Below are 57,671 nucleotides of genomic sequence, written 5' to 3'. Positions count from 1 at the left end.
TAAAGCGCTTCCCAGAAACCAAGCTATACCATACCCTGTACTAAATATCCCATATGCAGTAGCTCGTATATCTGGAGGTACTATTTTAGCGACTGCTGCTTTTACTATAGATTCTTGGGCGCCCATTCCAATACCCCAAACTATAACCCCTAGTAAAACCAGATTAGTACTATCTAAAAACAGTAACGGAGCAAAAAATGCTGATGTGAAAGCGGCAATAGCTAAAGTAGAAATACCAAATAAGTCAAAAAGATAACCGAATAAAAGTGCTGCGATTGCGTCAACTCCCATTGCTAAAGCATAAAATAATGGAATGGTAAGCCCTGAAGCAACATTATTCTTTTGAAAGTGATAAGCAATTAACGGAAAATCCACATATCCAGCAGCAACAATAGCTACAGCTATTAAGTAATACCAAAAAACTTTCGGTAATCCTTCACTACTTGTTATATTACCTGGCTCAAAATCACGAGGGTTTGGGTAAACTCTTTGTCCGACTAATAATACTATCAATCCTAAAACAGCAGGAACTACCAAAATTAGAAAGCCGTTTTTATATTCCCCCTGAAAATATACTACAGCAGCAACAGATAACGGACCAATAACGGCGCCTATTTGATCCATTGCTTCATGTAACCCAAACCCAAAACCATTACCAACCTGACTTACTGCATAGGACAGCAAAGCATCGCGCGGAGGAGTACGAACTGCTTTACCTGTACGTTCTGCCATCATCAGACCAGCAGCAACTTCCCATCTACCTGCAAATGCAAGTAGTGGTACAACTGCCGTATTTAAAATAAAGCCAAGTGTTGTGATACCCCAATACTTCTTACTTTGGTCACTTAAATACCCAATAAATAAACGTAAACCATAACCTATTAACTCGCCAAACCCAGCAACTAAACCTACTACTGTACCACTGGCGCCTAATACTTGCAAATAAGCTCCTGTAATACTGCGCGCTCCTTCATAAGTAGCATCCGCACATAGACTAACAAATCCTATTAATATTACAAACTTTAACGCGGCGCCTTTGTGCTGCATACTTTGATCTGACAAAATTTCACTTTTACCATTCAAGCATGTACACCCTAAAAAATTGTCAACACTGAACAGTCAACGTGTGCGCTTGTTGATGTTAGTTGTAAATACTGACAAAAACAAGTCTAAATATTTAATTTTTTCTTTGATTCTATAAAGAGTTGGTGAAGATAATTTTTTTGCCATATTTTCAGGTATAAATATTTTAATTGGCTTCTTGTAAAACTACTGAGCAAACAGTAATTATGTCAGTATGACACTAATTTAAAGTTTGTTTAAAGTAGTTTACCCGCGTGTATTGATAACAAATTTTGAAATATAAATGAAATTCTTTAAGCTATTAATTGGAGTATTGCTGGCTACAATTGCAGAACCAGCTCTCGGTGCAACGTTTACAACAATTAGAAATAATGGTCCATCCTCGAATCGAGTAGATGCTGTTTTTCTTGGTGATGGATATACAGAGGCAGACCTAGCGAGTGGAACATACAACAATCACATCAAGGACTATCTTGACTACCAGTTCTCTAATTCCTTAAACTCCGACCCATTCTTTCGATACCGTAATTATTTCAATATACATAAAATTGATATAGTCTCCAATGAGTCAGGAGCTGACATTCCGGTAGAAAACATTTTCCGCGACACAGCACTCGGCGCCAGCTACTACTATGATGGAATCACTGAGCGCTTGCTTTACATAAATGATTATCAAGCTAACGTAGTGCGTGATGCAGCTCTTGCTGGTGCTGGGTGGACAGCAGAAATGCAGTATGTAATCGTTAACGATACGAAGTATGGTGGTGGTGGTGGTGCTTATGCTGTTTACGCAGGTGGAAACGACTCAGCGAAAGAAGTTGCCCTACACGAAATAGGTCATTCTTTTAGTAAACTAGCCGATGAATATGGTGGGTTTGACACTCCTTATATTGGAGGAGAACCGAGCGAAGTAAACGTTACTACAAACCCTACAGGTAATAAGTGGTCGCGCTGGCTAGGTTATGACCAACCAGGTATTGGAGTTATTGGTGCTTATGAAGGTGGACGTTACTATAATACGGGAATTTACCGCCCATCAGATAATTCAAAGATGCGCTCATTGTACCAACCGTTCGATGCAGTTAGTCGTGAGAAAATCATTCTTGATATTTATGCTTTGGTCGATCCACTCGATTCTTGGCTTGATAATACGGCGCCTTTGGTTAACCCTACTCAACTTTTTGTAAACCCCATCGATAAAGGCATCATCAACTTAGAGTGGTTTGTTAACGGTAATCTTATTCCCACAGCGAACCAAGATAAATTTAATTTGCGCGACTTCGGTTATGGTGCAGGAAATTATGTTATATCTGCCCGTGCTTTTGACCCAACTGGTTTTGACCCCGTGAATGGCTGGGTGCGGACAAACCAAAGTTCTCTAGAGCAGCTTGTCTCCTGGAATGTCACCTATACAACCTCAATTCCAGAACCTAGCACTATCTTGGGTCTCCTTGCCCTCAGCGCTTTAACAACAAATTCAGCCCGAAAGCGTAAACTCAAACGTAGGAGCATTTACAAATAAACAAATTTCTAAAACTGTTACAAATTGCTGAGGAACGTAAGTGTAAGTTGGGTTGAGCAAGCACAAGCGTAGTTATCCGTTATCCAAAGGATATTCGCTTGCGGTAGGAAAACCCAACATTATCTCATATAATTGGGAGTAGCTGTGAAAGTTGTAACAATATGAAAGTCTTAAAGCTAGCAACAGTTATTGATGATTCAGGAAATTTACATATTGATGTACCAACAGACTTATCGGCAGGCGCCGTTGATGTAGTTATAGTCTTAAACCCAGGTACTATTCCAGAAAATACTCAGAAAAAATCTTACGATTTTTCAGATTTAGCGGGGCGTTTAAAATGGCAAGGTGACTGCGTGTAATTACCTTATTTGCTCCACTTCTTCTATAGTTAATGAAAGTGCCTGTGCAACTTGTTCGACACTCAACCCCATTTGTAGTAATTGACGCACTGCATCAAATCTTGCTTGCCGTTCGAGTTCACGCTGTTGTCGTTCAAGTTGAGCCTGTTGTTCGGCTTGTTGAGCCTTTTGTTCAGCTTGTAAACGCTGTTGTCGTTCGAGTTGAGCTTGTTGTTCAGCTTGTTGACGCTGCTGCCGTTCAAGTTTACTTTCTTCTTTTAATTCTACGGGAGTTAAAAACTTTTCACCGTTTGGGTCATAAATTTCAAGTGTCGTAGGTGTTAATACAAATTTGATATTCAACCGTGGGCTTGTCCAATTATTTATATTCGCAATTGGTTTTAATATGCTATTTGAGCGTAACCAACCTTGTAGATTATTTTTAATCGGGTCATAAATATAGTATTCTTCGACTCCATATTTTTGATAAAAGTTAAACTTTCTTTTCATTTCGGCACTTCTATTGCCGGGTGAGAGAACTTCAAATACTACTTGCGGCGCCACGTTTCCTTCACGGTGCTGTACATATGCACCCCTATCACCTTTTGGTCTCCCAAAGACTACCATTGCATCTGGCGCACACTTTATATATTTATTACCTCTAACTGGATACCATAATAAGTCTCCAGCAACAAATACATTTAAAGCTGATGCAAAAAATATTTCTAAGCCTTCTTTAATTAAAACAATCCAACGAAACTGTATCGTATTCTCTGCCATCGGTTTACCGTCGCTCTCTGGGTAAAAGTCCAAATCGTCGGCGGTATCAAATTCTGTTACTTGTTGTACCATGTTGCAGCACCTCCAGATATAATTGAGGCTAATATCCTCAGTTTAGATGGTAGATGTGGATACTTCCACCGCGTTTATAGGTATTAAATTACTATAAGCGAGATTACTATCAGTGGTTGTTTGTGCCAGATTTTGTACTGACACTATTGGTCGGTGTTATTAATGTTTGGGAGTCGGCGCCAATCTCTCTGTGTACTCTGTGTATTTCTTGTTTATGTGAAGGCGATTGTTTTATGGAGAAACTAAATTATTATAACGTAGTAGAAAAAATCCTCCAACCGTATGCAACTACAACAGTAGGGGAAGGAACGGAAGTAGAGTTAATCGCAGATCGAGCTAATGGTCATTATTTGATTATGTTTGTTGGTTGGCGGGATGAAGCTCAGGTGTATGGGAGTTTGATTCATATTGATATTAAGAATAATCAAATTTGGATTCAGCGAGATGGCACCCAGGAAGGGATTTCTCAACAGTTAGTGGAGGCTGGTGTTCCAAAGAGTGATATTGTGTTGGGCTATCGTTCTCCTTTTGTTCGGCAATTTACTGAGTTTGGTGTTGGAGTTGAGAATAAATCTGAAGTTAAGCCGTTAGAAGGGGTTAGGGGTTAATAATTAGTAACGGGCAGGGATGCCCGTTCCACAAGATAATTTATTACAAGATAATTTATTAGGTTTCATTGGTAAGTGGTAGGGAAGCGTTGACTAGGGGTAGTAAGGGGCCTAGTTGTTCTTGACCGTTTACTGCTAGTTCGCTGTGACATAGATATAGTCGGTCGGATACACGCGCGAGTAGGTCGGCTAAAATGCGTTTGACTCGTTGGTTTTCTGCGAGGGTTTCGTCTTCTGCGGTCCAAGGTTGACCCAATCTATCGCGTAGAAATAAGTTGGCGCCGTATAATGTTGCAGCACCACCTTTTGCCCATAAGTATGAACCCGCATCTAGCCAAAAGTGCCATTTGTGGGCTTTACGACTTGAACGGTACTGGAATATTGTTGATATTGTGACTGCGTTTGCTGCTGGGCCAACCGGACGAACTGGGTAAGGATATGACACTATTGTTCCACGTCGTAATAGTTGAATAAATTCTGCAATTGTGGAATTTGTTGCGAATGGGGCATTAAAAACTGGTAAAGTTAGTTGCTGTGTCTTGCTTCCATCTTCTCCTGGTTTCTGACTTCGTAGTCTAGTATCAATTTCCCAGTAGTGTTGTGCTGTTTCTAGTAATTCCCGCAGTGTTGTGATTTGGTCGTAGGGTAAGTTTGTGACGTTGAGAAAAAATTTCTCTATGGCTGCGTACAATAACGATATGGGACTGGGTATTACACGTTCTTGCTGTCTGCTTCGTTGTGTTTCTATCCACTGTAATATTTGTTCGTATGCTCTGGTTGCTGCATAACCTAACCTGTCCCAACGGTCGAAACTTGTTGGTGGTAATAAATTAGGTGCATCAGGGTGTGGTACAAAACAGTAGTCTGCTATTAAACCTGCACGTACTGGGTCGATATGTGGATAGTGAGGTGTTGCTAGTTGGTTGTCTCGTATGTTGTTGTCTAAACTTTCTATAGCAGAGCTATCACTTCTTGATGCTAAGTTGCCTCGACTCAATATTACTAACATCTCCGCTACTGCATCTCGGTCAACCAGGCGCCCATTTCCAGGATAAATTAAAGATATCAATGTCAATAATGACCGAATTAAAGGTGATGCGATTAAAGGTCGCTGGTTGTTTAATAAGTTAACGTGAATATTCTGCTTACTAAGAATAGATGTCAAAGTATATTCCGCAATTGCATCTAAACCAGGTGCAATTATCACAATATCTTTTGGTTCTACTTGCTTTAATTTAACAGATGAGACTATTGTATCACCTGTTTGACGCAGTAATGAGGCTCGCGATGTGGTTTGAATTGATTGGATATTATTAGGAAAGTTTAGCAACGTCATTGGCTCACTAATAATTTCCACCATTTGTGTTGTGAGTGCATCACCTAAACCTACACTCGATAGGGGTGTCAGTGTTTCTACTTGACAACGTTCGGCTAAAGATTCTAGGTAAGCTGGGTCGGCGCCTAACCCCAACCGCACTATATTATCAGGGTTATAACTAAAGGCGCCTATCGCTCCCTTATCCAACAACACCTCAAATAAATCACGCGCCACAGCCGGATAATCACCAACGTCATCTGCTATTATCGCCTGATACCGCGAAGGCAGGCGCCGTTGATAACTTTCATTCGGTAATAAATGTTGACAAAAAAGCTCTGTAATTACTCCATATGTCAAAAAACCGCGTGTTCTACACCAGTCACGCCACTCTATAATTAACTCAGAATAAAATTCGGGTTCCAAATTAGTCGCGTTTCCTAACCCTTCACTTAATAAACTCGTTATATCCTCACATCTATTCCCACTTACTGCTGCTAACTGCATTAAGTCAATTACTCGACGCACAAAACGATACTCATTCACACCCGCACGTCGTAACACTTCGTCATCTAAATGCGGACGCCATAATCTTCTCGCTAACTCTTGCTCGGTTTCTGGACGCAAACGCACCGGAAATTGTGCTTTTAAATTCAATAACTCTACCAATAAAGGAAAAAATAATACTACTTCTTCCTGAAAAAATGTCAAAGGTGTCTTGACGCGAATTGGGTATTTACCCTGTGTGGCTGTTACAATTTTATCTGCTAATTCACTCCTGTTTTCATTATTCGCCGCAAACACCAAAACTCCTGGTTCGCTTGGGTGAATAAATAAACGCTTCGGGGTATTAATACTACTTTTTTTACTTGTACTTTTAGTATAAAATGTTTCATTAGTGGGAGAGGTGCCTTGCACCCAAAAGCAAAACTGCTCGACTAAGCGAGTAGTTTTTCCGCTGCGACTAGGACCTGTTACCCAGAGCAAATCAAAAATCACAAACTGTCTCCTTGTCAATCTGTTAGTATTACTCCTATGCACTCTCCTAGGTTAATCAATTACGCTTATAATGCGCTTATAGTTGCCTGCAATGAATAACCTTAGTATCTCTCAAAAAGTTTATGCTTACTTGGTATCACTTTATAAGTGGTATTTAAAAACACCAGCACGTTCTTTAGAAGAAGCTTACCAAGCAGCTTTATATATCAAGCAAATTGAAGATGAACATTTTAATGGTAGTCAAATAAGCATTGACCCAGCTTCAAGAAGCAGTGTAAATGACTACTTTGAGTCCTCCCTTCGAAAACAATTAAGACTTGTGAGAATGAGACTCACTGAGTTTAATTCTAGTCGCTTCTTTTTTAACGAGTCGAATACTCGTGGCGCCCAAAGGTATGGGGTAGAATTAGTTAATCCCGAACAGGTATTAACGAAGTTAAAAATTATTGATGAAATTACAGCAAAATATACCAATATTGATACTGATAACGAGATAATTGCACCTCCAGCACTTTTTGGTTCACATATAGCACAAACAGAAACAGCGTTTTCTCAACCAGGGTTAAGAAATCTTGAAATTCGAGAATCAACTAATCCAAAACTTGGTAAAACTAATACAACCGGAGTTTTGCCTCGTTCCATTTTAGGTACTATCGGTCGGTTGCAAGTTGAGTTAGACCCAACGGCAGAACAAGATGTTGTTCAAAATTTCCGTAAAGCGCAGCGTCGTACCATAATATCAGTTAGGTTTATTTTACTATTAATTATAGTACCAATTTTAACACATCAATTATCAAAAGCCTTTATTGTTGGTCCCATAGTAGACCATCTTCGTAACAATGAAAGCGTCAGGGTTTTCATAAATTACGAAATGGAAGAAGAAGCACTAACAGAACTGGAAAGATTTGAAGAAAGAATTAAATTTCAAAGCTTAGTTGGTCTAATAGCACCAATGTCCGCGACCGAGTTAGAAGAAAAAGTTCAAGAAGAAGCGCGCGAACTAGCTGAAGAGTACCGCTTTGAAAGCTCTAACGCAATTAAAAATGTGTTTTCAGATATGACATCTGTAGTTGCTTTTACTTGGCTTCTACTGGTTAGCAAGCGTGAAATTAGCGTTTTAAAAGATTTCTTTGACCATATTGTTTACGGTTTAAGCGATAGTGCCAAAGCGTTTATTATTATTCTGTTTACCGATATTTTTGTGGGTTTCCACTCCCCACACGGTTGGGAAGTGATTTTAGAAGGTATTTCGCGTCACTGGGGACTGCCAGGAAATCACAGTTTTATATTTTTATTCATCGCAACATTCCCTGTGATTTTAGACACTATTTTCAAGTATTGGATATTCCGTTATTTGAACCGCGTTTCTCCTTCGGCAGTTGCGACTTATCGTAATATGAACGAGTAATTAGTTAGTTAATTACAAACTAAACTCGGCAACATCCGTATCACTTTCATGTGCATCAACTCCCGCAAGAGTTGGTTTAAAGTTATCTCCATGAATAATGTCTTCAAACTTGAGTTGTGGGTTTTGATGCATAATGTTTAAAATGCTGATAAAATCACGAACTATTTCACCAGGAGTTAATAGTGCATCGGCGCCTAAACGGTTGACTATTTCTTTGACAAAGCTTTTACATTCGCGTATACCCAAAGCAGTACTATTATAATTCGATGCATGAATGTCAGCGATTTTTTGCAATAGCTTTAAAATTTCATCCTCACTGAGTGGGTTTAAACGAATAACTGGACCCATAAATTCTTGTACACCAGCAGCTTCTACAAACCGACTTTCTTTTGTACGTCGGCGCCATGCTAAGTCAGAAAACAATCCCCTATTTGGGTCTTCTAAAAATTTCGTAGTTCCACCAATTAATACACCCAAATGCTCGGCTTTACACTGCATCGTATCATTAAATATCCCTAATAAACGATTGTAATTTTTCTCACGTGTTACAGTTGTAGGGATTTGATACAAATTCACAGCTTCATCAAGCATTATCAATAACCCTTTATAACCAATTTCGGCGACAAATTTGGCTAAAAGTTTGATGTAATCGTACCAACTTTCATCATCGATAATTACGCGCACACCCAAAGCTTGTTTAGCTTCGATTTTTGTGGTAAACTCACCACGTAACCACCGAAGTGCGGAATTTTTTAAATTATCGTCATCAGTACGGTAACCTCGCCAATATGCACTTATGACGCTACCAAAATCAAAGCCGTGAACTAAGTCTTCCATATATTGCACGACTTCGCGAATTTTGTCTTCTACTTTGTCGTCAAACCCTTCATCATTAGGACGCATTCCAGAAGTTGAAGCGACTTCTTGCTGAATTTTGTTTATCCAACCTTCTAATATTGAAACTAAGGCGCCACCATCAGGACGAGTTTTTGTAGAGAGATGACTCATCATTTCTCGATAAGTGGCAAGTCCTTCGTTATTACTTCCAGCTAGGCGCCGACTCGATGATAAGTCCGCATCTGCAACGACAAAACCTTGTTCCATTGCGCGGTTTCTCAGCAGTTGCAGCAAAAAGCTTTTACCGGAACCGTAATTACCAATAACAAAACGAAAAGCCGCTACTCCTTCAGCCATATCATCAAGATTTTGGATAAGACTTTGAAGTTCTTTTTCTCGTCCGACTGCAATATGCTCAACCCCTTCTCTTGGCACTACCCCCGCACCCAAAGAATTTATCAAGCCAATAGATATTTTTTTTGGGAGTTTAACTTTTGCCATTTGAAACCTCTATTAGGCAGGCCTACTAAAAATCTGCCATATTTTATTTTACGTTAGTTCTAACATAATTAGGCGAAGTGTGTTTCGGTAGCAGCTGTTTCATATGCTTTAATTATAATACAAACATTTTCGATGTGTTCTGTATATATTTTGGGATACTCAGAAGTGGTTTCAATTATCAACTCACCAATCGTATTACTCGCTAACTCGTTGACTGCATCAATTAACAAGCTTGGCATTGTAATATTCTCTTCTGCTATTTTTTTAATTGAAGCGTTAGGATTTTCTTGTTCTAATATAGCTTTTAATACTAAAAACTCGCTTTGGTTTAACTGGCGCCTAAAATTATCCCATTCTCCTGACAATTCAACTATTTGATTTTGTGATTGAATATTTTGAGTTGATACTGGTTCTATAATTCCGAGTAAATCAGAAAATGGAAATTCTGCTTCTGCCTCTACACCGTTATCATATATATTATGATTCTCTTCAATACTATATTCTGGGTTAAGTTTTTCTGCTGACTGCAAAAGTTCCCAAACTTGGGTTTGTAACAAGTTTCGTTCGTCTTGCAGTAATGATACTTGGTCTTGTAAAGTTTTTAACTCTTCTTGCTTTGTGGTTAGTTTGGTTTGAAGAGATTTAATTTTAGAATCTAATGTTTTACGCTCGTTAGATTTTTCTGATATTATACTGTTTTTATGATTTTCTTTAACTTCTAACTCTTGAATTTGTACCCGCAGTTCATGCAGCTTTTCTTCGAGTTGTGGTTTTAGTCTTTCTAATAAAGTTAAATTATTTTCAAATTCTTCTTTTTGTTTCTTTAGCTCTGCTATATGTATTTGTAACTGTGTAATTTCGGCGCGGCAAACACTAACATTCAAATCTTGCTTACGTTTTTCAGCAGCAAATGAGTTATGCAACTCTATTTTACTTCTTTCAATATTCTCTATTTCATGCTGCAATCTATTATAAGTCGTTTCAAGTGCGGCTTTCTGTCCCACAAAACTACCTAGCTCGCGGTTAAGAATTTCGCGTTGGTTACGACGCTCGCTGATTTGACTCTGTAATTGATTGGTTTCGTTGTATAATATATTACGATGATTTTCTAATTGGTTAATTTCGGCAATAAAGTTAGCTTCTACACCTTCGAGTTCGCGAATCCGCTTTCTGTAAGATTCAAGAATCAGCATTTCATAATTTCGGCGCCGTTTATCCACACAAAAGGCAGCAATATAAGTTGCCATTACGGTGATTATTCCGGTAAAAACGGCTTCACCGAAATTCCACTTAAAAATAAGACTCAGCCCAAAACTGAGAACAAATGCAATTGTACCTATAAGAAATCGATTGCTTGACACTGCTGGCTGCATATTAATTGTGTGCGCGAGTCGGGTAGGTAGTTGGATGAATATTATTGACTATTGGTTTCTCCTGCGAGATTTTATATATATTCTACATTCACTGAAAAGCGAGATAAGGAAAGAGTGAGTATAACACTTTACTTCATGTCGCAAAAAAATGGAATACTTACCTGTATATACACTTTCGGGTGCGTGTTTAAGTTTTCTCTCCAAACACTGCTATATCAGCTTTTAAGTAATCGACAAACTGTCGCGCGGTTCTTCCTGAGCGTCCATTGTGCCGAGTTGCCCACTGTAGCGCTTGATACTGTAAATCTTTATCATCAATATTAATTCCAGCTAGCAAAGCTAAATGCCTCACTATTTTAAGATAAGTGTTTTGGTCGGCGCCTTCAAATGTCAAAGTTAAACCAAAGCGGTCACTAAAGGATAGTTTTTCTTGCATCGTATCCCAAGCATGAACTTCATCGTTATCACGTGGTGCTGGTCGGTCAGCGAAATACTCGCGAATTAAATGGCGCCGATTTGATGTAGCATATACCACTACATTCTTAGCACGCGCTGTCAAGTTACCTTCTAATACAACTTTGAGCGCTTTAAAAGCATCGTCGTCATCTTCAAACGATAAATCATCAACGAATACAATAAATTTTTGCGGCACAGAGCGCAACTGCTCGACAATCATAGGTAAATCCTTCAACTCAGATTTTGCGACTTCGAGCAATCTTAACCCCCGTTGCCAATACTCGTTTAATAAAGCTTTGACTAAAGACGACTTCCCAGAACCACGACTGCCATATAACAAAACATGTAAGGCGCCAACTCCAGCTAGTAAAAACTCTGTATTCTTTAATAAAGCCTCATACTGTAACTCATAGCCAACCAATTCACTAATTTTAACTGAGTCAGGATTTTTAATACCAACAAAGTTATTAGCTTGCCAGCGCAAAGCTTTATATTCAGCAAATAATCCTGTGCCATATTGCCGATAATAAGAAGCTAACATCTCTGTCGCATCTGCCCAGTTTTCAAATTTTTGTAGAGACGTTACATGTAACGTCTCTACAGTTTCAACATTATCTGATTCTACATACCATATAACTGGCGATACAGGAAGATGGGCAACAGACTGCACCCACTCACTTAACACTGCACAACTACATTCATAAAGCGTTTGGAGTATTTGTAAGTCATGTTCCACTGCGGCAATTAGTGGTACTGGTAAACTTTCTATATCTTGCTGCTGCGCTAACTTCGAGAAAGGATTATCCGAGCGTAAAATTTTGAGAATTAAATAATCTTCCCAATTTTGATTTAGCGTTGCCAGCGATTTAAAGTAATTGCCGTAAGCTTGCAAACAACTGCGTGCGTCAGCTTCTTTATAACGTATCGCTTGCAGCAAATCTAAAAAGGCGCCTCCGACTTCTCCTGTTAACACAGACTGATAAATTAAAAGAGAAGCTGCTTGACGTTGGAGATATTGCACTTTGGCGATTGCTTGATTGTCCATACATTAGGATTCGCGAATGAACTTAGCTACTATTATCACGTTTACTTACGGTATTTTATCAATTGTTGGTGGCATTATTGGCTACAAGCAAGCTGGAAGTAAAATTTCCCTAATTAGTGGCGCCATCAGTGGCTTACTACTAATTATCGCTGGTATAATTCAACTTCAAGGACAAAGCTATGGTTTTGTCTTTGCCGGGATTATTACGGATATTTTAGTTATAGTTTTTGCTTTAAGATTACAAAAAACACGTAAATTTATGCCTGCGGGTTTAATGACTGTTTTAGGAGTTGTAACACTTCTTGTTATCGCAAGTCAGCTTTTTAAAGCTTCCACATAGTGTAGACAAACTGTAGCTTGGCTCAAACCCAAGCTATAAATATTAGTAAATTGATTTAAAAATCATATCAAGCATATTTTTATCCCTTCAGAACAAATTGTTACAAAAGTTACAAAAAAGGCTTAACTTGTAAAAAAATATTATGATGTCAACCTCAGTATGGCGCCTTGAATCATAATCATATTTGGGTAAAAAGCTTAATTAATAAGGATTTCAGGTTATTAAAGTATCACATTAAAAATTCCCATTAAAAAACATTGAACCTATCCGGAATTCAACGAAGTTTTTATGTACTGTGTAGATGTTGGGTAAATTTACAGGTATGTTTATTATTGATTTAGAGCAGAACTAAATGAAAAATGTAACTCGTGAACATGCGCTCGTTGGCGAATTGTTCTGATGTTATTTAAAGATTTCAAGGCTCTGATAAGCATTATTTAAAGAAAAAGTAAAGGGTTTATTGCCATTTTGGCAAGTCTTGCTACCACAAATCGGATATTAGTAGATAGTGACAATTACAACTAGTATTTTGCTCGCTGTTATGTTTTTAAGTTTTGCAATAATTTAGGTAGGAACTAGTACATGGTGTTTTCACTGTCTTCACACAACGTTATCCAGTACCTGCAAGTCGCAGGTCTGTTTAGCTTAGAAGATGGAGCTTCATTTGATTCTCAATTGCCAGATTGTAAGAATCGTAATTTTGTTGTTACCCAAGCAGGACAAAAGCTCCTAGTCAAGCAAGAACGCGGTTTGAATAATGAAATTCCTCACTCACTGTTTAACGAACTTCTTCAGCACCAGTTAACCCAAGCGTTTCCAGTGTTGAGAAACATTACTGCGCTGTCCTGTACGGTGGTGCATTTCGATGAAGAAAATTCAATATTGGTTCGTAATTATCTTGATGATTATCAAGAATTAGGCAGTTTTTATTGGCATAAGGGTATTTACCCCGAAACGATAGCAGCTACGGTAGGTAGTAACTTAGCAGCGCTACATCGCAGTACATACAACCGTCGTGAATATCGTAATTTTATGACGACTGCTCCAGATGGGGCAATTCGCTATGAATTTTTTAATCCAGCGCAGGGAGCGGGGTTTGTCACACCAGAGATGTTTGGATTAATGGAGCAATCTGCACTTGACTTTTATGTACTTAACCAACGCTACGAAATCTTAGAATCAGCTATTGCCGACTTAGCATGTGAATGGAGTCCTTGCTGTTTGACGCACAATGACTTGAAATTAGAAAACATTCTCGTTCATGCGCGTTGGGATAAACTCGATAACTGCTTAATACGGTTTATCGATTGGGAAGCTGCGGCATGGGGTGAACCAGCGTTCGATTTAGGAACTTTAATTGCTGATTATCTACGAATTTGGTTATCTAGCATAATTGTTGACGAGACGTTGGAATTAGAAGAATCGCAACAGTTAGCTTTGATTGAGCTTGAAACACTTAGACCTTCGATATTAGCATTGACCCGTGCTTATATAGGCGCCTTTCCAATGATTATGGAATACCGCAAAAATTTTATAACGCGCGTAGTGCAGTTTGCGGGTTTAGCTTTAATGAACAGTTTAGAGCAAGATATCAAATCTCAGCAAAGCTTTAATAACACCCAACTCAATATACTCTTGACATCCAAAACACTGTTAACAATGCCATTCGAGTCTATCAACACAGTGTTTGGAGTCAACGAGTCAGAAATTCTTAGACCACTGCAAAAACTTGAAAAACCAAGTGTAACAGAACGCGAACATGAAAATCTGTTGCGAATTTACTACGAAAAACCTCGTTTACGCGGATGTTAAAAGGGGAAAACAACCACATGCTACAAACTGCTATTTCTTCTGTCGATACCTTACGTGCAATAGCTAGTGATATTGAAATCTCAGATAATTTTTGTATTCGTCATCCTAGCTTTGAAAAGTTTGCTCTTTCGTCTGACGTGGTAGCGCGTTTTCAGCGTAACCCAGCTCAATTACAGCAAAAATATTACGCGCTGCTACTACGTAATTTCATTTTTGGGATTTATTTCAACGCATCGCTACAAAATATCTTGAGTAAACCCCCATCACGTGTAACCGGAATATACGCACTGCATCACAACTTAGAGAATAATTCAATTCTGGGAATCGATGAAGAATTAAGAGCGCAACTCCACGAACATAACCACGGCGCCGGTTATTATGATTCTGGCTGGTCGGTACTACGACGCGAACCAGATGCAAGTTTAGCCGTAATTAAAGGTGGCTTAACCATGTACGTTGATAGTAATCATGTTTATGAAATTACTCCAGCACCTAAACGTGGTGACTATATATCTATATGGCTACCAAAAAACCGCTTGCAAAACGGATACTATATTGCTGTCTCTAATTGTGGACAACCAGAATATGGTTTATTTACAGATTGCGGATTAAGTAGAATATACTTCAATATTACGGAAGCAGGCGCCGTTGCATTAATAGATAGTCTGACTATTGCGCTTAACGAAGAAGAAATTCCTTTTAGTTATCATGTTCTGTGTCATCCTGCTGCCTTTGGTCGCTATGACTCATGCATACTTGAATTTCAAAAGCAAGATTATTTAATAATTCGTAAAATATTACAAACCGTATATTCGCAGCATCAATCATACTTCCTTCCCGAAATACCCTTATTCACAAAATTTCTGGCACCGGGACTAGGAGTAGCAGAACAACCACAGCAAAATTTAGCCAAAAATGAAAGCTTTGGCATGAATAGATGTCAAATCATAGCCAATGCTTTGTTACAATCCTGGCAACAAGGTAAAAAATCTATCGAAGAAAAAATGCAAGCCATTGAAAATAGTTTTAACGAAGCTGGTATAGACTTACAGCATCCTTACCTTAACCCCAATTCGGAGGATATTTACACATAAAAACCTGGTTTCTTGTTAAAATATTGGCGCCGAATAGCATATGAGAGTAGAACAGGTAAAGGACTTGTTTAAAATAAATTTTTGCTAGGTAGCCAGAAATGCCATTTATATATCATCGTACCGTTCGGTTTCAAGATACTGATGCCGCAGGTGTATTATATTTTGCCAACGTTTTAAAAATTTGCCACGAAGCTTACGAAGAATCTTTAGAAGCATCGGGTATCATTCTCAAAGAATTTTTTACAAACCCATCGGTTGCATATCCAATCATTCATGCAAACGTAGACTTTTTTCGTCCAATAACTTGTGGTGACAAACTAAAAATTCGTTTGATACCACAAAAACTAAATGAAGAGAAATTTGAGATAGATTACGAAATAATTATTGCTGATTTAGTGGCGAGTAAAGCACTGACTAGACATGCTTGTATAGATACAGCAACTCGGCATAAAAAGCAATTACCAAATGTAATGAATAAATGGATACAACAATATAAATTTGTACCTATATTTTAAATCCCGTGTAGGGTAGGCGTTTTGCCTGCCTCACCCAAATATTCAACCGCAATTTTCAAAATTTCATTACGATTTACTTTACCCTGTAAATTACGTGGTATCACAGAAACAGGCGCCCAATACTTAGGAATTTTATACTTACTTAAACTGTACTTTAGAATAGTTTCAATCGCAAAAGTTGAAGTATTTGAGTACTTGGGCACATAAACAGCAGTAACCGCTTGTCCCCAATACTTATCAGCAATTCCCACAACACAAACATCAATCACCATTTGTGTTTCTCGAATTGCAGCTTCTACTTCTTCTGGGTAAACATTTTCACCACCAGTAATAATCTTACTACTATCACGACCAACTATATATAAATAGCCTTGCTCATCAAAATAACCAATATCATCTATTTGAAAATTATTACTATTATCATTATCACCGTAGTAACCCAAAAACAAAGATTCAGATTCAACACAAACTTTACCATCACATATCGAAACTCGTGCGTGAGGAAGAACTTTTCCACAACCACGTTTACCTCTTAAAAAATCATCGGGTTTCAACGTAACGATTTGTGAAGCAGTTTCCGTCATTCCATAAGTAGGTGCCAATCTAATTTGGTGATATCTAGCTTTCTCCAACAACTCATCCCAAGCAGGGGCACCACCTAAAAGCACAGTCTCAAACTTAGATAACCATATAGTCAACTGTGAGTCTAGTAAAAATCGTTGTAGCTGAGTAGGTACTAAAGAAATAAAGAAACCAGAAGGGTCAATATCAGGCACTTCCTCCGATACCAACTGTTTAAAATTGCAAATACTCAACTTTCCACTAGTAGTAAACGCGCGTACAAACTGCATCAACCCGCTGACATGGTACAACGGCAACAAACAAACAGAATTAACTTGGCTAACTTGAAAATATTCTGTAAACCCACGTACCGAAGCTACTAAAGTTTCCCAAGTATGAACACAAAACTTAACCTTCCCAGCAGAACCACCAGTAGGAATCATAATTAGTGCTGAGTTTTGAGTGCTGGGTGCTGAGTGCTGAGTAATGAGTGAGTCGTGCTGAGTGTCAAGTTTTTTGCCCCAAATAATATCTGGTTGTACTAAATTTAAAACTTGGCGCCATTCATTGTCACCCCAGTCAGGGTTACATAAAAAGACTTGACATTTTGCTTCAACAGCAGCTAGGAAACCAGCAAGAAACTTTACAGGGTCGCGTTCAGCAATAATTACTTTTGAGGCGCCAGAGCAATTATAAGCGAGTTCTGCACTGAAATTTTCAACTAGACTCCCAAATAAATCATGACAAGCAAAATCAAAGGTTTGTAATCTTACCATATATTTGTATATTTAGATGAAATATTTAAGAGAGTGCGATTCAATGATATGAGCCATTTTCGCCCAATACAGTGAATTTTGGAAGTAGCACCGACAACAGCGTTGTGGCTTTATACCTTTGTGATTTATAAAAAAAATTAAGTACCGATTAATAATATATTAAGTATTAATAAAAAAAACGAATTAAAAAATTAAAATTGTTTATATAAATAGTTTTCAAATGTATAGGCATAGTCACAAAGAATTAGATAAGCATTATATATTATATAGAGTCACTGATGACGATAAAAAATAAATTTATTGTTATGCGGAATTGAGACATCCTGTTTTGTAGTTTACAGCAGCCTAGAAACCCGGCTTCTTTGTATAAGTATAAACATGAATATTTTCTGCATTTTATTTGATAAAAACTGTTTTTCTTGAGTAAGCGCATTCATCGACCGAGTATTTACCGAAGCCGTTTACTATAACTTTAAATTAGACTGGAAGTAAAAATTTCCAATTTGGTATAAATATGAAAAAAGCAATCTATTGGTTAATGGGTGAGCGAGCTGGAAGAACTATAGTTGGCACCTGGAACTGGTTATGGGGAATTCCTGTAGAACAAGGTGGAAAAGTTGCCGTAGCAGTGGCAGAAGAATCATTACACTCAATGCAGCAGTCAGTTCAAAAGCTTGCAGAAGCTGTAGCAATGCAAGTTGGCTCATATGAAAAAGCTAAAAAGAAGTACGAAGAAAAAGCCCAGGAATTAAAGCAAGCAGAACAGCAAGCAGCACTCGCACAACGTGCAGGAAATCAAGAAGCTGCGCGTTTAGCAATGTCAAGAGTAATTCAAATAGAGCAACTATTACCCCAACTCGAAGCACAAGTGAAGCAAGCGGAACAGTATGTCAACGCTTCTAAAGAAAAGTTAAACCGCGAACGAATGAAGCTTGAAGCGTACAAAACCGATATGCAAAATATGAAGGACTTAGCAGAAATTAACGAAGCTTTAGGAGCAATTGCCAAAGTCAACAATGAATTTGATATTGGTTCAGCACGTTCGCAGTTTGAAACCGCTAAAAACGCTGTTCAAGGCAGGAACTTGCGCCAAAACGCTTTAGCTGAGTTATCAGAAAACCCAGCCGAAAAACTTCAGGCAGACCTGGAGCAAATGACCGCAGACGACGAAATTAATCGGCGTCTACAAATGTTGAACGATTCCAATCCGAAACAGCTACCTCAATAAGTCCAATCAAATACATCAACCACAGAAAATAATCATATGGCTCAAAGAAGCGGCCCACCACCAATTGTTTTCATTGCTGCACTAATCGCACTACTTGGAGGAGGTTACTGGTTTTTCTTCAAACGTGACCAGGCGCCTGCTCCAGTTGCTACCGATGCTCCAGTAAATACCACTCAAACAGGTTCTAATAGTACTCCAACTGGTACAAACACAACAATATCTGCTGCGTTTCCATTACCTGCGAGTGTACCTGCCGGAACATCAGTTAGAATTGATGGTTCTACATCGATGGTGACTGTTAATGAAAACCTCAAACAAGGTTTCCAAAGACAATTCCAAGGCGCCAACGTAAGTACTAGTGCAGGTGGTTCCGACAAAGGTATTCAAGACTTAATTGCTGGAAAAGTAGAAATAGCAGCAGTATCACGACCACTAACTTCATCTGAACAAGCACAAGGATTAACAGCTGTTCCTATTGCCAACGATGCAATTGCAGTTGTTGTAGGTAAAAATAATCCTTTTAGTGGTAGCTTAACAATTGCTGAGGTATCAGATATTTTCCAAGGAAAAGTTAATAATTGGTCGGCAGTTGGAGGAACAGCAGGAACTATCCGCGTTATTAACCGACCAGCTATAAGCGGAACAAATAAATCTTTTCAAGAATTAATATTAAAAGGCGCCAACTTTGGCACAACGCCAAACATAGCAACATTACCAAGAGATGCCACAACTCCTTTGCTTCAAGCTCTAGGCACTGATGGTATCGGCTACGCTACATACGCACAAGTTGCCAAACAACAAACAGTGAGAGTTGTACCTATCGATGGATTGACACCAGATTCATCCAGCTATCCTTACCAAAGAACCTTGTATTACGTTTATAAAACTCCTGCAAATCCTGCTGTACAAGCATTTATAGGCTATGCCACTTCCCCTCAAGGACAGCAAGCTTTAATTGGTAACTAAATTGCAACGAATACAGCGGATGTAACGGATGTAACGGATGCAACGGATGCAACGGATGTAACGGATGTAACGGATGCAACGGATGCAACGGATGCAACGGATGCAACGGATGCAACGGATGTAACGGATGTAACGGATGTAGCGGATGTAACGGATAAGTTATTTGTTTTTGTTATAAACAAAGACTTGTTCGATAAAATCAATTATCCGTTACATCCGTTCATCATCCGTTGCCACATCCGTTGCCAATTAATTCGTATGATTAGTACTACTATATCTAACCCTAGTACCTGCCCAAAGTAACTTTTCGCGTAGAGTTTGATAATAAGAATTATTCTCGCGCAGTACAATAAACTTAGCGCGACAATCAGCCATTCTAATATCAACGCGATGTCCTGGCCAAATAGAAGTAGCGAGTACTCCATCCATCCATAGCTTTGTACTCAAATCGTAATCTCCTAGGGGCCAAATGCTAACAACCGAACCAGGAGGTAAAACAATTGGACGACTTGAGAGACTCATTGGACAAATAGGAGTAACGGTGAGTGCTTCCATACCGTCGTGCATAATGGGACCATTCGCAGAAACTGTATAACCTGTTGAACCGGTGGGAGTCGCAACAATTAACCCATCTCCAACGTACTGGTCTATAACCTCACCGTCGATTTCAATTTCTAAAATTGATGTAATCATTCGGTCTGCTGAAGCGGGTTTGACGCACATTTCATTCAAACATAAATACCGCTCAGTCACAGGTTCCAAATTAGATCCATGTCCCTCAAATACTGCCGCTTGCAACATCATACGTCGTTGAATTGCATAGCGGTCTTCTAGCAACCTGTCCCAAACTTGTTCGGTGTCTTTAAATTCATCCACCGACTCGGTTAAAAATCCCAGGTGTCCCCCAACATTAACACCTAATATCGGGATACCAGCAGCAGCCAAATGTCTGGCGCCTGTTAATACTGTACCATCACCACCTAACACTAAAGCCAAGTCTATTTCATGGTTAGCGGAAGCCAAAAATACAGGATAAGGATTATCCTTTGGTCCACTTGGTCCCATTAAGACTTGGCAGTTACGACTTTCTAGTTGTTTAGCGCAAATCTCTGCCCAACGCTTGCTTTGGGCATCACGCGCTTTATAAGCAATAATTACCTGCTTTAAGTCCACACGAATACTACCATTTAAGGAGATTAAACTGCTCCATATCGACAGTATCGCGATTACGATAAATTGCCAATACTATAGCTAATCCTACCGCTGCTTCGGCTGCTGCTACAGTAATTACGAATACAGTGAAAACTTGACCCTTAATTTCTACTGGGTCAAGGTAGTTAGAAAATGCCATCAAATTCAGGTTTACCGCATTCAGCAGTAATTCGATTGACATTAGCACTCGCACAGCATTACGGCTAGTAATTAAGCCAAAAATACCGATACAAAACAGTGCTGCGGCAAGTATCAAAAAGTACTGAAGTTGCATAAATTATTTCTACGATAGTTCATTCTCAGCCGATGAGACTAATTCTCTCGGACGTTCGGGTAAAGTCAAAACTGTTTGTCGCAAATCTGAAGGACTAACTTCTGGTAAATACTCGCGACGCGCCAGAATAATTGCACCAACCATTGCCATTAGCAATAGTACAGAAGCAAGTTCAAAAGGTAACAAAAAGTCACTAAAGAAATGTTCGCCAATTACTATGATGGGTTGTGGCGCCGGAGCAAGCGTAGAAAGTGCCCAAGGAGTTGCCAGAACCATTGTACTGAGAAGAGCAAATAGTCCAAAGCTGACAACAGCAGTCAGTGCTTTGCGTACCCAAGCTGTAGGATAAGGAACAAAATTTTGACGTTTGTTTACCAACATAATGGCAAACAAAATCAAAACGTTGATGGCGCCGACATAAACGAGTAGTTGTGCTGCGGCGACAAAATCAGCATTCAGCAACAAATACAAGCCAGCAATACCAGCAAAAACTCCACCCAATAAAAAAGCGGAATAGACGATGTTATCAAATAAAACAACACCTAACGCGCTGCCAATTACCATCAGCGCTAGGATAACGAACGAAACAGTTTGTACACCGGAAGCTAAATTCACTTTACTTATCCTTTATTTTTCTGCCTGTTCGATTAAGTCTTGAGGACGGGCGCCGGGACGAGGAGCATCAGCAGGAAGTCCATGAGGCTCCATAACACCCTTGGGCAAGTACACAAGTTCGCGTAAAGGTGTCACCATTGGGTCATCAGTAACCTTATAAGGTAAGCGACCAAGGGCAACGCTATCATAATTCAACTCGTGGCGGTCATAAGTTGAAAGCTCATACTCTTCTGTCATCGATAAACAGTTAGTAGGACAATATTCAACACAGTTACCGCAGAAAATACAAACACCAAAGTCAATACTATAGTGATTGAGCTTTTTCTTCTTAGTAGCCTTATCAAATTCCCAATCAACTACAGGCAAGTTAATCGGACATACCCGTACACAGACTTCACAAGCAATACATTTATCAAATTCAAAATGGATACGACCGCGAAACCGTTCACTAGGAATTAACTTCTCATAAGGATATTGAACAGTAACAGGGCGCCGCTGCATATGGTCAAAAGTTACAGAAAGACCTTCACCAATATACTTAGCAGCTTGTACCGCTTCTTTCGCGTAATCGCCAACTTGTTTGAGGAATTTAAGCATAGTTTCTCTCTTTTTTAAAGTGAGGAGTGAGGAGTGAGGAGTTAGGAGTTATTATTCATTTTTAACTCCTAACTCCCAACTCCTAACTCTTAGTTATCCACCAAAAGCAACAGGAAAAGCTAATTTCAAAGCCGCAGTCAACAGTAAATTTACCAAAGCGATAGGTAGCAAAAACTTCCAACCCAAATCAAGTAGTTGGTCAATGCGAACCCGTGGAACAGTCCAACGTAGCAAGATAGCAAGGAATACGAGGAAGTAAGCTTTGAGTAAAGTCATAGTTATACCCACAGTCGCAGCAACAACCTGCAACACTGGGTCAGTAACACTAACTCCCAACCAACTTGCAATCAACGTTAGGGGAACAGGAAAGTCCCAACCACCGAGATATAAAACAGATACAAGTAAAGCAGAGAGTACGAGGTTAACGTAGGAGCTAAGGTAAAAAAGCGCGAACTTCATCCCCGAATATTCAGTTTGATAACCTGCAACTAATTCTTCCTCAGCTTCAGGTAAGTCAAAAGGCATCCGTTCGCACTCAGCCAAAGCAGCTATCCAGAAAATAATGAATCCAACAGGTTGGCGCCAAACGTTCCAACCTAAAATGCCGTAGCCTGATTGTTGGTTAACAATATCAATAGTGCTAAGACTATTGGACATCATCACAATTGCTAACACAGATAGCGCTAGGGGAATTTCGTAGCTAATAGATTGTGCTGCTGCTCGCAAACCACCTAAAAGCGAATACTTATTATTGGATGCGTAACCAGCCATTAACAACCCAATTGGTTGAACGCTTGATAAAGCAATCCATAAAAATACGCCCATTCCAACATCTGTAATTATCAGGTTTTGTCCAAACGGTACTATCAGGTAGGACAAAAATACAGGTAATACAACAATGATTGGACCGAGGGTAAACAGCAATGGGTCTGCCAATGCTGGTACTACATCTTCTTTAAACACTAGCTTCAGACCATCTGCTACTGGCGCCAGTAATCCTAAAGGACCGATATATTCAGGACCAATCCGCTGTTGTGCTGCCGCTGATATTTTTCGTTCCAGCCATACACAGACCAATACCCCAACAGTGGCGCCTATCAGCATTACAATCATTGGCAAAGGCATCCAAATAGCCTTCGCAGTACCTGCTGGTAGTCCCAACTGCTTTAGGGAATCTATAAAAGTTCCTTGCAGATCAATTCCTGAGTTCATTTTTCCGCTCTTTAAGTCAACGTTCAAGTAGGGATACATATCCCTATGTAGTCATTGATACTGAGTCTTTGACAATCTGATATGTAAAGTAATATAAACTTACCAATAGCATTGTATCTAATTGCTAGGTAAATTTAAGATTTTTTGCAACCCTTTAGGTTTACCCCATGTTTAGTATATCGTTGGTTGGTTTTTGCCCGACGCAAAACTAATACGATTTCTACTTATGGTATTGATTTGGATATGCAATTTGGGGCGGTTTGGGGCGGGTTTAGCTATATCTTAATGAATGTGAGGGATATGGGTTAACCCGCCCCTACGGTATTTACCGTTGTTCTATGGGTGTATAACTGACTTCGTGGCGCCCGTTATATACCTGGGTTGGACGAAAAATTCGATTTTCTTCTAACTGCTCTTTCCAATGCGCTAGCCAACCTGCGACACGGGCTATTGCAAAAATTGGGGTAAATAAGTCAGTTGGGATTCCCATTTTTCTATACACCAAACCCGAATAAAAGTCAACGTTTGGATAAATACCTTTATGACCCAACTTTTCTTCTGCAACTCTTTCCACTTCTTGGGCAATATCAAAATATTTATCGTGCCCAAACTTGGCAAATAGCTGCTGGGCTAAATCTTGCAAAATAGTTGCGCGCGGGTCTTTAACTTTATACACACGGTGCCCAAGCCCCATAATCTTGGCTTTACGCTGTATACAATCCTCAATATAAGGACGTACATTCGAGACCGAACCAATTTCTTCAAGCATGTGGATAACTTCTTCGTTTGCCCCACCATGCAAAGGACCTCCCAAAGTACCAACTGCACTAGCAACTACAGCGTATGGGTCAGTTAATGTTGATGCTGTTACCCGCGCGCTAAAAGTGGAAGCATTCATGGTATGTTCAGCCTGGAGAATCAAACATACATCAAAAATGCGCGCGGCTAATGGGTCAGGCTTTTTCTCATTTAGCATGTATAAGAAGTTAGCCGAATAGTCCAAGTCATCATGTGGACGTACTGGGTCATTACCTTGCCGCATTAACTGAAATGCTGCGACCATAGTCGGGATTGTGGCGAGAAGCCGAACTACAGCATCACGAATATATACAGGGTTATGCAAATCGCGCCGTGAGTAAAATAAGCCTAAAGCAGCAGCAGAAGCTTGCAGAGCATCCATTGGGTGACCGCTTTCTGGAAAAGATTTCATCATGTCGCGGATGCGGTACTTGATTCGGCGATGCATCTTAACTTCTTCTTCAAACTCCGCTATCTGTTGCTTTGTAGGAAGTTCGTTCCAAATTAAGAGGTATGCAGTTTCTAAAAATGTACTCTTAGAAGCTAGTTCCTCGATTCGGATGCCACGATATTCAAGAATTCCTTTTTGCCCATCGACAAAACTAATACTAGATTCGGCGGCAGGAATGCCTTCCAAACCGGGCTTATATTCGCACACCATCATGGCAATACCATCAGAATAGTTAAAAAGTTGCTCTGGCTTAACTTACCAGAAATACTGACTACCACAACAGTATCCGTTCTAACAGATTTTTTTCTGAAACGTCGAATATCGGTTAGAGGAAGTACTTGGGTGGTGTCAACCAAAACATTTGACTGTTACCCAAGGGAGCAGCGTTTTCTGGCAGCTTTATTCCGATCATACCCGCTTTTTTGAGGACTATGTTGCCCTTGGCTTCTCCCCACACTAAAAGCTCTGCCCAGCTACTTAAATCTGGTTCATGTCCAACCAACACCAGCTTATAATCCGTCTCAAATTTTTGTTGAACTAACCAATTTTCTATCCAACCTGATAATGACCCATTCGGCGCCAAGTAACCTGATTCTTCCAACTTTTTACTAAGTCCCGCTTCCATAAGTATGGATGCCGTAGAGTGTGCGCGTACCAATGGACTTGTAATAATTGCGTCAAATTTTAAACCAAGCTCAACCAGTCGTTTCGCGACCTTCTCAGTTTTGTGTTTTCCCTCTTTAGTCAGCTTGCGTGCTTCATCTTGTATATCTTCGCTTTTCTCTTCAGCGATACCGTGACGAAATAAGTAAAGTTCCATTTTTATAACTCAAGTCTACTAAAATAAGAATAAATCTATATAGCGCTCCCGCAATAATTGATTATGGACGCTCTTGAATTGATACGGCGTTATGAAAAAGGAGAACGTAACTTTTCGGGTGTTAACTTGAGTAAAGTCAAGTTAATAGGTGCCTATTTACCTGGAATTAATCTATGGGGAGCGGACTTGACGGGTGCCAACCTTGCCAAAGCCAAACTGTGGGGGGCAAATTTATCGTTAGCTAACTTAGCGCAAGTAAATTTAACGCAAGCAAATATAAGTGGCGCCAACTTTCAACAAGCCAACCTTCGAGGTGCGAAACTCCACTATATAAAATACTACGGCGCCAACTTTATAGATTCTATCTACGACACCAGTACAAAGTTTCCACGAGGCTTTGACCCCACCGAGTACAACATGCGACCATTTGAATAAGTAGTGAGTGCTGAAGGGAAAGTAAAAAGTGCGCTCGTGCGCTCGTGCGCTCGTCAAAAATTGAACTCCTAACTTCTAACTCCTAATTATTAAACTTACTCAGCACGAGCGCACTTTCAACTCAGTACTTCTTCTCAGCACTCACCACTTTCAACTTTTCACTTTTTCGGCGCCGTGGAACCTCATAGGTCATAAAATCATGTGCCATATCGGTATTTGGAAAAATAGCACGCGCTTCTAAAAGTAAATCTTTAAGTTCTATGGTATTACCAGGAGCATAGCGAGGACTAAAGTGAGTCATTATTAAACGATGCGTCGAGGCTGCGAGTGCAGTTTGTGCTGCCATTGTAGTTGTAGAATGCAAACGCTGAAAAGCCATGTCAGAATCTTGATGAGCAAAAGTAGCTTCATGAATAAGCACATCGGCATCTTGCGCTAGCTCTACGGCGCCATCGCAAAACACAGTATCAGTACAATAAGCAATCTTACGTCCAATCTCGGTTGGTCCACATAAATCACTACCGTTAATTATGCGTCCGTCGTTGAGAGTCACAGTTTCACCACGTTTTAACTGGCCATAAATACGACCAGGAGGTATTTCCAGTTCTTTAGCTTTTTCAACGTCAAAGCGTCCTACTCGGTCTTTTTCTACAATACGATACCCGTATGCAGTGACGCGATGGTTTAACTGACCACAAATAACACTAAATTCCTCGTCTTCGTATACAACACCCGGACGGACAGCATGAACTTTCACCGGATAGGAAAAATGCGTGTGCGAGTAACGCGAACAAGCTTGAAGATACTCATTTAACCCAGCAGGCCCGTAAATATCAACACGGTCAACGTTACCTGCTAAACCACAACTTGCCAAAAGCCCCATCAAACCAAATATATGGTCTCCGTGCATGTGGGTAATAAATATTCGCGACAATTGGCTGACCTTTAAGTCACTCCTCAATATTTGATGCTGCGTACCCTCACCGCAGTCAAATAACCACAATTCTGCTCTTTGAGGTAATCTCAAGGCTACACTCGAAACATTGCGCGCTCGCGTTGGTACTCCGGAACTTGTCCCTAAAAATGTTATTTGCACAGTTTTATCTTAGGCTGTAATGCTTTTGAAGCTCGCGTTCTCATCTCATCTATATATATAGTGACACGGAAAAACCTAAAATTGATACCAAAGTCACAGTCGTCACAAAAAAAAATAAATATTACTACTTTTGGTAGATGCTATTTATGTTAATATAATATTTAAAGAAACTTTGATTAGAATCTTGATTCTATTGCTAATTTTACCACTATAGCATCCATAGATTCGATTTTGCCTGTTGTTGATTTTATAGCTAAACAGTGATACATTAATATATTAACTAGGATTGATTGAGTATACACTAAAAAGTACAAAAAAAAAAATTTTTTTGGTAAAATTTATTGTGTTTCTTAATGAATGTGTGAAGATATCCAGGTTTTGTTGACATGATTCATAAAAGTGTAATAATAAATACTGAATATTAGAATCAAGGTGCAAAACCAAAAATATGCTAAGATTAATATTTATTAGGGGCTGTGCTACTTTTTATAAAGCAAGCAGCAAATTGTAAGTGCCAGTCCAGTTTTAAAAGTAAGCGCAAAAGAATTTTACATTGGTTTTTGTTACGTCATACTATTGCTGATTTGTGTCAATGTTCTGTGTGCGATTTACTTAACTGCCAAAATGGCACAACTTATAGAGTTTGTACAAGTAAGATATTGGTTTTAGAACTATCATAGTATTCAGTTCGTTGCCAAAATAGACATAGACACGGTATAGAGATACTACCAGGTTGTGGTTTCCCGCAGCTTCAGCTAGATTATTTAAATTGTTCCTTTAATCATCTTTCGACTAAAGTCTAGTTTGGTATTTGAAACTGTTTGCTTTAATAGATAATGTTTGTCATAAAAATGCGATTGAGTGTAGTAATGCATCACTAAGTCGCAATGCAGTTAAGAGAATAAAACAATAAAAAATATGAAATACACGGCTTTAATTAGGTAAATTCCCCCTAGACTGGCAATCATAAGGGGAAAACAACTTAATTAAGTCGCATACCACCTAAACAGTTAACTAGCTTAAAAAAGCTAGCATAACTTGTGCAACTGTAGCCTGATCAGAGGATTCTATCAGTTGCTAGGAACTTACGTACCCAAATTTAGTTGATAGCTACTTACTTAGAATTATGTCACGAAAGTTGATAATCCAACAAATTTCAAATCTAAGATTTATTGATGGCTTTGTGCCCTTTCGTGACATTTCGTAGCTGTATTGATATTCAAAACTGACTTAAGAGGGTCTTGATGATGCGATCCCAGGAAGAACTAAGTTTTAGAATTGCTAAAGTATTAGGTGAAAACCTTGGACAAAAAGAACTGCAAAGTTGTTTAGAAACTGCTAAAATATTGGAATTGCCCCTTGCAATGCAGTTTTGGCAGTTAAGAGATGCTGAAAGCGGTATTTATGTAATTCTTACAGGTAAAGTTAGATTTTTAGACGACTTGGAGAACTTAATTACTACTTTGTCGGTAGGAGCATCATTTGGAGAGGCAACTCTGTTTAGTCAAGACGAATTTAGTTCGTATGCAGCGAGAGCTTCGCAAAACTTAAGGTTGTGCTACCTGAGTTTAGAGACGTTGCAACCGTTAATAGATAAGTATCCTGAAGTTAGTGACAAGCTGTATAAACAAGCATCCATTTGGGACTTAATGCTGTTATGCCGTCAAAACTCTAAGTTTCCAAGCCATCCATCGCTTGTACCAGGAATGCTTGAAGCTTTATCGCTGTTTGAACGGCGCCATTTCACCACCGAAGAGTCCGAGCTTGTTTTTAAAGATTGCAGCATGGTGTTGGTGCTATTTGGACAAATGCAGCATAGTAGTGGAACTTTATTGAAGCCAGGTAAAATTTGTGGCAATCCAGAACAGGGTAGTTGGCTCATAGAGCAACCCACGACTGCATATATACTTAAAAATACGGATTATCAAGTAGCAATTGAATACTGTCCTGAGTTAGCAGAATTTGGGGCGCCTTTAGAGCAACCTTTATCTCAAAAGCCACGCAAGCTTTTATCAGCAAACCAGACTCCTAGAAATAATATTAGTGAATCGAATCAGAAAGTAATTCCTTTTCCTGTACGCAGTCGGGAAGCTCAACAAAAGCCAAAAAAATCTCGACCTTACTTTCCTAGTCCCAAGGTGGCAATGGGACATTGGTGGGGACGATTAACCCGACAATATCCGTTCTACGCTCAACAAAGCGCTTCAGATTGTGGCGCCGCTTGTTTGGTAATGATTGGTAACTATTGGGGTAAGCGCTTCAGTATCAACAAGTTGCGGGATATGACAAATGCTACCCGCAGTGGCGCCTCTTTACGTGCGGTTGCTTCGGTAGCTGAAAGTTTGGGTTTTGCCACACGTCCAGTCAAAGCGACTTTCGATAAATTCGCTCTTCAATCACTACCTGCAATTGCCCACTGGGAAGGTAAACATTTTATTGTTGTTTATGAAATTACCAAAAAACGGATAATTGTCGGCGACCCTGCCCTTGGACAACGTATTCTCACACACAAGGAATTTGAAAAAGATTGGACGGGGTATGCATTGTTACTGCAACCCACTGCTGCCCTTAAACAAACCAAAAATGATACGACTGGACTGTGGAAGTTTTTTGAACTAGTTAAACCACATTACAAGGTATTATTTGAAATCTTCATCGCTTCAGTATTGATGCAAATATTTGGGTTAGTGACACCAGTATTCACCCAGTTATTATTAGATCGGGTTTTAGTACAACGTAGCGTTAGCACCCTAAACGCTGTTGGTTTAGGAATGATTTTATTTGGCTTATTCCGTATTGCTATGAATGCAGTACGAACGTATCTACTAGACCATACCGCAACGCGCGTTAGTCTTGCTTTAGTTATAGGTTTTATCAAACATACTTTCCGTTTACCTTTATCTTATTTCGAGTCGCGTTATGTTGGAGATATTATCTCTCGCATCCAAGAAAACCAGAAAATTCAGACTTTCTTAACTGGTGAGACGCTATCAATAACGCTCGATTTAATGTCATTAATTGTTTATTTAGGAGTAATGTTTTCCTATAGCTGGAAGATGACGTTGTTTGTGCTAGTAACCGTGCCGCCATTTTTTATACTGGCACTAGCAAGTACCAGCATTTTGCGCCGCATTTCTAGAGAGGTATTTAATGCAGGCGCCGAAGAAAATAGCTACCTGATAGAATCTTTGACAGGTATACGTACTATTCGCTCATTGGCAATTGAGCAAACAGTGCGTTGGCGTTGGGAAGAACTCCTAAATAATTTAGTTAAAAAATCTTTCTCCGCTCAAGTCATTGGCATTCGCTTATCTGCCGTTAGTGGCGTAATCGAAATGTTTGTAAGTACAGGAATAATGTGGTTTGGCGCATGGCAGGTCATTAATGGCGAGCTTACCATTGGACAATTAGTGGCTTTTAATATGTTAATTGGTAACGTCTTGAGTCCATTTCAACGCTTTTCTGGACTCTGGAATCATTTTCAAGAAATTGTTATTTCCGTCGAACGTCTTAATGATGTTTTAGAGGCAGAACCAGAAGAAGACTTACAAAATAAACCTCGCAAATCATTACCTAGACTCAAAGGACACATTCGCTTTCATAATGTCACTTTTCGTTATCATCCAGAAAGTGAAACTAATGTGCTACAAAACCTTAACTTTGAAATTCAGCCCGAACAAATGGTGGCTCTAGTTGGGCGCAGTGGTTCTGGTAAAACAACATTAGGCAAATTAATTTTAGGTTTATACCCTGCGACTGATGGCAAAATTACAATTGATGGCTATGATGTCAATCATATTGCTTTAAAATCGCTACGTTCTCAAATTGGAGTCGTAGATCAAGACACATTTTTATTCGGTGGTACGATACGCGAAAATATTGCTATAGCTCATCCAGAAGCAACCATAGAAGAAATAGTTCAAGCAGCATATGCGGCAGGTGCTGATGAATTTATTCAGAAGCAGCCACTTGGTTACGAAACCCAAATTGGTGAAGGTGGGGGAATGCTGTCTGGAGGACAGCGCCAACGTCTCGCAATTGCTCGTGCCTTGCTCGGAAATCCTCGCTTAATATTATTGGATGAAGCAACTAGTCACCTTGACGCTGAATCTGAACGAATTATTCAAAACAATTTCAAAACTATTCTTAAAGGACGTACAAGCGTCATCATTGCCCATCGTCTCTCTACCGTTCGCAATGCAGACCTAATTTTAGTATTAGACCACGGTGTACTGGTAGAAAGCGGTACTCATGATGAGTTGATTGCCAAGAGAGGTCATTATTACTACCTTAATCAACAACAACTCGCCGAAGCTGGGTAACTCAAAAAGGCGCCTGTAATTATCTTTTGTAATTATCTTTCGTAATTATCTTTGAATTTAACGATTCATACCTTGCACTCTTCTTAACCATGTCCCAACCATTTCTTAATCCTCTTCCTGAAGAGGAACAGCACCAGTCTCAAAGCGATATACGCGCGGGAGAAAATCATGCAATCCGCGACCCAGTAGAAACATTTGATGATAGTAAAGATTTATTCCACGGTAGTGAAGAACTACTCGATGCCTTACCGAGACTTTGGACGCGCGGTTTACTGTACGTTCTACTTGGCTTTGGTGTTTTAGCTTTACCTTGGTCGATGTATTCCAAAGTAGATGAGACTGGAAGTGCAAGAGGACGTATAGAACCAAAAGGTGCAACACTAAAATTGGATTCTGAAGTTGGTGGAAGTGTTAAAGCAGTCAAAGTTAAGGAAGGTGAAACCGTTAAAGCTGGGCAAGTGCTACTAGAATTAGATTCGGAAATCTTGCGAACACAAATCAAAGAGACCGAGGCAAAGCTAGTTGGACTACAAAATCAGCGCGTGCAACTCAATATTCTCAAGAATCAATTACAGTTGACGATTAGCGTTACTGAACAGCAAAATAAATCTCAAGAATCAGAAAAGCTTTCGCAAATCAACCAAGCAAAGCAGAATCTGGATTCAAAGCAGAGTACTTATAACCTGCAAAAGTCGGAAAAACAGGCATTAGTTAGTCAAGCGCTTTCTCAAATTCAAGTTACTCTTAATGATAAAGAAGCATCTAAGAACCGCTTGAGTATTGATTCAAAACAAGTTGAACGCTTTAACAATCTGGTTAAAGATGGCGCCATTTCCGCAATGCAGGTTGATCAACTCAAAAAAGAAGAACAAGAAAGTAAGCGCACATATCAAAAAAATGTATACGACGTAAAACAAGCAGAACTACGTTTAGCCGAAGAGAAAAGTCGCTATCAAACAACAGTTAGCCAGCTTGAGTCTGACATTAAACAAGCGAAACTTCGGTTGCAAGAGGTGCAAGACAGCTATACTAGCTTACAAAAAAATGGCAAACTAGCCGTTTTAAAAAATGAGCAACAACTCAAAGACTTGATTGCCCAAATTACAGCAAATCAATCGGCTATTGCTCAAACGACTAGCCAAATGACATCGTTAAAGCTTCAGTTACAACAAAGAATAGTTATGTCTCCCCTCGACGGGATAATTTTTGAGTTGCCATTTAGCAAACCTGGAACAGTCGTACAACCTGGTCAAAGAGTTGCACAAATTGCACCTAAAAATGTAGGTTACGTACTCAAAGCAAGCATACCTAGTCAAGATAGCGGCTTTTTGAAGGTGGGAATGCCAGTCAAAATTAAGTTTGACGCTTATCCCTTCCAAGAACATGGCATTGTACCTGGGAAAGTCGCACGAATTTCCCCTGACTCGAAAGTGAATCAAACACCTAGTGGAGGAACTATCGAAACCTATGACTTAGAAATTGCTTTAGAACAGCAGTATGTTAACAATGGCAGCAAACGCATTCCATTAACCGCTGGTCAAACTGCAACTGCTGAAGTCATCATTCGTCAACGTCGTGTTATTGACTTTGTTTTAGACCCATTTAAGAAACTGCAAAAAGGAGGTTTAGAGGTTTAAGAGTTATGAGTTATGAGTTATGAGTTATACATGGAAAGGAGAAAAAACATATGTCGTTCACCATTTCTAGTTCAGATATCATTTACAACCTCAAACTCTCCTGCCAAATTCCCAGTGTCATAGAAGCGATTGCCGAAGCTCATATTATTGCTGTATCAGCCCAAAAAGCAGGAATTACTGTCACGAATGAAGAATTGCAGATTGAAGGTGACAAACTGCGGTTAGAAAAGAAACTGGTAAAAGCAAAGGATACATGGACATGGCTAGAAAAGCATCATCTTTCTGTAAAAGAGTTTGAAGAATTAGTCCATAACCAAGCTCTGTCTCGGAAGCTAGCTCATCACATGTTTTCTCCTCATGTGGAAAAGTACTTTTATGAGCATAGACTCGATTACGATCAAGCAGCTACCTATGAAGTCGTCTTTGAGGAGCGTGACTTAGCCTTGGAATTGTTTTATGCCATAGAAGAAGGTGAAATCACTTTTGCTGAAATTGCTCGCCAATTCATTCAAGAGCCAGAACTTCGCCGCGCGGGTGGATACAAAGGACTGCGGCGCCGTAGTTCATTTCGTCCAGAGATTGCGGCGGCTGTATTTGCGGCAACTCCACCTCAGATTCTCAAACCGATTACCACGCCTTCATGTGTGTATTTAATTTGGGTGGAGGAAATTATTCAACCTCAATTAGATGAGGAATTACGCGAAAAAATCACAGAGGAAATGTTTTCTGATTGGTTACAGCAACAAATAGAGGTTATGGAAATCGTCACTCAGATAAACTCTGATGATAATTCACAATCACAGTCAGAACTTTTTAAGCAAGCTTAAAGCCATTTACTAGTAATACGTAATAACCAATTAAATCCATTTTTTTCGTTGATAATTTAACTAAATAGTAGGTAAAAATAAATTATTTTGCTTATAAATAAGTTTTTTCTACAAAAAAAGAAGTTCAGTTTAATTATCAATCAAAAAATAGTTAATGTCGCTGCAAGAGCTTGATTTACAAGCATTTAGTCCAAAATAAACACAAAAAAATAATCTTTAAAAGTGCCTGAGCAGTAAAAAAAGCAAGTAATTACTGCCCAGTTTTGTCATGTTTAATTACTTTTAAACTCATTGATTAGTTCGTAAAAATAAATAATTTATTTTTGATAAAATCTATGCAAAAAAAGCAAAAAAGTTGTTGACTTTTTAAGTGAATAAGTTATAGTAGAAATGTGAGAGGGAAAACGAACTTCTCACATCGGATTCTAAAAACAAGTAATTCCCAGGAGAAAAACAATGATTATTTCTGATCTAAACTACTTGGAAGCTAATGAAGATGCAGTGTTTGGTGGTTTCGTAGTGGCAAGTCGGAACAGCAGCGAAGTAACCAGAGTTGATATAGACATTAACATTAGAGACAATAAAAACTTTAACTCTAAAGTTAATGTGTCAGGAGCTGCTGCAGTAGCTGAAGCAACTGTTTTGGGTACTAACGATTCCGCAACTCAAACTTTCACCTACCTTAATAATGGTGTAAATAGTTCCGGCTCTATCGCATTTGCTAAATTCTAGTTCCTGGTGATGAAAAATAAAGACAGCCAAAAGCTAGTAAACTTGGCACCAGTTTTGAAATCCGAGCATAACTTGACTAATCCGGAAAGTCGATTCATATAATGAACGGTATTTCTATTTCTGCTGTAAGATATTGAGTAGATTTTGGCGGTCTTTAAAGTACTTTAATAAACATTTAATCTGCTGTGCCTTTAAAAATGTACAGCAGATTATAAAGTTTCAAAATTCAAATCAATAAACAAAGTTCAAACGACATCCAAAATCGTAAAACTGGATAGTATTTTAGACAAGCCAAAATAATTCAAAGTTAAAATCAAACAAAACAAAATTAATAAACAATTGATTAATTGGAATTAATTTAGGATACAGCACCCTAATTTTAATAATCTAAGAAATCAAGCTGTGAAGCAGGAAAGCATTGTAATACTAACCTCTAATTTGAATTTGTATGTCGTGGGACTTATAGCAGATAACGAGTTATTTTGATATCGCCATGAATGATACCGAAAAAATTTTAGCAACTAATGCTAAATTCCTTATTGAATCGGCAATTCATAAGCATCAGTCTGGTGAGTGGAATGAAGCAGAATTGCTGTACAGAAAGGTATTGGAACTTCAACCCGAATTAAACAATCAATATCAGACAACAGCAAGTAACAATTTAGGAAATATATTTGAGGAACAGGGATTTTTAAACACAGCTGTAGATTTTTACAAACAAGCATTAAGGCTTAAACCTGACTATGCAGAGGCTTATTATAATTTAGGAAATGTCCTCCAAAAACAAGGTAAGTTAGACGCAGCTATAGAATTTTACCAGCAAGCTTTGAGGCTCAAGTCAGACTATGCCGAAGCTTATTATAATTTAGGAAATCTCTACCAGCAACAAGGTAACTTAGAAGCAGCTATAGAATCTTACCACCAATCATTAAAAAATAATCCTGACTGTGTTAAAGCTCATAACAATTTAGGAATTGTCTTACAGGAAAAAGGCAGGTTCGATGCAGCGGTAGAGTCCTACCAACGAGCATTAGCTATTAAGCCGGACTGTGCTGAAGCTCATAACAATTTAGGAATTGTCCTACAGGAAAAAGGCAGGTTCGATGCAGCGGTAGAGTCCTACCAACGAGCATTAGCTATTAAGCCTGACTACGCTGGTACCTATAACAACTTAGGTGCTATCTTTAAGAAACAGAATAAGTTTGATGCAGCTGTTGAATCCTTCAAGCAAGCTATCAGCTTTAAGCATAACTATCCTAAGTTTCATCAGAACTTGGGAAACACACTTTACGACCAGGGGCGCCTAGAGGAAGCGATAGAATCATACAATCAAGTTTTAAAAATTGATCCTAATTTTGCTGAAGCAAAGTTAGGCATTTGTGTAAGTCAGCTACCAACTATTTATTCCAGTGTTGACGAGATTGATTTGAAGCGAAAGCACTATCAGCAACATCTGCTTTCTTTAGCGAACTACTATCAAGTTGCGACTTCCTCTGAAAGAGCAGAGGCAGCTATAAGTGTTGGTCTCATTCAGCCTTTTTATCTAGCTTATCAAGGCTTAAATGACCGTCCTTTGCAGCAAATTTATGGGCAAATGATTGCTGGGTTAATGTCGAGTCGCTATCCTCAGTGGCACCAACCCATCGCCCTGCCAAAATTAGCAGCCAATCAAAAAATTCGCATCGGTTTTGTTTCCAGATTTTTTTACAATCATTCTAATTGGAAAATCCCCTTAAAGGGTTGGGTAGAAAACTTGGATAGAAGCGAGTTTGAATTATTTGGCTATCACACGAACAACGAACGCGATCCGGGAACTACTTCTGCTGCGAAAGCATTTGACAAATTTACTCAAGGTTCTTTACCGCTGGAAAGGTGGGCTGAAATTATTCAACAAGACAAGTTACACATCCTAATTTTTCCAGAATTTGGCATGGACTCAACAACAGTAAAATTGGGTTGTTTAAGGCTAGCTCCAATTCAAATGACATCTTGGGGACACCCTGTTACTAGTGGACTACCGACGATTGACTATTATTTGAGCAGTGACTTAATGGAACCAGAAAATGCTCAAGAACACTATACAGAACAGTTAGTCAGATTGCCGAATTTATCAATTCATTATACGCCGTTAACAATTGAAGCTCAACCAACTAGTAAACGGGAAATTGGTATCGCAGACGACGAAATTATGTTCTGGTGCTGTCAATCTTTGTATAAATATTTACCACAGTATGATAATGTCTTTTCTAGAATTGCCAAGGACTTAGCTAAACACTCAGCTAAGTGTAAGTTTGTCTTTGTTGAGGCGCAGCAAAGCAAGTATATTACAGAGATGTTTCGCGAAAGGATAAAACGAAGTTTTGAGGAATTTGGACTTAATTATCAAGATTACTGCATCTTTTTGCCTCGCTTAGAGGGTAAACAGTTTATCAGTACTACCATGTCAGCAGATGTATTCTTGGATAGCATTAGTTGGTCAGGATGCAACTCGACGTTAGAAGTAATCGCTCATAATATACCAGTTGTCACCTTGTCTGGAGACACAATGCGAGGACGGCATACTATGGCTATTCTCAAAATGATGGGTTTAGAAGAGACGATTGCTGCAACTATAGATGAGTATGTACAGGTGGCAGTTCGTTTAGGGCAAAATGATGAATATCGTCAACACATCTCTCGACAAGTTGCTGAAAATAAATATAAGTTATACGGCGACTTAAAACCAGTTAGAGCGCTAGAGGATTTTCTTTTCAAGGTAGTTAATAAGCCAAGACGATTTGGCGCCTCAGATGTGGCAGAAACCCTTCAACTCGCAGTTCAACACCATCGAGCCAATCGTCTAGTTGAGGCTGAACAGCTATATCGTCAAGTTCTAGAAAAACAACCTGACCACCCGGAAGCTTTATACAGTTTAGGTATGCTGGCGCAACAGTTAGGGCAACCCGAAACCGCTCTTACATGGTTGAATACTGCGACACAAGTTCAACCAGACTCCGTTAAGGTTTGGTTCAGTTTAGGTAATTTGTGTTTTGCTCAAAAACAGTACGGGGAAGCTGTCATCGCTTATCATCAAGCTCTAGCCCTACGACCAGACTCACTACCAATTTACAACAACTTAGGCTCTGCTCTGCAACAACAAGGACTATTGGACGAAGCAGTTCAATACTATCAAAAAGCCTTAGAACTTAAGCCAGACTTTATAGAAGCAGACGTTAATTTAGGTAATGCGCTGCACAGCCAAGACAAGCTTTCAAGCGAACAAAAACTTAACTATGCTCAATTGAATCACAAGTTGGGTATGCAAAAGAAAAAAGCTGGTGATTTACAGACCGCTGTAGCTTACTATCGCTCTAGCATTGCCCTCCAACCTGATTTAGTAGAAGCTCATTACAACTTAGGGATTGTGCTGCAAGAACAAGGAAAGTGGCAACAGGCAATTACCCATTATCAAAAAGTAATAGAACTTAATCCCCAGCACACAGAAGTCCACTTGAATTTAAGCAAAATTCATCAACAGCAAAAGCTATCACATGAGTATGATGATTTGTCAAGGATTTCATAAACAATTAGGTAGATATATTCCTGAATACCTCAAAAAGGAGGCTCATAATGTGAATTAATGATTAAGCAATTGATCGACAAGACAAATGAAAATAACTAAAATTCTTCAATTTTTGCTTCATGTAACTAGAGGTGCAATATGTGTCAATTAAAGATATCAGACTTGAGTTTTTGTGAAGTAGTAGCAGAAAATGAGGTTGAGGTCAAAGGTGGATTGACTCTTGGGGAAATAGGGATAAGTTCTAGAGTAAAACCCTTACTAGAGAGACTTATGCCTGATCTAAGTGAGCTATTTGATCTATCTGGCGTACCTTTAGAGGTAACACCCCTTGCTTCCGAAGATGGAAATACTATTGAGAAGCTTGAAAACACAAGCGCAGGTATATCCGGATATCAAGTGACGAGTCAGGATGGCACAACCAAGTTTGGTATGTTAACTGGTACAGACTTTGTGTTTGCTTCTACATCATCTATCAAATCGTCTTGACCCCCTAGTAATTTGTGTCATTAAGATTCCCGACTTCTTAGAGAAGTCGGGAATCTGACCACCCTGTAAACAAAGTTAAGAGGAACAGAGACATGGAAGAAAACAAAAAATTTAACCATCAAATGGAAATCAATGACTTAATTGATGATGCCATTACAAATGCTATAACACGAAGAAGTTTAGTAGAAACAAAAGACGCATTATTCGCTGTCTCTGATCAAGAAGCCGCAATAATTGCAGGAAGGTAAGGCTGCTTGTATACGATGTCCGCAAATCATTACAGATAATTATTCTGCATCCGAGCAGTTACATCAAGTAGCAGACCCTGCTGTGTACTCTCATATCTAATGTATTACGGTAAATCTTTGCTTCAAGGATTTCCAATTGAAAAAAGCATTACGAAAAGTAATAATTTCAGGAGAAGATAATATGTCTTTAGAAATTTTGCAAAAAGTTAAAGACTTCCTTGTCAAACTTGTTAAAGACGAAGCTTTTCGCACTCAGTTAATTAATAAGAAAGCTGAAGAAGCAGAACAATTTTTGCAAGAGAAAGGCTATAATTTCTCTCAAAAAGAATTTGAAACAGCCGCTATCCAAATATTAGAGTTAAAAGAATTAGGTCAGTTTAACGAACTCAGTGAAGAGGAACTAGTGGGAGCTGTTGGTGGAATTGCGAGCATTGCTCCAGAAGATTCTATTGTTCAACCACTATACGGCGTTATATCTTGGCCTCCCAAAGGGTATCCTAAACCTTGGCCCAAACCTTGGCCTAGACCATTACCGAAGCCACTACCCCAACCACAACCTTTGTATGGCATAGTAATTAGTCCACTTGACCAAACTTCTCAAGCATCAGATACATAAACTGAGTTCGTGTGAGTTCGTAAATTTTAGTTAAAAAAGTGTGTTCCTTAATTATGCAGATTGTAGATTTGTCCTATCTAGGCAATATCCCAGAAACCGATTTAATTTTAGGTTCTGTTAGAGCTACTGTCGCAGCTAATGCATCAGCCACAGGGTCTTCACCCAAAACTTATGCATCAACAAATACTTTCGCCAAACCACTACGAAACGGTGGCGCCATTGCAATTGGTACAGGATTAGGTATAGCGAATGGTAATAATCCTACAGCTAATGTAGCTGTCGCAGGTGAGGGTGATTTCGTAATTGATATAGATGGCTCTGGATACCTCGTTTCTAAAAATACTGCTATTGCCCTTGGTATTGTAATCGCAATAGATTTACCTCGCAAAAAGGGCTAATATTACATGCTCTTTTAATTCTAATCCCAGATGGAGAGTTAGCCATGACATACCACCGCACGAGTTATGCTGTATGGGAAATTACCTTAAAGTGCAATCTTGCCTGTAGTCACTGTGGTTCGCGCGCGGGAAATACACGCTCGAAAGAACTTTCAACACAAGAAGCGCTATTACTTGTTAAACAAATGGCATCCGTTGGGATAAAAGAAGTTACCCTCATTGGTGGTGAGGCATTTCTGCGTCCAGACTGGTTAGAGATTGCTTCAGAGATAACGAAAGCTGGAATGTTATGTGGCATGACTACTGGCGGCTATGGTATATCATTGGAAACCGCGCAAAGAATGAAAGAAGCGGGAATTCGCACGGTTTCCGTTTCAATTGATGGTTTGGAACAAACTCACGACCGTTTACGAGGTAGAAAAGGCTCTTGGAAATACGCTTTTAAGACGATGAGTCACCTCAAAGAAGTTGGCATTACCTTCGGTTGCAATACCCAAATTAATCGTTTATCAGCACCAGAGTTTCCTAGTATATATGAACTTATTCGTGATGCAGGCGCCCGTGCTTGGCAAGTTCAACTTACTGTACCAATGGGCAATGCCGCCGATAATTCAGATATCCTCCTCCAACCTTACGAGTTACTAGATATTTACCCAATGCTCGCGCGTGTTGCTCGTCGTGCTTATGCTGAAGGAGTTCAACTCCAGGCAGGAAATAACATCGGTTACTACGGACCATACGAACGGCTTTTACGCGGACGGGGTAACGAAAGTGAATGGTCATTCTGGCAAGGTTGCGGCGCCGGACTTTCGACTTTAGGAATTGAAGCTGATGGAGCAATTAAAGGTTGTCCTTCGCTACCTACAACCGCCTATACAGGTGGTAATATTAGAGAGCGCACGCTGCATGATATCATTGAGAATACAGCAGAATTGCGAATGAATTTAGGAGCAGGAACATCAGAAGGTATCAAGCACCTCTGGGGTTTTTGTAAAACTTGTGAATATGCCGAACTTTGCCGTGGGGGTTGCAGTTGGACTGCTCACGTATTCTTTGATAAGAGGGGTAACAATCCTTACTGCCATCACCGCGCGCTAGTCCATGCAGAACAAGGTTTAAGAGAGCGTGTAGTACTATTAGCTCAGGCGCCAGGACAACCTTTTGACAATGGAGAATTTGAATTAATTGTAGAGCCTATAGACGCTCCCTTACCAGAAAATGACCCATTGCATTTTAGTGCTGACCGCATCCAGTGGTCTCTTGATTGGCAAGAAAACAAAGAATCTTACTCACTAATCGGGTAATCAATTATGACAAACAATTTAAAAATAGCCGAACCTCCAGAAGCAAAAAGTGATTTAGAGCTATCAAAAGACAAATTGCAGCAACCCGCTCTGCTTCCTAGGTCAGCTTGGAAAAGCCAATTAACACATTTAAAAGTGCTTTTAAAAGCAAAGCAAACTTTAGACAAAACACAAATTAATATAAATTCTACAGATATCAAAGAGCAATAAAAAATTCAAATTTTATGAATACCCCCAGGAAAACTCCAGATTATTTCAGTTTATTAAAGCTCAGAATTTGCGTTTTTGTTGGGGGAATCAAAATCGATTAAAAGTTTAAAATTATACAAATTTTCATTATGAATACCACGAATATTCCAGAATATAATATTGAATCTCTCATCCAAATAGCAATGCAAAACCATAAATCCAATCAATTGGATGAAGCAGAATCGATATATAAAGAAATATTACAAAAGCAGCCCAACTCAACCAAGATTTGGTTCGCTTTGGGTAATCTCTATCAAGTTCAAGGCTTATTACCAGAAGCAGAAAAAGCTTACAGACAAGCTGTTTCTTTGCAACCAGATGCAGTATCAATTTATAATAATCTGGGTTATACTTTGCAGCAACAAAGTAAATATGATGAGGCTATAAGCTGCTATCGAAAAGCTTTGGAACTACAGCCCAACTGCACCGAAGCTTCGGTGAACTTAGGCAACACCCTCCACGCTCAAGGGCAACTCTCATCAGAAAAACAACTCTACTACGCCGCTTTAAACCATCAGTTAGGTCTTAGGTTGAAAAAAGCAGGTGATTTGAAGAATGCTGAGGCTTGCTATAACAAAGCAATTGAACTCAATCCCAATTGTGGAGAAGCTTACATAGGCTTAGGAGAGATTTACCAAATACAGCATAATTTAAAGGAAGCAGTTGCAGTTTATCGGCGAGGGTTAAAGCTCATTAATCCTCACTACGCAGCAGCTACGGAAGTTTATGAAAATGCTCAAACTCCTCAACAGGTGCTAGTAACACCCCCAATTCCTGTACATGAAGTAATTGTGGGAGACTATACTTTTCCTGCTATTGCTCCAGTTACAGATGGTGATGAGCGACCAATATTTTCTGTAGTCATTCCGATTTATAACCGCACTGACTATCTCCTGCAATGCCTTGCCAGTGTACTCGAACAGTGGACTGGGGCAGAGGAAATGGAAATTCTGGTCATCGACAATGCCAGTATACAGCCCTTGTTTGAACTAGTGTATGAGATTGGGGGAGGAGTGGTACGTTACTACCGCAACCCTGAAAATATAGGCGCCATCAGAAATGGTAATACAGGTATTGCACTCAGTCGTGGTAAGTGGATTCATCTACTCCACGATGATGATTATGTACTCCCTGGTTTTTATGCTCGTTTGAAGCAAAGCCTTCTGGAGTGTCCGGACTCAGTAGCATTTGCTTTTACAGGATATGAGAATGTTAATAAGCAGGGTAAATTAATTCACTCGCCGAAGTTAGATAGCAATCAACGAGGAATTGTTCGAGATTGGCTACAGCAAATTGGAGTAGCAAATTTATTAAATATATGTGCAGTAGTAATTCGTCGGGAAGCCCATGAACGTAATGGGGTATATCTTCCTGAATTGTTATACTCAAACGACTGGGAACTCTACAAACGCATTGCAGTTTCTTATGATTGCTGGTATGAACCGGAAACTTTAGCTTGCTACCGTGAGCATGTTAAAAGTATTACCAACGAGCTGTGTAAAACTCGTGCGGATGTCACATCCATTATTGATACAATTGAAATATCAAAGAGTTATCTCCCAGTTGAGCATTGCGCTGAGATTACAGCAAAAGCTCACAATTATTACTTTCGTTTTTTTCTAGCAGACGCAAAAAAATTTCTAGAATTTGGCGATGTTAGTAGTGCTTTTCGTTTAATTCAACAAATTATTCAACTTGACCGTTCTCCACAAGCGCTAGCAAATTTATTTGTCTTGTTAGCTGAAGATGAAGCAGCTCCCCTACGAGAAGAAATTGTTTCCCAATTATTTCCAATATCGTTGAATAAAAATTCAACATTCAAGGTTAAAACTCCAAAAGTCAAGCTTAAAAGTTTAATCTATAAATTAAAATTTAAAAAGGGAGCCAACTTAGTTTCAGTTGAGGTCTAAATCGCCAATTTAAACTAAACAATCACAGTTTAAAAAATTAATTAAGAATATCATTACTTTACAAATTGATCTGGTCAATGATATTATTTTATTAATAAATTCTAGCGGCGATTACTATACAATTTATAGAGTTGCACAAGCTATATCCACATCTTGCAGTGCATCTCGAAATTGTCTACTTTGTCAATGCGTAAACTTTAGTTAATTCACACTCATAGGCTCATGATGCTAATTAATGATTTGTCCTATTTAAAGAATACTCAAGAAAACGACTTAATTTTTGGTGGTGCTGATATATTCATAGTAGCTAATGCAACAGCAGGGGGAAACAATTCTCTTACTCTCACTGATGTAAACATTGATTCAACGACTAAGAAAAACGGTGTTTCTAAGGTAACCGGTACAGGATTAGCTATTGCAATTGGTGAAGACCCTACAGTTGATACCGATTATGGTCTTGAAGGCTTTGATCGAGCGAAGGTTAAAACTCGTTATCGAGGAGGAGATAACTATGCGATAGAGACTGTTAGGATCAAGGCGACTGATCGACCCTAACTGATAAAATTTTCAAGAAACCGGGAATATGAAGATAAATCAAGATTTTTCAGCATAGTCTCTCCCATTTCCCCGGTTTCCTACCATTTTGCCTGACAGCAACAAAATATACATGCTATAGTACAAAAGAACTTTACCAGCAATACAATTTTCTATAACTAGGGCTATGGTATCGATACAAAACAAAATTGTTTTCATACATTAAATCAGCAACGCCGTAAATTATATAGGCAACCACAGCTTGAAGAATTGCTATTGGCAGAACATAAGTATCATATATTCTGTTCAATATAAGCAATTCCCGTGTTTTTATGGCAAAGCGGTGTAAAATTTATGTGAAGTTTATGTAAACTCACGATAAAGATTGTTATAAACCGTTTAAATTACTACAGTTTTCTGTAAGTATTTTTAAAGAAACAAATTATGTTTGTGCTGTTCCTTGTCGTATTCATTCCAATTAGTATCAACTATTGTAAACACTCATGCAGCTATATAACTACTCAGTGTTATACGCCAATAGTTTTTATATTGGACATTTAAATGAAATAGTGCGTAGCTCATATAGTTTATAGATTTGGGGAAACTAAATTTATGAAAAACATAGCACTGCTTTGATCTGTACCTAGTTCGATAGCAGTCAATTTCAGAAGCCCATTATTTTGCCTGCAATTGTAAGGTTTTGTGTCTGATTCTAAAGCTAAATTAAAAATTTAGTAACAATTTAAAACATTTTGGAGCTTATAAATTAAACTGAGGTCAATAATAAACCGGATATTTTCCCCCAGCAGATCGAATTCCAGGGGAAATACCCAAGTTTAGCTGCTTATCACGTCGTCTTTAAAGTTAGCTTCACAAGGTAACTGTTTACACTGCTTTTATCCTTGCCAGAGGTCGAAAGCAGCTAGCCACAGTAAAGCCTTGTTAATGCTGTCAACATTAAAACAACTCTGTTAATTATGGCACTTGATTTGACTCAGAATCAAGTTTTGCGCGGCAAAGCTTTGATGCACTTAGACACTTACTTCGATACTTATAGTTACGTAGCTTTATATTGACGTACGTTTATATTGGTGCTTAAGTCTTTTCATAGAAGACTTTTATTCGCCTTCGTAGACGAATGTCTAGTAATTTACCGACTTGTATACATTTTATTTGCTTGTATCAGTAGCCTTGAAAATTACGGTGCCGTAATTAGCAGGTTGGTAGTTGCTCGCATTAGATATATACATTTTGAACTATGGAGGTAAAAGGTGTCTTCGGTATTTTTGGAGCAGGAACTTAGTCGAGCCATCATCACTATTTTGGGCGAGCAGCCTTCTACAAAAGATTTGGAAGTTTGCCTAAGCGCGGTGGAAATTCTGAAACCGCCACCAGCAAAGCAATTTTGGCAAAAACTTACTAATAGTAGTGGTATTTATATCGTGCTTGCAGGTAAAGTAGGCATATCGGATGCAGCAGACAACTTGATAGTTACGCTTCATTCATATGAGACTTTTGGTGAGGCAACGCTGTTTGGCGCTCCTTCGTTTCATGATTACAGTGCCAGGTCTTCAGATGATTTGCAGCTTGCTTATCTGAACGGGAAAGTGGTGCAAGATTTGATAGATAAGTATCCCAAGATTTACGAACGCATATTAGCGCGCGCTGAAATTTTGGATTTTGCACTTTCATATTGCAGTAATTCATCCTAAGATTCGGCATCAGTGAAATAATTTTAGTTGAAAACACTACTCATATATATCATTTTTAGCCGCACTCAATTTTTTAACATATTAAATTGGGTGATTATTGGTGTTTAGCTATTTTTTTCACAACTCAATATTGAGGAATATTATGCAAATTTTAATAAAAATATTATCATTTGCATTATGTATATAAAACCTATTAATTATTGCGAAAACTTATCACAATATACTTGCTTTTAAAGATTTATAGTGATAACTTATAAAAGTGACTGAGACAGAAACTAATTTCTGTACGACCGAATTCCTAGATAAATATAATTATTGAATTCTCAGGAGAATCAATCATGATTATCAACGATTTATCTCACATCGAAGTTGCTAACCAAGCTCAAAACATCCAAGGTGGCAGTGCCAAGAAGTATGGTAAGGGTAAAGACATTTTTGCTTTCGCCGATGCAGAAGCAGATGCATACGCAAAAGGTAAAAAATTTGCTGCTACCGAAGTTTCTACTTTCACTAGCACCAGTACTAAAGGTTATGCTTCCTCTTACTCTGGTGCTTATTCTTCCTCCGTCTCTAACTAAGAACGCAATTTCCCTATAAGTGTTTATAACTTCTAAGCAATAAAGCTTGGTACAAGCATGTACTTATCATTTTAGAGGAAGTTTTAACACTTTTCAAAATTACTGAAAATCGCTGAAGATATTAAATATCTTTGGCGATACTTATATTTTAAAAAGGGACAAAAATATGCATCGAATAACAATAGATGACCTCAGTTTTTTTGTAGTGGAAACCGAATTAGCTAGTCAAATTTGCGGCGGATTTGATAAAGAAGTTTATTCTGGAACTGGAAAAGGCGCCTGGTCTGCTAGTGCTGATAGTGGCTATAACACAGCTTACAAAGCGGGCTATATTGTAAATAAGAAAAAAGGCACCATAGATGCTGGAGTAGACGTTTCACTTGCATATGGAGTTGCTGGTGCAATTGCTGCTAGCGTTTCTGATGGAGAGCAATATGTGAAAACACGTTCATCAGTATCATTGAGTATTTAGCTAGCTTTACTTTAGCTTAGTTTTTACAGCTATTGATTAGAGCATATATCGACCTGCTCAAATCAGTAGCTTTTTAATAGCTTCATAGGAGGTCAAAACTATGACAGAATATCGAGTTGTAACTAAACGTTACGTTTCATCAGATGGCAAAGTAATTGCAGAAGCGAAAAGTGTAGTAAGTGGATCTGATACGAATGATTGTCAAGTCAGCCAATCGGTTTCAATTCATATTCATGAAAATGGTACAGTTATTTCAAAGTCTGTAAGCGTTAGTACATAAATGTAGAGATGCGATATATCGTGTTTTGATTTACGATATATCGCGTCTTTATTGTGGATATATAGCATTTCCACAAGCTGCAATTATTACAAATTTTTTAACATTGATCTACGCTTTATTTTTGCTACTATAATCATAGCTCCTCCAACCATAACCAAACCAATACTACTGGTATTTTCTGGAACCGCAACAGCCGCGCGATTTGATTTGAACTCAACCAATCTTAAACTTGTCTCCGAAGCGAACATTCGAGAATAGCGTCCATTGACATCCGTTCGAGCAAATTCTTTCACACCACCAAAAGAATTTTGTGTAAACGCATTTGCAATAGAAAAGTTTCCAGCATTCTTGTAAGTAATAAAGTCTCCATTATTTGGAGTTGCAATTTTACCTTTCAAAGAAATTGAGTCTAAAAGACTGCCATCTTTTTCGTCGTATAACATCAACGAAACTAGACCTTCAGAAACAGCGCTCTCTTCAACAGGATTATCAATTGAAGTCAAGAGTTCTAAAAAACCGCTGTAATCAAAAGAAAAAGTGGCGCCTTTAGGAACTAAAAAATTATACCCAATTACTCCAGCAATGCTTTCGGCTACAGCAATATCATCTGCGCGCTCACCAATCACCTTGCTAAAAGAAGTATTATTCGCAGATGTCTGTCTAGGATTATCGAATATTTCAAAGTTTGCTTCTGCGCTAGCATCTGCCGTGGCGCCACCAATACCGCTCGGACTAATGGTTTCTGTAAAAGCTCCTACGTCTGTGAAAATATCTTTTGGGTTAATGCTGAAATTCTCTAGCTGAAACTTTGCTTCTGAAGATGCCAAAGTTGCAGCTTGGGCAGGTACGCTAGCAATTAGCGTTGCAATCGCAGGAGTTGCTATAAGTAAAAAATGTTTTACTAGCCCTAAATATCTTTGCATTCGATAATTCCAATTAATTGTTAAATAAATTACAACATGCAAGCTCAAATAGCTACCTTATAAGTAAGACAGTCAGCGAAATTGCGAATCAAAGCGTATAGTTTGACTACTAAATCAAACTACGCACGCAATCTCCACAGTTTTATATTTGATGCCTGAATTTTTACTGGCAAACAATACATGCATTACCGCATTCTCAACTAGGTAATAAACCTAGCTGGTAGATGTGCTTATGTAACTATACTAAGACCGTAACCGTATTAAAAGTGTAATCTTTGCATAAAAATAGATAATAATATTTTAAACAAATATAAAGTTAACAGTAATAATACTAAGCACATATAATCAAATTTTTGATTTGCCAACAGTATATATACTTATTTTTGTTTTTTCGCAATAATCAATCTCCCTAATATATATGACGTGACATCTTGCACCTTCTATGGGGAACGTAAGGTAGGCACCACCCTGAGTAAAAATAGGTGTTACAAGCTTTTTCATTCTCAATAAGTTCAAGCTGCAAGATGTCAGTGACTTTATAAGGCGTTTAGCCCCCCTCCTGCGCGCCTATGGTGTACACACAAGTTAAAGAAACCCGGTTTCTTGTTGACTAAATAGAAAAATTACTGATGCAAACAAACAGAAACCGGGTTTCTCACCATAAATGAAGAAACTGAGTACAACTCGTAGGCACCGTTTTGATTGCCCAAGCTATGAGAAACAAGCGTTTTAATACTTGTGTATACGGTCATATCATGTCCGGGAGCATAACCATAATAAAATCATTGTAGAGACGCGATTAATCGCGTCTCTACGTAACGTGGTAATTTATGGGTAATCAACCGGACATGATATCAGTCGAATTTAGGGGGGATTTAAATTCTGAACCGAGTAGTATTGAAAATGTACCCTTAAAACATAGGCAGAGAGCGTATACACAAGCCCTCTGCCTTCTGCTTAAAAATAAAAAATAATAGTGATAAAATTTAAAACCAAAACCGCTAACGTTTCATCAAACGATTGCGAATGCTAAAAAGTTTTTCCTGGCTGTTAACTGGACCTCGTGGTGATGGTATTTCAGTATTAGGCCAAGTTGCTAAATCAAAGCAAGGACAAGCTATAGCTGGCATTCCCATATGTCGCATTGGAACTGGCATATCGCACCGCGCACAAGACTCAATTTCCCATTCCGACTCCAAAAGCTCGGCAATTGTTTCGTGCGTACCCTCAAGATGACAACGATTTGGCGCCTCAATTACCTTTTGCCAACATTCTTCAAATTCTAAGCTATAGCCACTATCTGCAAAAATTTTCCGGGGCAGCAAGGTCGCTGTTCCGTTATTAATAACAACACGTTTACCTAGCTGAAACCAATAAGCTAGATATTTTTTTACTTCAACTGTATTTGCCATGCTCCTATTATAAGTTTTCAGTATTCAACTCCATACCACCAATCATAAATAAAGACTTAAGAATATACATCTGTACGGGCGGGTTAACCAATATCCCAGTCAATAATCAAAAATTCCTCTAAACCCGCCCTTCCCCTCCCTTCCTCCTCACTCAATAGCCGTCCCTAATCTACTAAGATCGAGAGCATATCCTCCTGTAACCAAGTAAACCGTATCAGAAATCTTACTCAGGCGCCGAACTAACGAACCCAAACGGTCGCGAAACGTTCTCCCTATCGGATACGCTGGCACAACTCCCCACCCTGTTTCTTCAGCAACAAATATAATATCACTTGCAACTAGTTCTACTGTATTTAAAAAATCCTGCACAGTGTTATTCCATTCGAGTTCTTCCTGTTCAAGTAGATTTGCCACCCAGGTTCCCAAAGAATCAACCAAAATACAAGTTTGCGGCTTGACATTAGCTAATGCCTGTGATATTAAAATTGGCACTTCTAGCGTTGACCAGTTTTGCGGGCGCCTAACAATATGTCGCTGAATCCGAGAAAGCCACTCAACATCATTAGTATCTCTGTTTGCAGTAGCTATATATACAACGTTATTTGAATTTAAAGCAAGTTTTTCAGCCCACTCGCTTTTACCAGAACGTGCTGGCCCTGTGACTAATATAACTTTACCCAAAGTTCTTCCTTAGTATATGCGCGCAGAGTAACTATATTAAGTTTATCTAAAAACATCTAACTGTTTTTGTGTATAAATACTATTTTCGTGCTGAAATAATTTTTAATGGATAAAAATACTATCAGTGTTTTCGTCTATAAAATGTAAGTTATACAGGTTGAAGCGATTATCAGGGTTATTCGGCAATGGTTAAGAGTGGAAGATTGGTAATATTTAAAATACGGTGTCCCTATAAATTCTTCAAAGTGCCTTCCACTAATATGTAGGTACTTTTGCACTACTAATTTTTATTTCCTCTTCTTTTGTTTATTAACACAGGAATTCCTTATGAAAGCAGGCATCAAGCGTATTGAGACGACTCTACACAATTTAGTACCACAAAGCACTACACAAGAGATACATCAAGGGGCGCCATCACCAGCATTATCTTTTGAAATCAATGCTAGCAGGCAGACAACGCACACACAACTAGAGCAAGAAGTAATCAGTAAAGTTACTGAAATCTCTAACCAAAATATCTCAGATCCAAATATATTTAATCCACATACGCATGAATCTGTGCAAGCTTTTTCTGTAGAATCTACACAAGATGATGAATGGAAGGCGCCGGATTTACCAAAATTTAAAACACCTGCTTTCACTAGTCATCGTAATGGCGCCAATCCAGCACTCGCAAGTAACCTTCTTTCCGAAATTCAGCAAATTGTCACAGGTTGGCAAGTTGAATTACAAACGGTAATTAGACAAATTCAAGATGTTTATATCGAAGGTCCCATCGTTAACGGTTGGCTAGAGTCGCAATCAGTACAAGCGACCGATGCCACAATTGGAACCGCAGCACTACGTCACGCTGAAGTTGACCGCTTAATGGACTATGTTGAAGAAATTTGTGCCACACACGGACAAACAAAGTCAAAAGAATCGCTACGCACTGGCTATCGTTTGTGTGGGTTAGATGCAGCGGGTAAAGTATGGAGTCGTCCTTGTCCACCCGAACAAGTCGCTAATGTCAGTATGGCTATTGCGCGCTACCAAAAATTGCGCCACCTATTAGAACGTAAACAGTATTTAGAAAATCGCCTTTCCCAATTGTCAGAAACCCTTGTAATGTTACATGGACATCTTCAGTCTCCGTAGTATCTAGGGATAGAAATAAAGAATTAGAAGTTTTTCCGAAAAAACTCGGTTGGTAAGCTTCATAATTTTGGTATAGATTAGCATCATCAGCACAAATCGTAGAGACGCAGTTCACTGCCTATTTACGATGTAAATATGAAGATGTGTATCGCATCTTCGCGTTCGTTGGCTGTGCCACACACCTTACATTATTATGCCTGAAACGCTTATCTCAGCCATCATCTGTACTCACAACCGAGACACCTACTTGGGCGCCGCGATTGATAGCCTGTTAGCACAACAAACTGCCGTTGGTTTTGAAGTTGTAGTCGTCGATAACGGTTCAACCGACCGTACTCGCGAAGTCGTCGAACAGCGACTTGCAGATGCGCGCCTGCGTTACGTTTTTGAACCAGTTCTTGGTTTATCAGTCGCACGTAATACAGGCGCATCATCGTCGAGAGGCAAAATCCTAGCATATCTCGACGATGATGCCGAAGCGAGCGTTTCATGGTTAGACACTTTGCACTCAGCGTTTGAAGCTAACTCTAAACTAGCAATAGCCGGTGGTAAAGTTACGCTTATTTATCCGCCAGGACAGGAGGCGCCTGCATGGCTATCCCCTGGTTTGGCGGCTAACTTGGGTGCATACGATTTAGGCGATAAAGTTATATATATAGATAATCCAGGTTTAACTCCAAGAGGATTAAATTATGCGATTCGTCGCAGTTTTCTAGAGGAAGTTGGAGGTTTTGACGCTAATCTTGGTCGAGTCGGCAAAAAATTATTGTCGAACGAAGAACTACAAATGACCGAACTTGCCATTGGTCGAGGTTGGCAAGTTGCTTACCTTCCTAATGCACTAGCTGCACACAACGTCCAAACAGAACGTTTACAACGTAGTTGGTTCTTTAATCGCGGTTGGTGGCAAGGCATTAGCGAGTGTTATCGTGAACAGCTAGCAGGAAAAGCAGGCATTGGACAGTTACAGCGTGGCAGCGAGCGATTTTTACGCGGTTTATATAAATCAGTGCAGTATATATCTGACCCAGCAGAACGCTTTGACAAACTCGTATACGCTTATGGTCAAATTGGATATTTAAACGCCGCCCTTCAAGGTCTTCTATCAAAAAAATAATTAGTAATTAAATAAATAACTATAGATATTATGTCTAATAAAATACCTGTTTCCGTCATCATCCCAGCTAAAAACGAAGAAGCTAATCTCCCTGCTTGTTTAGCTAGCTTACAGCAAGCCGATGAAATTTTCGTCGTAGACTCCCAAAGCACAGATAAAAGCGCAGAAATAGCTACTAGTTACGGCGCCAAAGTCGTCCAGTTCCACTTCAACGGACGCTGGCCCAAAAAGAAAAACTGGTCATTAGAAAATTTACCATTCCGCAACGAGTGGATATTAATAGTCGATTGTGATGAGCGTATCACCCCAGAATTATGGGACGAAATTGCTGTATCCATCCAAAATGACCAACAATCTGACCAGCAGTCTCAATTTGATGGTTTCTACCTCAACCGTCGCGTATTCTTCATGGGTAAATGGATTCGCCACGGTGGTAAATATCCTGACTGGAATTTACGTTTATTTAAGCACAAGCTCGGACGTTACGAAAATCTCAACACCGAAGAAATCCGCAACACAGGCGATAACGAAGTTCATGAACACGTCATCCTCCCTGGTAAAGTAGGCTACCTCAAAAACGACATGCTTCACGAAGATTTTCGTGATTTATTCCACTGGTTAGAAAGACACAACCGTTATTCCAACTGGGAAGCGCGCGTTTACTATAACATCCTCACAGGAAAAGATGACGACGGCACAATCGGTGCCTCACTATTTGGTGACGCCGTTCAACGCAAACGTTTTTTAAAGAAAATCTGGGTAAGACTACCATTCAAACCCTTACTACGCTTCATTTTGTTTTACATCATTCAACGTGGTTTTCTCGATGGCAAAGCCGGTTACATATACGGTCGCTTACTAAGTCAATACGAATACCAAATCGGGGTCAAACTATACGAATTACGTAGCTGTAACGGTCAACTAAACACCGCTAAAAAACCAACCAAAACAGCCCCAAAATTCCAACAACAAGAAGCAGAAACAGCTATCTAACATCATCATCTTGTGGAGCGGGCATCCTGCCCGCCCACCCACCCACTTAATAATCAATAAGCAAAAATACCTGTTTCCCAAGATAGATAACATGTAGCTACTATATTCATGATTAGTGAAATAAAAAACCAAGAACAAGTAAAATCATTCACCGATTTAAGCAAATATGACCAATCTTGGTTTGACCGAGGGCGCCCAACTTGGTACATATTACTGTGGTGGTTCGTGCAAGCAGTAACTTTTCCTTTAACTCTCCATCCATTCAACGGTTTACGCTGTGCCATCCTACGATTATTCGGCGCCCGTATCGGTAAAAATGTTCTAATTAGACCAACCGCACGTTTTACATATCCTTGGAAAGTAACAATCGGAGATTATAGTTGGGTTGGTGATGACGTTGTTTTTTACAGTTTAGACCATATAAATATCGGTAGTAACTGCGTCATCTCTCAAAAAAGCTATCTATGTACAGGTAGTCACGACATGAAAGACCCAGCATTTGGACTCAAAACTGCTGCCATTACAATTCATGATGGCGCCTGGGTTGCCGCAGACTGCTTTGTCGCACCAGGTGTAAATATTGGTGCAAACGCAGTTATTGGCGCCCGTAGTAGTGTTTTTGCTAACATGCCCGCTGGACAAGTTTGTGTAGGTAGCCCATGTCGTCCCAGACATCCACGCATCAAAAATTAATATTATTCCCTTTTCCCAACCAACAAATAAGTCGTCATCTTACCTTTACCCTTAACTTCTATTTCACCGCGTTCTTCAAAGATAAATTTATCGCGCAAAAGTTTATATGTAGTTTCCGATACTTGTATCTTGCCAATCAAACCGTGTGATTCCATGCGACTGGCAATATTAACCGTATCCCCCCAAAGGTCATAGGCAAACTTTTTAATCCCAATTACACCCGCAACCACAGCACCACTGTGAATGCCAATACGAATATTAAAGTTCTGGTGATTATCATTATTAAAAATTTTGATTGCGTTCTGCATGTCAAGTGCCATACAAGCTATGCAAACGGCATGGTCAAGGCGCCGTTTTGGTAAACCACCAACTACCATATACGCATCACCAATAGTTTTAATTTTTTCTAACCCATAATGCTCGCTGAGTCGGTCGAAGGCTGAAAAAATTTGGTTGAGTAAGCTTACAAGTTGAATAGCACTCAACTTCGATGATATTTGAGTAAATCCAACTATATCAGCAAACAAAACCGATACATCAGTAAAATTCTCAGCGATGTTGCCTGGTTTGTTCTTAAGCCGATTCGCTATCGTTTCTGGTAAAATATTTAGTAACAAACGTTCGGTTTGCTCTTGTTGCTGACGAAGTGCGGTTTCCGTAGCAACTCGCCTTGTAATGTTGCGGAAAATACCGCGTGTAGCGACTGGTTTATTATCAACAAATTTACAACTTATATTACCTTCGACAATAATTTTTTCACCCTGCTTAGTTAAAAATGCTGTTTCCATAGTATCAATTTTTTCACCCGCTATAACTTTGTAAAAAATCTCACGGCAGTATTGTTGATACTCAGGATGAATAATTTCAAACATATTTAAATTAGCAACTTCAGCTTCGCTATATCCCAAAGTTTCACACCAAGCACGATTTACATATATAAACTTCCCATAGTAAGTTACAGACTGTATCAAATCGTTCGCGTTTTCAAACAAATCTCGGTAGCGTTCTTCACTTTCTAATAAAGCTTCTTCTGCGTGTTTACGCTTAATAAACTCTGCAATTTGATTACCTGTAGATACGAGTATTTGCAATAAATCAATATCAGTAATTTGGACATCGCGGCTAAAAAAAGTCATTACCCCAAAGACTTGATTATCGTCCAGGATAGGAAAACCAAACGCACCTCGTAATCCTGCCATTTTAGCAGCAATCGCGCGCGTATCAATTTCAGACTGTATATCTCGTATCCATAATGGAGAGCGTGTTTCCCAAATTTGACCTGGTAAACCAACACCACTTGTATATGTAGTTTGCCAACTTACTGATTTAAAACTACGTGCAGCAATAGTACGTGCAGACCACAATTCTACACATCTAAGAGTTGGATTTACATATGAAGAAGCTACACGTTTATAAGGCGCCGTGATATACTGGTTAGGTGTCCATAGTTCTCCTAAATCCCATCCTAAATTTTCGCAAATTGCCTGTATAATTTTTGGTATCGTCACAGCAATACTCAAAGACTCTGATAATACACGAGTCACCGCAAATTGGACGGCATGATGCTGCTGTCTACGTCTACGAGTTGTAACATCTCGACCGACATACACAATATCTTCTAAACCTTTGATTTTTTTCTCAACTACCGAACACGAAAAAGCAACTAATATTTTTTCTTGAGTTTTAGTACGGCAAATAACTTCTATATTTTGGAAATATTTTTGAAACAAATTAGGCTGTTGAATCCCTTTCTGTAATAAACTATTATCGTCGATTAAAATTGATATCGGTTCCTCTATCAGTTCAGCTTCGCTATATCCAAATAATTCAGTTGCCGCCCGATTCACCTTTTTAATATTGCCAAATTTGTTTGTCACTATAAAAGCATCTGCCATCGAAGTGATAATTTTGTCCATATAATTTTTATATGACATCAAAACACTCGATAGTAAATTTGCCTCTTTCAGATGCTGCGAAAACCCATGCTCTATTAGCATCTTACTTGTGACATCTTCAATTAAAATAATCAACCGGGAAGCAAAATTATCTTCTTTTTCAGCCAGAATATAAACATCAATATATAAATCACCTTGATTTTCATTGCATCGGTTAACTCCTTCAATCTCAAATAATTCTTCTTCACCGTGCAATATAGATAACAAAACATCTTCCAAACCAATAAGTTCTGGAAAACCTTGTCGAACATCTTGACCGATAATTACCTGTTCAGGGTTTTGAGCAAATTGTTCAACTCCTTCAGATGTACTAATAATATTAAAATTGGCATCCACTTCTAAACGTTCAAATTTACGTGGTACCTGATATTTGTTCAAAATTCGGTTGAGTACCTGGTATTTCATTGTGGTACAAAAAAACTACGATAATTAATCTACTTCTGTGGCGCCAGTAAGTAAAGCTTCAAAGTCTTTCTGATACTTTTAACCTGGACATCTTTGAACATCTAGGACATTCTGGATGTTTAGTACAACATCACCAACAGAGTCAGTGAAGGTGGTATCCCACATTGCCTTGAGGAAAATCCCCACGGCTCCATTAAAATCTCGGTCGATTTCATAACTGCAATTTGGGCATTTAAAGTTCTTAGAACTACCTAGTTTTCTATGAACATGACCGCATTTTGTGCAGGTCTTTGAAGTATATTCTTCAGTTATTCTCACCAATTTGGAACCGTAACGGTTACACAAATGTTCTAAGGTTTGAGAAAACTGATAGAACGCCCAATTCATCATTGCTCTCGCTGTTTTGTTCTTTAACTTTCGCTTCTTTTTTACGATAATGGAGGAAGTTTCAAAAGTAGGAAGCACAATGATATCGTAGTTTTTTGCAAGATAAGAGCCAACTTGCTTATGGCACTCAGAACGTAAATTTTTAATCCGTGTTCTGATTCTTTCCATTGCTTGCCTTAACTTGTATTTTAATCGTTTAAACTTACGACCAACAGCCTTATCATGCCTTGATTTAAGCTTATCCAGATGAGAACAAAGTTTAGCTATTTTGTTAAAATCTCCATTCCCAAACTCAAGAAAATCACTTCCATCAAAGCCTGTTATAAAAGTTCTAACACCGGGGTCAAGAGCTATTACTTTATTTGTAACAGACGGGGTTTTCTCAGACTCAACTGGAAAGTGAGCAAACCAACGACCCTTGTTATAGGTTAGTTCAGTGGAACCATCAGTCAAAATACAGAACTCTTGACCTTTAAATTCTGGCTTTGGTAGATGCTTAGTTGTAGAAACCATCCATCTACCATTTTTATAAGCAGTAGGGTCAAATTGGATTGTTAGTTTTTGGTCACGAACACTACGGAACTTAGCTATTTTTAACCCTGCTTGAGGATGTGGTTTCTTATTTTTACCCTTACCTATAAAGTTAGGATTTCTTGCAGTAAGAGACCATGCCTTATAAGCCTCCATTGATGCATTATCTAGTATTTTAGATACGTTTAAATCGTTACACCATTGCGGGATTAGACCGGAAGATTTTAGCATTGTCCTAAAACCCATCTTACCACCCTTATTTCCAACTTTCTCAAAACCCTGATTTTGATTAAGATAAGCAATAGAAATGTTGTAAACCTTACGGACGGCAGCAACCCATTTTTTCCAAATGACAGCAAGTTCTTTACTTGGATATACTCGGTAGCTCACTGTCAAGAGTAATTTGTTTTTTGTACTTTCTAAGTCCGTAT

Annotated in this window: 53 protein-coding genes (1 of these 53 only partly in view); 32 read left to right on the top strand and 21 right to left on the bottom strand. The window is 38.9% G+C overall.

All coding sequences use genetic code 11. The features are described from left to right. A protein-coding gene (locus tag DSM106972_RS02745) for an MFS transporter (protein WP_127079123.1) crosses the window boundary here: on the bottom strand, positions 1–1,047 show its 5' portion. It extends 138 nt beyond the left edge of the window; 1,047 of the gene's 1,185 nt are visible here — the first part of the coding sequence; its start codon is at positions 1,045–1,047; its stop codon lies beyond the left edge, outside the window. Positions 1,048–1,366: 319 nt separating this feature from the next. Between DSM106972_RS02745 and DSM106972_RS02740 the strand changes: the two genes are divergently transcribed. Continuing rightward, a complete protein-coding gene (locus DSM106972_RS02740; protein ID WP_127079121.1) occupies positions 1,367–2,605 on the top strand; it encodes a M64 family metallopeptidase in 1,239 nt (412 codons plus the stop codon). 161 nt (positions 2,606–2,766) lie between these two features. Further along, positions 2,767–2,964 carry a hypothetical protein gene (locus DSM106972_RS02735; RefSeq protein WP_127078588.1) on the top strand — a complete coding sequence of 66 codons (198 nt, stop codon included), beginning with the start codon at positions 2,767–2,769 and terminating at the stop codon, positions 2,962–2,964. On the opposite strand, the gene DSM106972_RS02730 is transcribed toward DSM106972_RS02735, so the two are convergent. Then, a complete protein-coding gene (locus DSM106972_RS02730; RefSeq protein ID WP_127078586.1) occupies positions 2,965–3,795 on the bottom strand; it encodes a Uma2 family endonuclease in 831 nt (276 codons plus the stop codon). A gap of 122 nt (positions 3,796–3,917) precedes the next feature. Between DSM106972_RS02730 and DSM106972_RS02725 the strand changes: the two genes are divergently transcribed. Continuing rightward, positions 3,918–4,403 carry a XisI protein gene (locus tag DSM106972_RS02725; RefSeq protein ID WP_233787782.1) on the top strand — a complete coding sequence of 162 codons (486 nt, stop codon included), beginning with the start codon at positions 3,918–3,920 and terminating at the stop codon, positions 4,401–4,403. A gap of 58 nt (positions 4,404–4,461) precedes the next feature. Here DSM106972_RS02725 and DSM106972_RS02720 read toward each other — a convergent pair whose 3' ends face one another. Further along, positions 4,462–6,717: a PD-(D/E)XK nuclease family protein gene (locus tag DSM106972_RS02720; RefSeq protein ID WP_127078582.1), complete on the bottom strand. Its 2,256-nt coding sequence runs from the start codon at positions 6,715–6,717 to the stop codon at positions 4,462–4,464. Positions 6,718–6,808: 91 nt separating this feature from the next. Here DSM106972_RS02720 and DSM106972_RS02715 point away from each other — a divergent pair, with 91 nt between their 5' ends. Further along, positions 6,809–8,125, top strand: coding sequence for a proton extrusion protein PcxA (locus DSM106972_RS02715; RefSeq protein ID WP_127078580.1), 1,317 nt, complete (start codon positions 6,809–6,811; stop codon positions 8,123–8,125). A gap of 12 nt (positions 8,126–8,137) precedes the next feature. On the opposite strand, the gene DSM106972_RS02710 is transcribed toward DSM106972_RS02715, so the two are convergent. The 3 genes from DSM106972_RS02710 to DSM106972_RS02700 form a co-directional block, all read right to left on the bottom strand. Then, positions 8,138–9,463 carry an ATP-binding protein gene (locus DSM106972_RS02710; protein WP_127078578.1) on the bottom strand — a complete coding sequence of 442 codons (1,326 nt, stop codon included), beginning with the start codon at positions 9,461–9,463 and terminating at the stop codon, positions 8,138–8,140. Between the two features lie 68 nt (positions 9,464–9,531). Continuing rightward, positions 9,532–10,836, bottom strand: a complete 1,305-nt coding sequence (locus tag DSM106972_RS02705; RefSeq protein ID WP_127078576.1) for a tellurite resistance TerB C-terminal domain-containing protein — start codon at positions 10,834–10,836, stop codon at positions 9,532–9,534. 187 nt (positions 10,837–11,023) lie between these two features. Continuing rightward, positions 11,024–12,337, bottom strand: a complete 1,314-nt coding sequence (locus tag DSM106972_RS02700) for an ATP-binding protein (RefSeq protein ID WP_127078574.1) — start codon at positions 12,335–12,337, stop codon at positions 11,024–11,026. Positions 12,338–12,353: 16 nt separating this feature from the next. On the opposite strand from DSM106972_RS02700, the gene DSM106972_RS02695 reads away from it, so the two are divergent. The 4 genes from DSM106972_RS02695 to DSM106972_RS02680 all read left to right on the top strand — a co-directional run bounded on the left by DSM106972_RS02695 (position 12,354) and on the right by DSM106972_RS02680 (position 16,098). After that, positions 12,354–12,677, top strand: coding sequence for a TMEM14 family protein (locus DSM106972_RS02695; RefSeq protein WP_127078572.1), 324 nt, complete (start codon positions 12,354–12,356; stop codon positions 12,675–12,677). Positions 12,678–13,259: 582 nt separating this feature from the next. After that, positions 13,260–14,489, top strand: coding sequence for an aminoglycoside phosphotransferase family protein (locus tag DSM106972_RS02690; protein WP_127078570.1), 1,230 nt, complete (start codon positions 13,260–13,262; stop codon positions 14,487–14,489). A 17-nt stretch (positions 14,490–14,506) separates the two neighbouring features. Next, the gene (locus DSM106972_RS02685) at positions 14,507–15,583 is read left to right on the top strand and encodes a T3SS effector HopA1 family protein (protein ID WP_127078568.1); all 1,077 of its coding nucleotides are present in this window, start codon (positions 14,507–14,509) and stop codon (positions 15,581–15,583) included. 98 nt (positions 15,584–15,681) lie between these two features. Beyond that, the gene (locus DSM106972_RS02680) at positions 15,682–16,098 is read left to right on the top strand and encodes an acyl-CoA thioesterase (RefSeq protein ID WP_127078566.1); all 417 of its coding nucleotides are present in this window, start codon (positions 15,682–15,684) and stop codon (positions 16,096–16,098) included. Here DSM106972_RS02680 and DSM106972_RS02675 read toward each other — a convergent pair. After that, positions 16,095–17,435 carry a 2-succinylbenzoate--CoA ligase gene (locus DSM106972_RS02675; protein ID WP_127078564.1) on the bottom strand — a complete coding sequence of 447 codons (1,341 nt, stop codon included), beginning with the start codon at positions 17,433–17,435 and terminating at the stop codon, positions 16,095–16,097. The genes DSM106972_RS02680 and DSM106972_RS02675 overlap by 4 nt on opposite strands. 514 nt (positions 17,436–17,949) lie before the next feature. Here DSM106972_RS02675 and DSM106972_RS02670 point away from each other — a divergent pair. Then, positions 17,950–18,663 (top strand): PspA/IM30 family protein, encoded by a 714-nt coding sequence (locus DSM106972_RS02670; RefSeq protein ID WP_127078562.1) that lies wholly within the window; start codon positions 17,950–17,952, stop codon positions 18,661–18,663. 36 nt (positions 18,664–18,699) lie between these two features. Then, positions 18,700–19,629 (top strand): phosphate ABC transporter substrate-binding protein, encoded by a 930-nt coding sequence (locus tag DSM106972_RS02665; protein ID WP_127078560.1) that lies wholly within the window; start codon positions 18,700–18,702, stop codon positions 19,627–19,629. Here the strand turns inward: DSM106972_RS02665 and DSM106972_RS53065 are convergent. The 8 genes from DSM106972_RS53065 to sixA form a co-directional block, all read right to left on the bottom strand. Beyond that, a complete protein-coding gene (locus DSM106972_RS53065; protein WP_222596632.1) occupies positions 19,626–19,811 on the bottom strand; it encodes a hypothetical protein in 186 nt (61 codons plus the stop codon). The two genes, DSM106972_RS02665 and DSM106972_RS53065, sit on opposite strands and share 4 nt — an antisense overlap. A gap of 67 nt (positions 19,812–19,878) precedes the next feature. Beyond that, a complete protein-coding gene (locus DSM106972_RS02655) occupies positions 19,879–20,802 on the bottom strand; it encodes an NAD(+) kinase (protein ID WP_127078558.1) in 924 nt (307 codons plus the stop codon). Positions 20,803–20,809: 7 nt separating this feature from the next. After that, positions 20,810–21,115, bottom strand: coding sequence for an NADH-quinone oxidoreductase subunit NuoK (gene nuoK / locus DSM106972_RS02650; RefSeq protein ID WP_073619306.1), 306 nt, complete (start codon positions 21,113–21,115; stop codon positions 20,810–20,812). 9 nt (positions 21,116–21,124) lie between these two features. Beyond that, the gene (locus DSM106972_RS02645) at positions 21,125–21,730 is read right to left on the bottom strand and encodes an NADH-quinone oxidoreductase subunit J (RefSeq protein ID WP_127078556.1); all 606 of its coding nucleotides are present in this window, start codon (positions 21,728–21,730) and stop codon (positions 21,125–21,127) included. A 12-nt stretch (positions 21,731–21,742) separates the two neighbouring features. Continuing rightward, a complete protein-coding gene (gene ndhI, locus DSM106972_RS02640; RefSeq protein ID WP_127078554.1) occupies positions 21,743–22,327 on the bottom strand; it encodes an NAD(P)H-quinone oxidoreductase subunit I in 585 nt (194 codons plus the stop codon). 93 nt (positions 22,328–22,420) lie between these two features. Further along, a complete protein-coding gene (gene nuoH, locus DSM106972_RS02635; protein WP_127078552.1) occupies positions 22,421–23,539 on the bottom strand; it encodes an NADH-quinone oxidoreductase subunit NuoH in 1,119 nt (372 codons plus the stop codon). Positions 23,540–23,864: 325 nt separating this feature from the next. Next, positions 23,865–25,001: a citrate synthase gene (locus tag DSM106972_RS02630; RefSeq protein ID WP_127078550.1), complete on the bottom strand. Its 1,137-nt coding sequence runs from the start codon at positions 24,999–25,001 to the stop codon at positions 23,865–23,867. 112 nt (positions 25,002–25,113) lie between these two features. Next, on the bottom strand, positions 25,114–25,608 hold the full coding sequence (gene sixA, locus DSM106972_RS02625) for a phosphohistidine phosphatase SixA (protein ID WP_127078548.1): 495 nt from the start codon (positions 25,606–25,608) through the stop codon (positions 25,114–25,116). A 63-nt stretch (positions 25,609–25,671) separates the two neighbouring features. Between sixA and DSM106972_RS02620 the strand changes: the two genes are divergently transcribed. Continuing rightward, positions 25,672–26,043 carry a pentapeptide repeat-containing protein gene (locus DSM106972_RS02620; RefSeq protein WP_127078546.1) on the top strand — a complete coding sequence of 124 codons (372 nt, stop codon included), beginning with the start codon at positions 25,672–25,674 and terminating at the stop codon, positions 26,041–26,043. Positions 26,044–26,164: 121 nt separating this feature from the next. Here the strand turns inward: DSM106972_RS02620 and DSM106972_RS02615 are convergent, their stop codons facing one another. Further along, positions 26,165–27,139 (bottom strand): ribonuclease Z, encoded by a 975-nt coding sequence (locus tag DSM106972_RS02615; protein ID WP_127078544.1) that lies wholly within the window; start codon positions 27,137–27,139, stop codon positions 26,165–26,167. A gap of 1,244 nt (positions 27,140–28,383) precedes the next feature. Here DSM106972_RS02615 and DSM106972_RS02610 point away from each other — a divergent pair. The 17 genes from DSM106972_RS02610 (at position 28,384) to DSM106972_RS02530 (ending at position 47,006) form a co-directional block, all read left to right on the top strand. Continuing rightward, entirely contained in the window at positions 28,384–31,461 is a 3,078-nt protein-coding gene (locus DSM106972_RS02610) for a peptidase domain-containing ABC transporter (protein ID WP_233787783.1), read from the top strand. Positions 31,462–31,550: 89 nt separating this feature from the next. Next, entirely contained in the window at positions 31,551–33,098 is a 1,548-nt protein-coding gene (locus DSM106972_RS02605) for a beta-barrel domain-containing protein (RefSeq protein WP_127078542.1), read from the top strand. Between the two features lie 50 nt (positions 33,099–33,148). Next, entirely contained in the window at positions 33,149–33,925 is a 777-nt protein-coding gene (locus DSM106972_RS02600) for a peptidylprolyl isomerase (protein WP_127078540.1), read from the top strand. 456 nt (positions 33,926–34,381) lie between these two features. Next, a complete protein-coding gene (locus DSM106972_RS02595; protein ID WP_127078538.1) occupies positions 34,382–34,657 on the top strand; it encodes a hypothetical protein in 276 nt (91 codons plus the stop codon). A 493-nt stretch (positions 34,658–35,150) separates the two neighbouring features. Continuing rightward, on the top strand, positions 35,151–38,219 hold the full coding sequence (locus DSM106972_RS02590) for a tetratricopeptide repeat protein (protein ID WP_127078536.1): 3,069 nt from the start codon (positions 35,151–35,153) through the stop codon (positions 38,217–38,219). 138 nt (positions 38,220–38,357) lie between these two features. Then, the gene (locus tag DSM106972_RS02585) at positions 38,358–38,705 is read left to right on the top strand and encodes a hypothetical protein (protein WP_127078534.1); all 348 of its coding nucleotides are present in this window, start codon (positions 38,358–38,360) and stop codon (positions 38,703–38,705) included. A gap of 92 nt (positions 38,706–38,797) precedes the next feature. After that, the gene (locus DSM106972_RS51120) at positions 38,798–38,953 is read left to right on the top strand and encodes a hypothetical protein (protein ID WP_158632753.1); all 156 of its coding nucleotides are present in this window, start codon (positions 38,798–38,800) and stop codon (positions 38,951–38,953) included. A gap of 181 nt (positions 38,954–39,134) precedes the next feature. After that, positions 39,135–39,569, top strand: coding sequence for a Nif11-like leader peptide family natural product precursor (locus tag DSM106972_RS02575; RefSeq protein WP_127078532.1), 435 nt, complete (start codon positions 39,135–39,137; stop codon positions 39,567–39,569). Between the two features lie 53 nt (positions 39,570–39,622). After that, the gene (locus tag DSM106972_RS02570) at positions 39,623–39,967 is read left to right on the top strand and encodes a hypothetical protein (RefSeq protein ID WP_127078530.1); all 345 of its coding nucleotides are present in this window, start codon (positions 39,623–39,625) and stop codon (positions 39,965–39,967) included. 44 nt (positions 39,968–40,011) lie between these two features. Further along, the gene (locus tag DSM106972_RS02565) at positions 40,012–41,271 is read left to right on the top strand and encodes a nif11-class peptide radical SAM maturase 3 (RefSeq protein ID WP_127078528.1); all 1,260 of its coding nucleotides are present in this window, start codon (positions 40,012–40,014) and stop codon (positions 41,269–41,271) included. A gap of 6 nt (positions 41,272–41,277) precedes the next feature. Further along, on the top strand, positions 41,278–41,481 hold the full coding sequence (locus tag DSM106972_RS02560) for a hypothetical protein (protein ID WP_127078526.1): 204 nt from the start codon (positions 41,278–41,280) through the stop codon (positions 41,479–41,481). Between the two features lie 128 nt (positions 41,482–41,609). Next, positions 41,610–43,430 carry a tetratricopeptide repeat protein gene (locus DSM106972_RS02555; protein WP_127078524.1) on the top strand — a complete coding sequence of 607 codons (1,821 nt, stop codon included), beginning with the start codon at positions 41,610–41,612 and terminating at the stop codon, positions 43,428–43,430. A 222-nt stretch (positions 43,431–43,652) separates the two neighbouring features. Beyond that, the gene (locus tag DSM106972_RS02550) at positions 43,653–43,985 is read left to right on the top strand and encodes a hypothetical protein (protein WP_127078522.1); all 333 of its coding nucleotides are present in this window, start codon (positions 43,653–43,655) and stop codon (positions 43,983–43,985) included. Positions 43,986–45,235: 1,250 nt separating this feature from the next. Next, positions 45,236–45,676: a cyclic nucleotide-binding domain-containing protein gene (locus tag DSM106972_RS02545; RefSeq protein ID WP_127078520.1), complete on the top strand. Its 441-nt coding sequence runs from the start codon at positions 45,236–45,238 to the stop codon at positions 45,674–45,676. 338 nt (positions 45,677–46,014) lie between these two features. Next, positions 46,015–46,254 (top strand): hypothetical protein, encoded by a 240-nt coding sequence (locus DSM106972_RS02540; protein ID WP_127078518.1) that lies wholly within the window; start codon positions 46,015–46,017, stop codon positions 46,252–46,254. Positions 46,255–46,420: 166 nt separating this feature from the next. Then, a complete protein-coding gene (locus tag DSM106972_RS02535; RefSeq protein WP_127078516.1) occupies positions 46,421–46,726 on the top strand; it encodes a hypothetical protein in 306 nt (101 codons plus the stop codon). 100 nt (positions 46,727–46,826) lie between these two features. Beyond that, positions 46,827–47,006, top strand: a complete 180-nt coding sequence (locus tag DSM106972_RS02530; protein ID WP_127078514.1) for a hypothetical protein — start codon at positions 46,827–46,829, stop codon at positions 47,004–47,006. A gap of 86 nt (positions 47,007–47,092) precedes the next feature. Here DSM106972_RS02530 and DSM106972_RS02525 read toward each other — a convergent pair whose 3' ends face one another. From DSM106972_RS02525 to cobU, 3 genes are all read right to left on the bottom strand, one after another. Next, a complete protein-coding gene (locus tag DSM106972_RS02525) occupies positions 47,093–47,929 on the bottom strand; it encodes a hypothetical protein (RefSeq protein WP_127078513.1) in 837 nt (278 codons plus the stop codon). Positions 47,930–48,930: 1,001 nt separating this feature from the next. Continuing rightward, entirely contained in the window at positions 48,931–49,341 is a 411-nt protein-coding gene (locus DSM106972_RS02520) for a hypothetical protein (protein ID WP_127078511.1), read from the bottom strand. Between the two features lie 147 nt (positions 49,342–49,488). Next, the gene (gene cobU, locus DSM106972_RS02515; RefSeq protein WP_127078509.1) at positions 49,489–50,022 is read right to left on the bottom strand and encodes a bifunctional adenosylcobinamide kinase/adenosylcobinamide-phosphate guanylyltransferase; all 534 of its coding nucleotides are present in this window, start codon (positions 50,020–50,022) and stop codon (positions 49,489–49,491) included. 327 nt (positions 50,023–50,349) lie between these two features. Here cobU and DSM106972_RS02510 point away from each other — a divergent pair, with 327 nt between their 5' ends. The 4 genes from DSM106972_RS02510 (at position 50,350) to hpsU (ending at position 53,962) form a co-directional block, all read left to right on the top strand. Continuing rightward, on the top strand, positions 50,350–51,159 hold the full coding sequence (locus DSM106972_RS02510) for a hypothetical protein (protein WP_127078507.1): 810 nt from the start codon (positions 50,350–50,352) through the stop codon (positions 51,157–51,159). Between the two features lie 193 nt (positions 51,160–51,352). Next, entirely contained in the window at positions 51,353–52,276 is a 924-nt protein-coding gene (locus DSM106972_RS02505) for a glycosyltransferase family 2 protein (RefSeq protein ID WP_127078505.1), read from the top strand. A 30-nt stretch (positions 52,277–52,306) separates the two neighbouring features. Beyond that, a complete protein-coding gene (locus DSM106972_RS02500) occupies positions 52,307–53,269 on the top strand; it encodes a glycosyltransferase family 2 protein (RefSeq protein ID WP_127078503.1) in 963 nt (320 codons plus the stop codon). A 108-nt stretch (positions 53,270–53,377) separates the two neighbouring features. Beyond that, complete coding sequence (gene hpsU / locus DSM106972_RS02495) at positions 53,378–53,962, top strand: hormogonium polysaccharide biosynthesis acetyltransferase HpsU (RefSeq protein WP_127078501.1); 585 nt, start codon at positions 53,378–53,380, stop codon at positions 53,960–53,962. A gap of 2 nt (positions 53,963–53,964) precedes the next feature. On the opposite strand, the gene DSM106972_RS02490 is transcribed toward hpsU, so the two are convergent. Both DSM106972_RS02490 and DSM106972_RS02485 read right to left on the bottom strand, forming a co-directional pair. Continuing rightward, positions 53,965–56,322, bottom strand: a complete 2,358-nt coding sequence (locus DSM106972_RS02490) for an adenylate/guanylate cyclase domain-containing protein (protein ID WP_127078499.1) — start codon at positions 56,320–56,322, stop codon at positions 53,965–53,967. A gap of 78 nt (positions 56,323–56,400) precedes the next feature. Further along, the coding region (locus DSM106972_RS02485) for an RNA-guided endonuclease InsQ/TnpB family protein (RefSeq protein WP_233787861.1) at positions 56,401–57,671 on the bottom strand (1,271 nt) is incomplete at its 5' end.

The organism is Dulcicalothrix desertica PCC 7102 (assembly GCF_003991905.1).
GTDB lineage: Bacteria > Cyanobacteriota > Cyanobacteriia > Cyanobacteriales > Nostocaceae > Dulcicalothrix > Dulcicalothrix desertica.
Note: the sequence above shows the minus strand (reverse complement) of the source record. Positions and strands in the feature narration are given on the sequence as shown.

Excerpts from the sequence above, each read along its gene's own strand:
- DSM106972_RS02740 (WP_127079121.1), top strand. The coding sequence starts at position 1,367 with ATGAAATTCTTTAAGCTATTAATTGGAGTATTGCTGGCTACAATTGCA.
- DSM106972_RS02735 (WP_127078588.1), top strand. The coding sequence starts at position 2,767 with ATGAAAGTCTTAAAGCTAGCAACAGTTATTGATGATTCAGGAAATTTA.
- DSM106972_RS02730 (WP_127078586.1), bottom strand. The coding sequence starts at position 3,795 with ATGGTACAACAAGTAACAGAATTTGATACCGCCGACGATTTGGACTTT.
- DSM106972_RS02715 (WP_127078580.1), top strand. The coding sequence starts at position 6,809 with ATGAATAACCTTAGTATCTCTCAAAAAGTTTATGCTTACTTGGTATCA.
- DSM106972_RS02710 (WP_127078578.1), bottom strand. The coding sequence starts at position 9,463 with ATGGCAAAAGTTAAACTCCCAAAAAAAATATCTATTGGCTTGATAAAT.
- DSM106972_RS02705 (WP_127078576.1), bottom strand. The coding sequence starts at position 10,836 with ATGCAGCCAGCAGTGTCAAGCAATCGATTTCTTATAGGTACAATTGCA.
- DSM106972_RS02700 (WP_127078574.1), bottom strand. The coding sequence starts at position 12,337 with ATGGACAATCAAGCAATCGCCAAAGTGCAATATCTCCAACGTCAAGCA.
- DSM106972_RS02695 (WP_127078572.1), top strand. The coding sequence starts at position 12,354 with ATGAACTTAGCTACTATTATCACGTTTACTTACGGTATTTTATCAATT.
- DSM106972_RS02690 (WP_127078570.1), top strand. The coding sequence starts at position 13,260 with ATGGTGTTTTCACTGTCTTCACACAACGTTATCCAGTACCTGCAAGTC.
- DSM106972_RS02685 (WP_127078568.1), top strand. The coding sequence starts at position 14,507 with ATGCTACAAACTGCTATTTCTTCTGTCGATACCTTACGTGCAATAGCT.
- DSM106972_RS02680 (WP_127078566.1), top strand. The coding sequence starts at position 15,682 with ATGCCATTTATATATCATCGTACCGTTCGGTTTCAAGATACTGATGCC.
- DSM106972_RS02675 (WP_127078564.1), bottom strand. The coding sequence starts at position 17,435 with ATGGTAAGATTACAAACCTTTGATTTTGCTTGTCATGATTTATTTGGG.
- DSM106972_RS02670 (WP_127078562.1), top strand. The coding sequence starts at position 17,950 with ATGAAAAAAGCAATCTATTGGTTAATGGGTGAGCGAGCTGGAAGAACT.
- DSM106972_RS02665 (WP_127078560.1), top strand. The coding sequence starts at position 18,700 with ATGGCTCAAAGAAGCGGCCCACCACCAATTGTTTTCATTGCTGCACTA.
- nuoK (WP_073619306.1), bottom strand. The coding sequence starts at position 21,115 with ATGCAACTTCAGTACTTTTTGATACTTGCCGCAGCACTGTTTTGTATC.
- ndhI (WP_127078554.1), bottom strand. The coding sequence starts at position 22,327 with ATGCTTAAATTCCTCAAACAAGTTGGCGATTACGCGAAAGAAGCGGTA.
- nuoH (WP_127078552.1), bottom strand. The coding sequence starts at position 23,539 with ATGAACTCAGGAATTGATCTGCAAGGAACTTTTATAGATTCCCTAAAG.
- DSM106972_RS02630 (WP_127078550.1), bottom strand. The coding sequence starts at position 25,001 with ATGATGGTGTGCGAATATAAGCCCGGTTTGGAAGGCATTCCTGCCGCC.
- sixA (WP_127078548.1), bottom strand. The coding sequence starts at position 25,608 with ATGGAACTTTACTTATTTCGTCACGGTATCGCTGAAGAGAAAAGCGAA.
- DSM106972_RS02620 (WP_127078546.1), top strand. The coding sequence starts at position 25,672 with ATGGACGCTCTTGAATTGATACGGCGTTATGAAAAAGGAGAACGTAAC.
- DSM106972_RS02610 (WP_233787783.1), top strand. The coding sequence starts at position 28,384 with ATGATGCGATCCCAGGAAGAACTAAGTTTTAGAATTGCTAAAGTATTA.
- DSM106972_RS02605 (WP_127078542.1), top strand. The coding sequence starts at position 31,551 with ATGTCCCAACCATTTCTTAATCCTCTTCCTGAAGAGGAACAGCACCAG.
- DSM106972_RS02600 (WP_127078540.1), top strand. The coding sequence starts at position 33,149 with ATGTCGTTCACCATTTCTAGTTCAGATATCATTTACAACCTCAAACTC.
- DSM106972_RS02595 (WP_127078538.1), top strand. The coding sequence starts at position 34,382 with ATGATTATTTCTGATCTAAACTACTTGGAAGCTAATGAAGATGCAGTG.
- DSM106972_RS02590 (WP_127078536.1), top strand. The coding sequence starts at position 35,151 with ATGAATGATACCGAAAAAATTTTAGCAACTAATGCTAAATTCCTTATT.
- DSM106972_RS02585 (WP_127078534.1), top strand. The coding sequence starts at position 38,358 with ATGTGTCAATTAAAGATATCAGACTTGAGTTTTTGTGAAGTAGTAGCA.
- DSM106972_RS51120 (WP_158632753.1), top strand. The coding sequence starts at position 38,798 with ATGGAAGAAAACAAAAAATTTAACCATCAAATGGAAATCAATGACTTA.
- DSM106972_RS02575 (WP_127078532.1), top strand. The coding sequence starts at position 39,135 with ATGTCTTTAGAAATTTTGCAAAAAGTTAAAGACTTCCTTGTCAAACTT.
- DSM106972_RS02570 (WP_127078530.1), top strand. The coding sequence starts at position 39,623 with ATGCAGATTGTAGATTTGTCCTATCTAGGCAATATCCCAGAAACCGAT.
- DSM106972_RS02565 (WP_127078528.1), top strand. The coding sequence starts at position 40,012 with ATGACATACCACCGCACGAGTTATGCTGTATGGGAAATTACCTTAAAG.
- DSM106972_RS02560 (WP_127078526.1), top strand. The coding sequence starts at position 41,278 with ATGACAAACAATTTAAAAATAGCCGAACCTCCAGAAGCAAAAAGTGAT.
- DSM106972_RS02555 (WP_127078524.1), top strand. The coding sequence starts at position 41,610 with ATGAATACCACGAATATTCCAGAATATAATATTGAATCTCTCATCCAA.
- DSM106972_RS02550 (WP_127078522.1), top strand. The coding sequence starts at position 43,653 with ATGATGCTAATTAATGATTTGTCCTATTTAAAGAATACTCAAGAAAAC.
- DSM106972_RS02540 (WP_127078518.1), top strand. The coding sequence starts at position 46,015 with ATGATTATCAACGATTTATCTCACATCGAAGTTGCTAACCAAGCTCAA.
- DSM106972_RS02535 (WP_127078516.1), top strand. The coding sequence starts at position 46,421 with ATGCATCGAATAACAATAGATGACCTCAGTTTTTTTGTAGTGGAAACC.
- DSM106972_RS02530 (WP_127078514.1), top strand. The coding sequence starts at position 46,827 with ATGACAGAATATCGAGTTGTAACTAAACGTTACGTTTCATCAGATGGC.
- DSM106972_RS02525 (WP_127078513.1), bottom strand. The coding sequence starts at position 47,929 with ATGCAAAGATATTTAGGGCTAGTAAAACATTTTTTACTTATAGCAACT.
- DSM106972_RS02520 (WP_127078511.1), bottom strand. The coding sequence starts at position 49,341 with ATGGCAAATACAGTTGAAGTAAAAAAATATCTAGCTTATTGGTTTCAG.
- DSM106972_RS02510 (WP_127078507.1), top strand. The coding sequence starts at position 50,350 with ATGAAAGCAGGCATCAAGCGTATTGAGACGACTCTACACAATTTAGTA.
- DSM106972_RS02505 (WP_127078505.1), top strand. The coding sequence starts at position 51,353 with ATGCCTGAAACGCTTATCTCAGCCATCATCTGTACTCACAACCGAGAC.
- DSM106972_RS02500 (WP_127078503.1), top strand. The coding sequence starts at position 52,307 with ATGTCTAATAAAATACCTGTTTCCGTCATCATCCCAGCTAAAAACGAA.
- hpsU (WP_127078501.1), top strand. The coding sequence starts at position 53,378 with ATGATTAGTGAAATAAAAAACCAAGAACAAGTAAAATCATTCACCGAT.
- DSM106972_RS02490 (WP_127078499.1), bottom strand. The coding sequence starts at position 56,322 with ATGAAATACCAGGTACTCAACCGAATTTTGAACAAATATCAGGTACCA.